52 protein-coding genes, 3 pseudogenes and 1 riboswitch (2 of these 56 running past the window's edge) are annotated in these 56,411 nt (G+C 64.9%); of the genes and pseudogenes, 30 read left to right on the forward strand and 25 right to left on the reverse strand.

The features are described 5' to 3' along the window. The 3 genes in view from B5D13_RS08695 to frlD (B5D13_RS01900) are tightly spaced (at most 9 nt apart) and all read right to left on the reverse strand, a layout consistent with a single transcriptional unit that may run on beyond the window. Positions 1-809, reverse strand: partial view of an ROK family protein gene (locus B5D13_RS08695; RefSeq protein ID WP_234970623.1) — the 5' portion only. It extends 139 nt beyond the left edge of the window; only the first 809 of its 948 coding nucleotides appear in the window; it begins with the start codon at positions 807-809; its stop codon lies beyond the left edge, outside the window. Beyond that, positions 806-1,867 (reverse strand): SIS domain-containing protein, encoded by a 1,062-nt coding sequence (locus B5D13_RS08700; RefSeq protein WP_091007720.1) that lies wholly within the window; start codon positions 1,865-1,867, stop codon positions 806-808. The genes B5D13_RS08695 and B5D13_RS08700 overlap by 4 nt, the downstream gene beginning before the upstream one ends. A 9-nt stretch (positions 1,868-1,876) precedes the next feature. After that, on the reverse strand, positions 1,877-2,662 hold the full coding sequence (gene frlD, locus B5D13_RS01900; RefSeq protein ID WP_078686595.1) for a fructoselysine 6-kinase: 786 nt from the start codon (positions 2,660-2,662) through the stop codon (positions 1,877-1,879). A gap of 293 nt (positions 2,663-2,955) precedes the next feature. Between frlD (B5D13_RS01900) and frlD (B5D13_RS01905) the strand changes: the two genes are divergently transcribed. From frlD (B5D13_RS01905) to B5D13_RS01935, 7 genes are all read left to right on the forward strand, one after another. After that, positions 2,956-3,756, forward strand: coding sequence for a fructoselysine 6-kinase (gene frlD / locus B5D13_RS01905; protein WP_078686596.1), 801 nt, complete (start codon positions 2,956-2,958; stop codon positions 3,754-3,756). Between the two features lie 65 nt (positions 3,757-3,821). After that, positions 3,822-4,646: a fructoselysine 3-epimerase gene (frlC, locus tag B5D13_RS01910; RefSeq protein ID WP_078686597.1), complete on the forward strand. Its 825-nt coding sequence runs from the start codon at positions 3,822-3,824 to the stop codon at positions 4,644-4,646. 9 nt (positions 4,647-4,655) lie between these two features. Beyond that, the gene (locus B5D13_RS01915; RefSeq protein WP_078686599.1) at positions 4,656-5,507 is read left to right on the forward strand and encodes an amidohydrolase family protein; all 852 of its coding nucleotides are present in this window, start codon (positions 4,656-4,658) and stop codon (positions 5,505-5,507) included. Positions 5,508-5,515: 8 nt separating this feature from the next. After that, the gene (locus B5D13_RS01920; protein ID WP_078686600.1) at positions 5,516-5,944 is read left to right on the forward strand and encodes a secondary thiamine-phosphate synthase enzyme YjbQ; all 429 of its coding nucleotides are present in this window, start codon (positions 5,516-5,518) and stop codon (positions 5,942-5,944) included. A gap of 89 nt (positions 5,945-6,033) precedes the next feature. After that, entirely contained in the window at positions 6,034-6,777 is a 744-nt protein-coding gene (locus B5D13_RS01925) for a GntR family transcriptional regulator (protein WP_078686601.1), read from the forward strand. Next, the gene (locus B5D13_RS01930; RefSeq protein WP_078686603.1) at positions 6,761-7,489 is read left to right on the forward strand and encodes a GntR family transcriptional regulator; all 729 of its coding nucleotides are present in this window, start codon (positions 6,761-6,763) and stop codon (positions 7,487-7,489) included. The genes B5D13_RS01925 and B5D13_RS01930 overlap by 17 nt, the downstream gene beginning before the upstream one ends. A gap of 168 nt (positions 7,490-7,657) precedes the next feature. Beyond that, a complete protein-coding gene (locus tag B5D13_RS01935; RefSeq protein WP_078686604.1) occupies positions 7,658-9,070 on the forward strand; it encodes a Sapep family Mn(2+)-dependent dipeptidase in 1,413 nt (470 codons plus the stop codon). 228 nt (positions 9,071-9,298) lie between these two features. Here the strand turns inward: B5D13_RS01935 and B5D13_RS01940 are convergent, their stop codons facing one another. The 5 genes from B5D13_RS01940 to serC form a co-directional block, all read right to left on the reverse strand. After that, positions 9,299-11,848 (reverse strand): tetratricopeptide repeat protein, encoded by a 2,550-nt coding sequence (locus B5D13_RS01940; RefSeq protein ID WP_078686606.1) that lies wholly within the window; start codon positions 11,846-11,848, stop codon positions 9,299-9,301. A gap of 921 nt (positions 11,849-12,769) precedes the next feature. Further along, entirely contained in the window at positions 12,770-14,269 is a 1,500-nt protein-coding gene (locus B5D13_RS01950; protein ID WP_234970624.1) for a polysaccharide deacetylase family protein, read from the reverse strand. A 230-nt stretch (positions 14,270-14,499) separates the two neighbouring features. Further along, positions 14,500-15,735 carry a DUF1015 domain-containing protein gene (locus B5D13_RS01955; protein WP_078686608.1) on the reverse strand — a complete coding sequence of 412 codons (1,236 nt, stop codon included), beginning with the start codon at positions 15,733-15,735 and terminating at the stop codon, positions 14,500-14,502. Positions 15,736-15,809: 74 nt separating this feature from the next. Next, complete coding sequence (locus B5D13_RS01960; RefSeq protein ID WP_078686610.1) at positions 15,810-17,024, reverse strand: phosphoglycerate dehydrogenase; 1,215 nt, start codon at positions 17,022-17,024, stop codon at positions 15,810-15,812. 100 nt (positions 17,025-17,124) lie between these two features. Next, a complete protein-coding gene (gene serC, locus B5D13_RS01965; protein ID WP_078686612.1) occupies positions 17,125-18,288 on the reverse strand; it encodes a 3-phosphoserine/phosphohydroxythreonine transaminase in 1,164 nt (387 codons plus the stop codon). Positions 18,289-18,562: 274 nt separating this feature from the next. On the opposite strand from serC, the gene B5D13_RS01970 reads away from it, so the two are divergent. The 7 genes from B5D13_RS01970 (at position 18,563) to B5D13_RS08710 (ending at position 24,933) form a co-directional block, all read left to right on the forward strand. Continuing rightward, complete coding sequence (locus tag B5D13_RS01970; protein ID WP_078686614.1) at positions 18,563-18,916, forward strand: phasin family protein; 354 nt, start codon at positions 18,563-18,565, stop codon at positions 18,914-18,916. 6 nt (positions 18,917-18,922) lie between these two features. After that, positions 18,923-20,761, forward strand: a complete 1,839-nt coding sequence (locus tag B5D13_RS01975) for an ABC1 kinase family protein (RefSeq protein WP_234970625.1) — start codon at positions 18,923-18,925, stop codon at positions 20,759-20,761. An 86-nt stretch (positions 20,762-20,847) separates the two neighbouring features. After that, a complete protein-coding gene (locus B5D13_RS01980; protein ID WP_078686616.1) occupies positions 20,848-21,987 on the forward strand; it encodes a pyridoxal phosphate-dependent aminotransferase in 1,140 nt (379 codons plus the stop codon). 206 nt (positions 21,988-22,193) lie between these two features. Then, positions 22,194-22,406 (forward strand): hypothetical protein, encoded by a 213-nt coding sequence (locus B5D13_RS08705; RefSeq protein WP_078686617.1) that lies wholly within the window; start codon positions 22,194-22,196, stop codon positions 22,404-22,406. A 42-nt stretch (positions 22,407-22,448) separates the two neighbouring features. Further along, positions 22,449-23,363 carry a clostripain-related cysteine peptidase gene (locus tag B5D13_RS01990; RefSeq protein ID WP_078686619.1) on the forward strand — a complete coding sequence of 305 codons (915 nt, stop codon included), beginning with the start codon at positions 22,449-22,451 and terminating at the stop codon, positions 23,361-23,363. Beyond that, positions 23,327-24,118, forward strand: coding sequence for a hypothetical protein (locus tag B5D13_RS01995; RefSeq protein ID WP_143327732.1), 792 nt, complete (start codon positions 23,327-23,329; stop codon positions 24,116-24,118). The genes B5D13_RS01990 and B5D13_RS01995 overlap by 37 nt, the downstream gene beginning before the upstream one ends. Further along, positions 24,115-24,933, forward strand: coding sequence for an LPXTG cell wall anchor domain-containing protein (locus B5D13_RS08710; protein ID WP_078686622.1), 819 nt, complete (start codon positions 24,115-24,117; stop codon positions 24,931-24,933). Before B5D13_RS01995 ends, B5D13_RS08710 begins: the two co-directional genes overlap by 4 nt. Before the next feature lie 144 nt (positions 24,934-25,077). Here the strand turns inward: B5D13_RS08710 and B5D13_RS02005 are convergent, their stop codons facing one another. The 3 genes from B5D13_RS02005 to B5D13_RS02015 are packed head-to-tail and all read right to left on the reverse strand — an operon-like array spanning position 25,078 to position 26,876. Next, the gene (locus tag B5D13_RS02005; protein ID WP_078686623.1) at positions 25,078-25,440 is read right to left on the reverse strand and encodes an ATP-binding protein; all 363 of its coding nucleotides are present in this window, start codon (positions 25,438-25,440) and stop codon (positions 25,078-25,080) included. A gap of 6 nt (positions 25,441-25,446) precedes the next feature. Next, the gene (locus B5D13_RS02010) at positions 25,447-26,289 is read right to left on the reverse strand and encodes a histidine kinase (protein ID WP_159443968.1); all 843 of its coding nucleotides are present in this window, start codon (positions 26,287-26,289) and stop codon (positions 25,447-25,449) included. Next, entirely contained in the window at positions 26,286-26,876 is a 591-nt protein-coding gene (locus B5D13_RS02015) for a response regulator (protein WP_078686627.1), read from the reverse strand. Before B5D13_RS02015 ends, B5D13_RS02010 begins: the two co-directional genes overlap by 4 nt. A gap of 264 nt (positions 26,877-27,140) precedes the next feature. Between B5D13_RS02015 and B5D13_RS02020 the strand changes: the two genes are divergently transcribed. Further along, a complete protein-coding gene (locus tag B5D13_RS02020; protein WP_078686629.1) occupies positions 27,141-27,638 on the forward strand; it encodes a hypothetical protein in 498 nt (165 codons plus the stop codon). 123 nt (positions 27,639-27,761) lie between these two features. Here the strand turns inward: B5D13_RS02020 and B5D13_RS02025 are convergent, their stop codons facing one another. After that, a complete protein-coding gene (locus B5D13_RS02025; protein ID WP_159443969.1) occupies positions 27,762-29,036 on the reverse strand; it encodes a relaxase/mobilization nuclease domain-containing protein in 1,275 nt (424 codons plus the stop codon). 25 nt (positions 29,037-29,061) lie between these two features. Here B5D13_RS02025 and B5D13_RS02030 point away from each other — a divergent pair, with 25 nt between their 5' ends. Next, positions 29,062-29,997 carry a hypothetical protein gene (locus B5D13_RS02030; RefSeq protein ID WP_143327734.1) on the forward strand — a complete coding sequence of 312 codons (936 nt, stop codon included), beginning with the start codon at positions 29,062-29,064 and terminating at the stop codon, positions 29,995-29,997. Here B5D13_RS02030 and B5D13_RS02035 read toward each other — a convergent pair. Continuing rightward, entirely contained in the window at positions 29,987-31,144 is a 1,158-nt protein-coding gene (locus tag B5D13_RS02035) for a M20 metallopeptidase family protein (protein ID WP_090991457.1), read from the reverse strand. The two genes, B5D13_RS02030 and B5D13_RS02035, sit on opposite strands and share 11 nt — an antisense overlap. Before the next feature lie 163 nt (positions 31,145-31,307). Further along, a riboswitch (Lysine riboswitch) is annotated at positions 31,308-31,476 on the forward strand. 46 nt (positions 31,477-31,522) lie between these two features. Here B5D13_RS02035 and B5D13_RS02040 point away from each other — a divergent pair. The 6 genes from B5D13_RS02040 to B5D13_RS02065 all read left to right on the forward strand — a co-directional run bounded on the left by B5D13_RS02040 (position 31,523) and on the right by B5D13_RS02065 (position 37,588). Continuing rightward, positions 31,523-32,848 carry a diaminopimelate decarboxylase family protein gene (locus B5D13_RS02040; RefSeq protein WP_234970626.1) on the forward strand — a complete coding sequence of 442 codons (1,326 nt, stop codon included), beginning with the start codon at positions 31,523-31,525 and terminating at the stop codon, positions 32,846-32,848. Positions 32,849-32,983: 135 nt separating this feature from the next. Beyond that, a complete protein-coding gene (dapA, locus tag B5D13_RS02045) occupies positions 32,984-33,874 on the forward strand; it encodes a 4-hydroxy-tetrahydrodipicolinate synthase (RefSeq protein WP_078686635.1) in 891 nt (296 codons plus the stop codon). Beyond that, entirely contained in the window at positions 33,867-34,607 is a 741-nt protein-coding gene (dapB, locus tag B5D13_RS02050) for a 4-hydroxy-tetrahydrodipicolinate reductase (protein WP_234970627.1), read from the forward strand. Before dapA ends, dapB begins: the two co-directional genes overlap by 8 nt. Positions 34,608-34,650: 43 nt before the next feature. Further along, a complete protein-coding gene (dapD, locus tag B5D13_RS02055; protein WP_078686637.1) occupies positions 34,651-35,352 on the forward strand; it encodes a 2,3,4,5-tetrahydropyridine-2,6-dicarboxylate N-acetyltransferase in 702 nt (233 codons plus the stop codon). A 191-nt stretch (positions 35,353-35,543) separates the two neighbouring features. After that, positions 35,544-36,290 carry a TetR/AcrR family transcriptional regulator gene (locus B5D13_RS02060; protein WP_078686638.1) on the forward strand — a complete coding sequence of 249 codons (747 nt, stop codon included), beginning with the start codon at positions 35,544-35,546 and terminating at the stop codon, positions 36,288-36,290. 23 nt (positions 36,291-36,313) lie between these two features. Next, positions 36,314-37,588, forward strand: coding sequence for a galactokinase family protein (locus tag B5D13_RS02065; RefSeq protein WP_078686640.1), 1,275 nt, complete (start codon positions 36,314-36,316; stop codon positions 37,586-37,588). A gap of 18 nt (positions 37,589-37,606) precedes the next feature. Here the strand turns inward: B5D13_RS02065 and B5D13_RS02070 are convergent, their stop codons facing one another. The 5 genes from B5D13_RS02070 to B5D13_RS02090 all read right to left on the reverse strand — a co-directional run bounded on the left by B5D13_RS02070 (position 37,607) and on the right by B5D13_RS02090 (position 43,911). Beyond that, positions 37,607-38,605, reverse strand: coding sequence for a septal ring lytic transglycosylase RlpA family protein (locus B5D13_RS02070; protein ID WP_078686642.1), 999 nt, complete (start codon positions 38,603-38,605; stop codon positions 37,607-37,609). Between the two features lie 17 nt (positions 38,606-38,622). Beyond that, positions 38,623-39,339 carry a peptidylprolyl isomerase gene (locus B5D13_RS02075; RefSeq protein WP_200802593.1) on the reverse strand — a complete coding sequence of 239 codons (717 nt, stop codon included), beginning with the start codon at positions 39,337-39,339 and terminating at the stop codon, positions 38,623-38,625. A gap of 324 nt (positions 39,340-39,663) precedes the next feature. After that, the gene (locus tag B5D13_RS02080) at positions 39,664-41,625 is read right to left on the reverse strand and encodes an ABC transporter ATP-binding protein (protein ID WP_078686644.1); all 1,962 of its coding nucleotides are present in this window, start codon (positions 41,623-41,625) and stop codon (positions 39,664-39,666) included. After that, positions 41,618-43,441: an ABC transporter ATP-binding protein gene (locus B5D13_RS02085; RefSeq protein ID WP_078686646.1), complete on the reverse strand. Its 1,824-nt coding sequence runs from the start codon at positions 43,439-43,441 to the stop codon at positions 41,618-41,620. Before B5D13_RS02085 ends, B5D13_RS02080 begins: the two co-directional genes overlap by 8 nt. Beyond that, positions 43,429-43,911, reverse strand: coding sequence for a MarR family winged helix-turn-helix transcriptional regulator (locus B5D13_RS02090; RefSeq protein WP_078686648.1), 483 nt, complete (start codon positions 43,909-43,911; stop codon positions 43,429-43,431). Before B5D13_RS02090 ends, B5D13_RS02085 begins: the two co-directional genes overlap by 13 nt. A 289-nt stretch (positions 43,912-44,200) precedes the next feature. Here B5D13_RS02090 and B5D13_RS02095 point away from each other — a divergent pair, with 289 nt between their 5' ends. Continuing rightward, a complete protein-coding gene (locus B5D13_RS02095; RefSeq protein ID WP_078686650.1) occupies positions 44,201-44,866 on the forward strand; it encodes a GtrA domain-containing protein in 666 nt (221 codons plus the stop codon). On the opposite strand, the gene B5D13_RS02100 is transcribed toward B5D13_RS02095, so the two are convergent. Together B5D13_RS02100 and B5D13_RS02105 are read right to left on the reverse strand one after the other, a co-directional pair. Further along, complete coding sequence (locus tag B5D13_RS02100) at positions 44,867-45,736, reverse strand: alpha/beta fold hydrolase (protein WP_078686651.1); 870 nt, start codon at positions 45,734-45,736, stop codon at positions 44,867-44,869. Between the two features lie 23 nt (positions 45,737-45,759). Further along, entirely contained in the window at positions 45,760-47,814 is a 2,055-nt protein-coding gene (locus B5D13_RS02105; protein WP_078686652.1) for a methionine--tRNA ligase, read from the reverse strand. 285 nt (positions 47,815-48,099) lie between these two features. On the opposite strand from B5D13_RS02105, the gene B5D13_RS02110 reads away from it, so the two are divergent. Then, positions 48,100-48,678, forward strand: a complete 579-nt coding sequence (locus tag B5D13_RS02110; protein ID WP_078686654.1) for a DUF3267 domain-containing protein — start codon at positions 48,100-48,102, stop codon at positions 48,676-48,678. Positions 48,679-48,744: 66 nt separating this feature from the next. On the opposite strand, the pseudogene B5D13_RS08860 reads toward B5D13_RS02110, so the two are convergent. Further along, positions 48,745-48,792, reverse strand: a pseudogene (locus B5D13_RS08860) (hypothetical protein); the annotation flags it as partial. Here B5D13_RS08860 and B5D13_RS08820 point away from each other — a divergent pair. The 4 genes from B5D13_RS08820 to B5D13_RS02130 all read left to right on the forward strand — a co-directional run bounded on the left by B5D13_RS08820 (position 48,791) and on the right by B5D13_RS02130 (position 52,967). Then, positions 48,791-48,916, forward strand: coding sequence for a hypothetical protein (locus B5D13_RS08820; protein WP_255375251.1), 126 nt, complete (start codon positions 48,791-48,793; stop codon positions 48,914-48,916). The pseudogene B5D13_RS08860 and the gene B5D13_RS08820 sit on opposite strands and share 2 nt — an antisense overlap. Positions 48,917-49,049: 133 nt before the next feature. Next, on the forward strand, positions 49,050-49,805 hold the full coding sequence (locus B5D13_RS02120) for a glycoside hydrolase family 3 N-terminal domain-containing protein (protein WP_159443970.1): 756 nt from the start codon (positions 49,050-49,052) through the stop codon (positions 49,803-49,805). Between the two features lie 75 nt (positions 49,806-49,880). Next, positions 49,881-52,442, forward strand: coding sequence for a glycoside hydrolase family 3 C-terminal domain-containing protein (locus tag B5D13_RS02125; RefSeq protein WP_234970628.1), 2,562 nt, complete (start codon positions 49,881-49,883; stop codon positions 52,440-52,442). Between the two features lie 3 nt (positions 52,443-52,445). Continuing rightward, on the forward strand, positions 52,446-52,967 hold the full coding sequence (locus tag B5D13_RS02130) for a GtrA family protein (protein ID WP_078686658.1): 522 nt from the start codon (positions 52,446-52,448) through the stop codon (positions 52,965-52,967). A gap of 135 nt (positions 52,968-53,102) precedes the next feature. Here the strand turns inward: B5D13_RS02130 and B5D13_RS08865 are convergent, their stop codons facing one another. From B5D13_RS08865 to B5D13_RS08880, 4 genes and pseudogenes are all read right to left on the reverse strand, one after another. Next, positions 53,103-53,396 carry a family 1 glycosylhydrolase gene (locus B5D13_RS08865; protein ID WP_306806903.1) on the reverse strand — a complete coding sequence of 98 codons (294 nt, stop codon included), beginning with the start codon at positions 53,394-53,396 and terminating at the stop codon, positions 53,103-53,105. Then, positions 53,393-53,578: a hypothetical protein gene (locus B5D13_RS08870; RefSeq protein WP_306806905.1), complete on the reverse strand. Its 186-nt coding sequence runs from the start codon at positions 53,576-53,578 to the stop codon at positions 53,393-53,395. Before B5D13_RS08870 ends, B5D13_RS08865 begins: the two co-directional genes overlap by 4 nt. 42 nt (positions 53,579-53,620) lie before the next feature. Beyond that, a pseudogene (locus B5D13_RS08875) lies at positions 53,621-53,668 on the reverse strand (hypothetical protein); the annotation flags it as partial. Positions 53,669-53,708: 40 nt separating this feature from the next. Next, positions 53,709-54,023: pseudogene (locus B5D13_RS08880) on the reverse strand (family 1 glycosylhydrolase); the annotation flags it as partial. Positions 54,024-54,273: 250 nt separating this feature from the next. Between B5D13_RS08880 and B5D13_RS02145 the strand changes: the two are divergent. Together B5D13_RS02145 and B5D13_RS02150 are read left to right on the forward strand one after the other, a co-directional pair. Further along, on the forward strand, positions 54,274-55,245 hold the full coding sequence (locus tag B5D13_RS02145) for a MurR/RpiR family transcriptional regulator (protein WP_078686661.1): 972 nt from the start codon (positions 54,274-54,276) through the stop codon (positions 55,243-55,245). Between the two features lie 129 nt (positions 55,246-55,374). Then, positions 55,375-56,411 carry the 5' portion of a 6-phospho-beta-glucosidase gene (locus B5D13_RS02150; RefSeq protein WP_078686662.1) on the forward strand. It continues 406 nt past the right edge of the window, so the window shows 1,037 of its 1,443 coding nt (coding positions 1-1,037); the start codon lies at positions 55,375-55,377; the stop codon falls past the right edge of the window.

Genomic DNA, 56,411 nt, shown 5'->3' on the forward strand with positions numbered 1-56,411 from the left:
CGGGCAACGCCGCCCCCAAGGACGATGACGTCGGGGCAGTAGAGGTATACGTACTGGTTGAGCGCGCGAAGCAGGTAGCCCAGGAACCGGTCCACCACCCTGCGGGCGACGGGGTCTCCCGCGACGGAGCGCTGGAACAGGTCTTTGTTGGTGACCGCCGGCCCCAGCACGCGATGGACGACGCGCTCGAGGGCCGTGCCGGAGCAGGTCTGCTCGAGGCAGCCCTCGAGCCCGCAGTAGCAGGGGCTCTCGTCGATCCAGGGGTCGTCGTCGCGCTCGCGAACGCAGACGTGCCCGGCGAGGTGGCCCCGGGGCTCGCCCTCGACGAGCCGGCCGTCCTCTACGAGGCCGAACCCGATGCCCGTGCCCAGGGTGAGCGTGAGCACGCGGCCGAAGCCCCGGCCCTCTCCGGCCAGCGCCTCGGCCATGCAGATGAGCCGGGCGTCGTTGTCGACGCGCACGGGCAGGCCGAGAGTGACCGACATTTGCTGGCCGAGCGGGTGACCATGGGTGAGGAAGGGCACCATCGAGGAGAGGCCGTCGATCGTCCCGTCCGAGAAGACATAGGATCCGATGCTCACGCCAGCCCCTACGGGCCTCGTGCCCGTTTGCGCGACGAGCCGGCAGACGCTTTCGGCTATGCCGCGGTAGAAGGCGCCCTCGCTCTCGCGCTCCGTCGGGAAGACGTCCAGCGCCATCACGCGTCCGGGCCTGGACGCGTCGACGAGCCCGACCTTGGTGCGCGTCCCGCCGACGTCGATCCCGCAGACGACTCGGATCGGCGTCGCGCTCTTCTCGCCCGCGCTCATTTGACGACCCATCCGTCCTCGAAGAACATGCCCGGCTCGACGCCGTGGGCGAGCGCGACCTGGTAGCTGAGGAGCTGGAAGTAGATCGCCTCGACGAGCATCATCCACGGGCCGTCGAGTCCGAGCTCGGGGAAGGTGAAGCGAGCTCCCGCACGGGCGGAGTCGTCGAAGCCGAAGTAGAGCGAGTCCGGCGCGGCGTCGTTCACGTAGCCCCAGATCATGCGCGAGCGCTCGTCCGGGCAGACGTCGATCAGGACGGGCGTGGTGCGTGTGCGAGTGATGCCCTGCGCGCGCACGAGCTCCATCGGGCCGTGGTAGAAGTTGTCGGCCGTCATGACGTTGGCCCCGACCTTGGCGGTCTCCTCGATCCAGAGCGATGCGCTCCTCGCCATGTTGACGCCCTCGTCGCGCGAAATGAGGTAGAAGCAGTCGGTCGCGGAGAGGAACGGCACCTCCTCGAGCCGGGCGAGGATGGCGCGCTTGTTGGCCTCCATCCAGTCGAGCGCGCCGTGAAGTGCCGAGACGAGCGTGGCGTCGGGCTCCGTGCGGCCTGCCATGTGCGCGATGAAGAGCCCGCAGAGGGCCATGGAGCTGTAGGCCTTGATGCAGACGATCTTGTCGTAGCTCGCGACGTCGTGCAGGACGTGGGCGCAATGCGTCGCCATCGTGGAGGCCGGCGTCATCGTCACGCACGCGGCCTCGTGGCCGTGCGCATCGAGCCATGCGGCGAAGTCGGCGACCTCGCGGCTCTCGCCCGAGCGGCTCATCAGGATGTAGAGCGTGTCGTGGTGGACGCGCTCGGGATGGTGGATCAGGGTCGCGGTCTCCACGAGCTCGACGTTGCGCCATCCGTCGTCGACGAGCGCCTCGTACATTGGCATGAGGGAGTAGAGCGCGCTTCCCATGGAGGTGAGGACGACGCGGTCGTAGGACTGCATGAGGGCGCAGATCTCTCGCACCTTGTCGAGATGCGGGCCGCAGAGGTCATCGAGGACGCGATGGAGCTCTGCGGGTTGCTCGAAGATGTTGGCGAGTATCGGATTGGTCTCGTTAGCCATTTCCGCCCCCTACCATGCGCCGAAGTACTGGAGGGTAACCGCCGAGCTCTGGGCGCCCTCGTCCATGCAATCCGAAACGCCCTTGCCCTCGAGCACGCCCTTGATGAATCCGGCGATGAAGGAGTCACCCGCGCCCATGGTGTCGGCGAGGTCGACCTCGACGATGCCGTGCTTGTAGAAGGTGGTTCCGTCGAAGGCGAGGCTTCCGTGCTCGCCCAGGGTCACGACGACGGCCTTGGGACCCATAGCCTGCTTCTCTCGCATAAAGGCACGCACCTCGTCACTGTCGTCGGCGTCGAGGCCGAAGAAGGCGTAGTCGACGTAGGGGAGCGCGGAGTCGACCATGGGGTCGTCGGGCTGGTCGGAGAAGTCGAAGGCGACCGTGGCGCCCGAGGCCTTGATGGCCGGAAGGTCCTCGGCAGTGTGGCCCCAGATGCCACTCACAAAGAGGTCGTGGCCGCAGACGAAGGCGAGGTCGTCCTCGGTGAGTCTGAAGCTCTCCATGACGCCCTCGGTGTAGTCGCCGAAGACGCGGTTGCCATTGACGATCTTCACCTGGGTGACGGCCGTCTGCCCCTCATCGACGTGGAGGTGGGAGAGGTCGACCCCCTTGGCTTCTAGGGCATCTGCCAGGAAGGCGCCCTCGGGGTCGGTCCCGACTGCGCCGGTATAGGATGCGTCGATCCCCATGCGCTTGAGGTAGACCGCGACGTTGACGGGGTTCCCGCCAGGGTACTTCTTTCCTTCGTCCTGGTAGACGTCAACGCAATTGTCTCCTGCTGCGGCAACTCTCATGTGCTTCTCCTTCTGGTGGTCTCGATCGTGTGCGCACGCTGCGCGTCCACGGCAATGCTACAGATTGGAATGCCGCGTGCATCTACTCTGAGATAAGTGGTATGAAAAACACTATAAGCGGTATAGCGAATCTACGCTTCGGTGAATGCGTTTGATAATCCTTGGAGTTTCAAGCTGAACGTTGTGAAATCGTCCGCGTGCGGTATGAGCCGAATATAAGCGAGCTGTACGTCAGATGTATTTAGTATATAAGTACATTTTAAAGGCATACCACGTATCACCAAGGAGGAGTCATGAGGGCAGCCTGTATCGGCGACAACTGCATAGACTACTATCGCAATCTCGCGCGCGCCTATCCCACGGGAAACGCCGTGGATACGGCCGTTAACATGCAAAAGCTCGGCGTGCCCACGTCGATCATCTCGACCACGGGGTCGGATGGCAATGGCTCTTGGATGGTCGAGACCCTTCGCCGCGAGGGCCTCGACGTCTCGCATCTCAAGGTCGTCAAGGGCATGACCGCCATCACGTACATGGACCTCGAGGGGCTCGATCGCGTGCATGGCGAGTACCTGGAGGGCGTCCTGGCCGACATCTCCTTTTCCGATGACGACATCGCCTTCGCGTGCGAGCACGACATCGTCCACACGGCGCTCTGGGGCAACGCCGAGGCGACGCTGCCCGAGATTCACGCGTCCGGAACCCTCGTGAGCTTCGACTATGCCGATCGACTCGATCACCCGCTCGTCGAGAGCACCCTTCCCTACGTCGACTACGGGTTCTTCTCCTCCCATGGCGAGAAGGACGACTCCATCCGCGACTTCCTGCAAGACAAGGTGGCGCGCGGCATGAGGGTCGCGACGGCCACCTTCGGGAAGCGGGGCAGCCTCTCATGGGACGGAGATCGTTTCTGGGAGGGCCCCGTCTACCCGGCCGCACGCCTCGTGAACACCGTCGGGGCGGGAGACTCCTTCATCGCGGGCTTCCTCGTCGGCGTCCTCACGGGCGATGACGTTGCCGGATGCCTTGATCGTGGGGCTCGAATCGCGAGCGAGGTCGTGGGGGTCTTCGAGCCCTGGGTTGTCACTGCATAGCTCTATACACCTGAGCCGGCGATGCCGGCACGAGCGGCCGCGCGTCCGCCAGAGGGGATGGGAAGATGTTTGAGATCGGTTTGTTTACGAGTGGATACCAGCGCAGCAACATCGAGGACATGTTTGCTGACGCAAAGCGATTCGGGTACGACTTCATCGAGCTCTGGGGCGGACGTCCGCACGCCTACGCCCCCGACCTTGCCGCGGGCGAGATCGACGAGATCATTCGCTTGAGGGATGCGTACGGGGTCGACATCCGTGGGTACACGCCCGAGCACAACGCATATCCCTACAACTTCATGATCGGCAGCGAGCACCAGCGTGAGGACGCCGTGCGCTACCTCAAGGTATGCCTCGACCAGGCGCGCGCCCTGGGCAGCGACTTCATGCTCGTCAGCCCGGCCCACGCCGGCTACGAGGCGACGCACGACCAGATGCGCGAAAGGCTCTATCGCACGATGGAGGAGCTCTCCGGCCATGCGGCCAAGGTTGGGGTCAAGCTCGTGGTCGAGACGCTTACCCCCGAGGAGTCCAACGTCTTCAAATGCGCCAACGACCTCGTCGACCTTTTCGAGCATGTTGACAGTGACTACCTCGTGGGGATGCTCGACGTCGTGCCCCCGTTCCTCCAGCAGGAGCAGATCATGAGCTACTTCACGTTGCTTGGCGAGAAGCTCTATCACCTGCACATCCCCGACTCCAACGGTGTCGATGCGACGCATCTGGTTCCCGGGGAGGGCGTCATGCCCTATCGTGAGCTCGTCCAAGAGATCCGCGACCTGCCCTTCGAGGGGACGGCCACGATCGAGCTGGTCACCAACTACCTCAGCGAGCCGCGCCTCTATGCGCGCCGCTCCATCGAGAACCTTCGCTCGATGCTGGCCGAGTAGGAGGCACGCGTGTTTATCGACATCCATGTCCACCCCGCCTTCTATGAGCCCATCAACTCGGACCCCGTGCGCGAGGAGATGCGTCACGAGGCCCTTGACATCCACCTGAACGGAACCGCCAAGCTCGCCCACATCGAGAACCAGATGCGTCTGGCCGGACTTGACAAGATGTGCCTCCTCGGACAGGACTACCTCGTCAAGGAGGGCGTCACCCCCGTCTCGAACGAGGAGGTCCAATCGCTCGTTGGCCTCCGGCCCGACCGCTTTATCGGCTTCGCCTCGGTCGACCCGCACGACCCCGCCGCCGCCGAGAAGCTCGAGTGCGCATTCGCGGAACTTGGCCTCGTGGGACTCAACCTGCACCCCGGCAGGCAGCGCTTCTATCCCACGGATGACTGCGTCCAGCCGCTTTACGACATCTGCGAGCGCCACGACAGGCCCGTCATGTTTCACGCCGGCATGTCCTGGGAGCCGCATGCCCTTGCGAAGTTCGGGCGGCCCGTGGAGTTCGAGGAGCTTGCCGAGGCCCGACCGAACCTGCGCTTCTGCCTCGGCCACTTCGCATGGCCCTGGCTCGAGGAGGCGGCGATGCTCATGGTCAAGCACAGGAACGTCTATGCCGACACGGCCGCCCTGTACTTCGACTGCGCGCGAGAGTTCTACGACCGCCTCTTCACGCAGGAGCTTCCCCTTACCTGGATCGATCGCAGCCTGAGACACCAGGTCATGTTCGGCAGCGACAACCCTCGCTTCGAGCAGATCCGCATGGCACGGGCCCTCGAGGGGCTCGGCCTGCGCGAGAGCACCCTCGAGCTCGTCAAGGGCGAGAACGCCCTTGAGTTCCTGTACGGACGCGACTAGGGAGGACCATGGTCTTCGAGAAGAGCTTCACCTTCCTCACCAGCGAGTACAACCAGTACACGCTCATTACCGAGAAGATCGAGAGCGTCGTGACCGAAAGTGGCGTCACCAACGGCATGGTCACGGTTCTGTCCCGCCACACGACGACGGGTATCACCACCAACGAGGCGCTCGAGTGCCTTGAGAGCGACATCGACGAGTTCCTCTGTCGGCTCGTGCCGGAGGATCATCCCTACGCCCATGCCCGTATGCTTGCCGACTACGGCTCGACGGCCGGGAACCCCACGGGTCACCTCAAGGCACTCCTCACGGGCAATCACGCGCACTTTCTCGTGCGCGACGGGCGAATCGAGAAAGGTGGGGCCCAGGAGGTGTACTTCTGCGAGTTCGACGGACCCTCTGAGCGGACCTTTCTGGTGCAGGTGATGGGCGAATGACCCGCGTGCCGTTGGCACGGCGACGGCAAGTCTTATATATTTAGGAGAATCGAGGAAACAAGACTCAGACGTCTGACAGGTGGGGACCCTTGAGTTCCAGAGACACGATCACAGAGCTAATTGAGTGCTACATCATCGATAACGACCTGCGCCCTGGTGACAGGCTCCCTTCCGAGAGGGACCTGTGCAAGCAGTGGGGTGTCAATCGCATGACGCTGCGCAACGCCATCAAGCGACTCTCCGAGCTCGGCGTCGTCGAGAGCAAGGTGGGGCTCGGCACGTTCGTCGCCAAGCCCAAGATCGTTCGAAACCTTCAGGACACGCTCGGCTCCTCCGAGGCCATTGCGGCGGCGGGCGGCGAGCTCGAGCGGATCGTCGTCTCGTCTCGTCTTGCCGAGGCCGACAAACACGCAGTGCGCCAGCTCCACGTGATGCTGGCCTCGCCCGTCTTCGAGCTCACGAGGGTTTGCATCGTCGACGGCGAGAGGGCGGCCATCGAGTCCGTGATCGTCAACGCAAGGGACTGTCCCGGCATCGAGGGGCATGACTACGCGGTGGAGTCGCTCTACGGCGTTCTCCGCGAGGAATACGGCCTCGTTGCGACGCGGGGCACCGAGAGGATCGACGTCTGCAAGCTCGACGAGCGAGAGGCTGACCTCCTGGACTACCCCGCGGGCACGACCGCCTTCTTCCAGGAGGGACTCATGCTCGACCAGGAGGGCAAGCCGCTCGAGTACTTCACGACCATCGCGATGCCGCAGCGTATCGTCTTCGGGACGGAGCTTCGTCCGTTCAGCGAAGGGGAGGGCAGGTGGCATGTCGGGCATCGATGAGAGCTCACCCATCTTCATGCAGCTGAGGGGTGTCGTTCGCGAGCGCATCTCGACGGGCGAGTACGCTCCCGGCGTGGCGATTCCCTCGGAGAACACGCTTGCTAAGACCTATGGCATCAATCGCCTGACCGTCCGTGCGGCCCTCGACGGGCTCGTCGAGGAGGGGCTGCTCAAACGTGTCCAGGGCAAGGGCGTCTTCGTTGTCGGCAAGCGTATCGAGCGAGACCTCGATCACCTCACCGGATTTCGCAAGGCCATCGAGGGCGGGATGTCCAAGCCCGGCGTGAAGATCCTCGATCGACAGCGTCGGCGCGCCGGATCGGCGTACGCGAAGCGTCTCGGCATCGATCCCGAGGATGAGATCTTCTACATCAAGCGCCTCGACCTGGCTGACGGCGAGCCCATCTCGATAGAGGAGGTCTACGTCCCCTGCGAGCTCTTCCCGAACCTCATGGACGTCGACCTCGAGATCTTCCCCATGCAGGACGTCTACGACTTCTACGAGTCGTCGCCCGTGCGCGCCTGGCAGACCCTCGAGATCGTTCCCGTCGAAACGAGGCTCGCGCGCATGCTCAAGCTTGGCGACGAGCGCGACGCGCTGCTGTTCACCTGCTACACGTACCGCGAGGACGGGCGCGTCATTGAGTTCATGCGCTCTTACAACCGAAGCGACGCCTGCTTCTTCACCGTCAAGGTGAGCGACGGAGAATAGCCCTGCCTCAGGAGCGCTGCGGCCGCAGCCCGAGCGGGCGCGGGGGAAGGCCATGCTCTTCTCGGCATTCGAGGCCCCCTTCGCCCGAAAGGCGCAGAACCTGCGAATCCAACTGCTACACTAGCTAGTCGTATTCGATAGAGTCCGCCATCTATGTAAAGGAGCACCATGGCAGATGAGATGCTGAAGGCACAGGTCAAGGCCTATGTCGAGACCAACTGGGAAGACATCGTAAAGGACATTGAGGACCTCGTTGCTATTCGTTCCGTCGAGAACATGGCAGAGGCCACTGAGCAGATGCCCTACGGTCCCGAGCCGTACCAGGCCCTGTGCAAGGGTGTCGAGATTGCCGACCGCCTTGGCCTGGACGCGCACAACTGCGACGGCCACATTGGCTACGCCGACCTTGCCGGCGAGTCTGACAAGCAGATAGCGATCATCGCGCACACCGACATAGTCCCCGAGGGCTCCGGCTGGACCTTCGACCCGTTCAAGCTCACGCGCAAGGACGGCTACCTGATTGGCCGCGGCGTCCTGGACGACAAGGGTCCCCTCGTGCTCGAGCTCTACTGCGCCAAGTACTTTGCCGAGCAGGTCGCGAAGACCGGCAAGAAGCTTCCGTACACACTTCGCTGCATCATCGGTAACAACGAGGAGACCGAGATGGCAGACGTCGAGTGGTACCTCGAGAACTTCGAGCAGCCCGAGTTCCTGTTCTCGCCCGACGCGGACTTCCCGCTGATCTGTGGCGAGAAGGGCGGCTGGGCCGGAACGATCGTCTCAGGTCCCATCAGCGACGTCATCGTCGACTTTGACGGCGGCACCGTGGGCAACGCCGTCGCCGGCGAGGCGACCGCCGTGGTAAAGGCCGACGTCGCTTCCCTCAAGGGCACCGACCGCATTGACGTCGAGGCCGCAGGCGACGGCCTGGTCAAGCTGACCGCCCATGGCATCGGCGCCCACGCATCGCTGCCCAAGGGCTCGATCAACGCCATCGGCCTCCTGGTCGACTACCTGCTCGACAACGACCTCTGCTCCGACGCTGAGAGGAAGTTCCTCGAGCTCGAGAAGCTCTGCTTCGACTCCTATGACGGCTCTACGCTGGGCATTGCCTGCCAGGACGAGTACTTCGACCCCCTGACCTGCATCGGTGGCACCATGCGCACCGTCGACGGCCACTTCGAGCAGACCCTTGACAGCCGCTATCCCACCTGCATCACCGGCAAGGAGATTACCGAGCGCATTGGCAAGCTCTGCTCCGAGCACGACTGCGAGCTGCGCCTCGACCTCGACATGGTCCCGTTCCTGACCGATCCCGAGACCCCTGCCATGCAGACGCTCGTGCGCACCTATAACGAGTACACGGGCCGCAACGACAAGGCCTTCTGCATTGGTGGCGGCACCTACTCCCGCCACTTCAAGGCGGGCGGCTCCTTCGGTCCCAACGACCCCAGCTTCCCGATGCCCGAGTGGGTCGGCTCCGAGCACTCCGCCGACGAGGGCTTCAGCGAGGAGCAGCTCAAGCGTGCGCTCGAGATCTACATCGTCTCCGTCGCTCGCCTGATGGAGCTTGACTTCTAGATCGTCCCTCGCGCCACCGCGCGTGGCCAGCATAGCGATCTGACTTGGGAGGCCGCCTCGTGCGGCCTCCCTTCGCTTCGCGATGGCTTGCACAAAAGAGGCCGAGCGGTGCGCTTCGACCGTCACCCGGCCTAAAATGCGAAAAAAGTGTCCTTCGGGCTGCGAATGCTTGCTCTGACACACCGCTCGCCATCATTTGCGCACGAGGCGGTTGCCTCGCGTCCCGCATCAGCGGTCCGGCGCGTCCTCCAGCGAGTCGATGATCGCTCGGACCACGTCGTCAGAGGTAAAGGAGCCCAGTACCGCGGCGAAGTTCTTTGCGACGGGGAAGACCTCGGCGTCCAGCGAAGCGCGCGTACACTCCATGAACGTCTGCGAGACCTCCTGGGTCGGGGCGAGCGGCACGCCCGCGTCCTCGAGCACCTCCACGACCTGCTCCTGCGAGAGCTCGCGCGTGAGGGCCTGCGGGTTCTGCAGCGCCAGGGCGGCAAGCTCGACCGAGATGATGCCCGCCGCGCTGGGCGAGAAGGTCATGGCCAGCTGGTAGCAGGCCTGTGCGGCTAGGAGGTTGTTCGCCTGCCACTGGAAGAAGGCCATGCGATAGTAGGCCACTCCCAGGGAGTCCGGGTCGTGCGCCAGCTTGAGATAGTCGGTCAGCGCCTTCCTCGCCTCGTCCATCTTCTCGCACTCCTCGAGGCAACGGACCAGGTGCATGTTGGCGTTGCGGTCGAGAGGGGCGAGCTCGAACAGGCGCCACGCCTCCGAGAGCGCCGCATCGTAGTCGTGCTGGGCAAGGTACGCGACCGAGAGGATGAAGTGGGCCTCGAAGTAGGCGTCGGGCACCAGGAAGACCGAGCGCTCGCGGGCGAGCATGCGGTTGTAGAGGGCTCGGTCAACGTAGTTGCCGAAGTAGCGGTGCTCGATGGTGGGGGAGTCGGCATACAGGCCGTTCTCGTCGATGGGCGCAAGCACCTTGGTGAGGATCCTGGCCGCGGCGATGGCGTCTTGGCTGGGGACATTCGCCTTCTTTGCCCGACCCTCTCCGTCCCGTGTGTCGGGTCGCGGGGCGGCGTTGGACGCGCCTCCCACCATCTTGTGGGCCAGCAGGCGCTTCGCGTCACGTACTGCCTGCGTGAGCGCGTCTCCCGATACGAACTGGTCACCCACGTCAAGCGGCTCGGAGCTGTCGACCGTGCCGTCAATGAGGGCGCGAACGGTCCTCTCGGCGGCGCTCCTGACCGTGGGGTCGGGATCGTTCGCGGCCAGCTCCATGACCATGCGGACGTTCCTCTCGGTGGACTTCTCCTCGTGCGAGGGCACCAGGTTGAGCAGGATGTCGCTGGCGACCATGCGGCGCTTGTCGGCCTCCTCGATGGCGAGGCCATTTACGCTGGGCGTTCCCAGGGCCTGGGCCAGGGGCGGCTTCAGGCGGCGGGACGTGAGCGAGACGGCCGCAAAGCGTTCGGGCGGGCAGAAGCGCGGCTCCTCAGGGTCGAAGGTCTGCTTGACGGGGCGTAGGATGTCGTTCTCGATGCGCATCGTCGGGACGAAGGGACGCATGGCACGCGGGAGGTCGTCCACGTGCGCGAGGTCGAGCTTCGAGAAGCGCCAGCGGTCAAAGTCGACGGAGAGGTAGCACCAGTGGCGTGTCGCTGTGTCGATGGTGCCGGCGAACCACACGTGCTTGATGCGCCACGAGGCGCGAAACGCGGTGGCAGCCATCAGCAGGGCGATGCGCTGGGCGTAGGCGCTCGCGGCCTTGCGGCGCATCTCGCGCGAGCTCTGGACGACTCCGAGCCCCTCCACGTACATGGAGGCGGGAAACACCGACTCGGGAGTGAGCGCGACCTTGAAGCTCACGTTGCCGTCACGTACGTTGGCGCGCATGGACCACTCCAGGCGGTAGGGCAACTGCAGCTCGTCGATGGCCTGGGCAATCTTGCGCCTCACGGCCCACTCGCCGTCGGGGTCCTCGCCGACCTCGGCCTCGAGCGGCTCGTCGAGGCCGAGCGACTGCGCACAGATGGAGGACGTGAGGTTCTGTATCAGCTTGTATGCCTGCACCTGCGTGGCCCCGCAGAGGTCGTCGAAGTAGGTGTCCGAGAAGCGCATAGCGTTCAGGGCCGCCTCGATGCTCAGGACGCGAACGCGCGCAAGGTAGGCGCACTTCTGCTCCTTGATTCTCAGGTCGATGCGCCCCGAGCGCTCGGACTTCGCGACCCTCACCTCGGGAAGCTCGACGTCTTTCGAGAAGAGCCCGGCCTCCTCGAGCTGGCGTGCCACGAAGAGCTCGAGCTCGGAGGGGGCAAGGGTCCCGTTGATCGCTGCCTCGGCCTCGCTTGCGTCCGAGGCGCTCGCGTCGTCTGTTCCACCCTGTGCCCTCGTGTGGGCCTGGCGCGTGCGGATGTCCCCGACGAAGAGCTTGAGCTCCGCCCAGGGGTCCGCGCTCCCCAGGAGCGTCTCCATGGTGCGCTCGTAGTCGAGCTGCGAAACGGGGGAAGGTGCCGCGACGGAGGCGTGGGTGCTCGCTTGGACGGACGACTGGGCGGAAGCCTCGTCCTCGCCCGTGGCGGCCAAGAGTCCCTTGGCCGCCTGCCGTGCCTGTGCCACGTCCTCGCCCGCGGGCGCCTCCTCTGCCACGGCCTTTGTGACCGCCTCTTTCCCGTTCGCCTCGCCGCGCGTGCGCCCGCCCGTGGGCGCGGACGACTCGCTCATGCGGAACGCCACGACGAGCAGGGCGACCGCCATGCCGAACAGCGCGCCCAGCGTGGTGAGCATCCATTCGGTTCCTCCCAGCGCGAATGCCGCCCATACGGACGAAGCGCCGATCAACGCAAGCAGTATCTGGCTTGCAAGGAGGATGGTTCGCTGTCTTTTGTCGCGTGAGATCATGTCAGGCGTTTCCCGTGAGCTTTCGTGTTGTCTTTCGTCTTGGCGGGCGCCTGCATCCTTTGGTCGCAGGGTCCCTACAGTGCGAGTTTATACCCATGCCGCGCGCGTTCTTTGGGGGCGGGCAACACGTGGCGGTATGTTCACGATGCGAACGCACGCTCATATAAGAAATTGTAACGTTCGCCGGATTTCGGAAAACTGTCAACCGCACCATATGCATGCATAGCACCAAATGATTATGCACTCTATTGTGTGCGTCACGGGGTTTACAACCAGGGTATGATTACTGGCATTTACCTGCATGGCTCTATGCTCGGAGTAAGTCTCGAAACATGCTTGAAACCTGTATTGGGAGCGCGTACAACAGTGACAGGGGACGGCGGGAGCCGCTCGGGACTAGTCAGTGTTTGGAGGGTCAGATGAGCTTTTTTTCAATGCCGGTGGTTCAGTTTATTGCCACAACGCTCGGCTATTACGTAGTGGCGCTCTTTGCGCTGATGGTAGTGGTTGGAGTCGTCCGATGCATCATTCGCAGGGTGCTCAAACGGGTGGAGCCTGACCCTAACGAAACCACGTACCCAACCGAGGTTCCCTGGGTCTAGCCAGGGCCTCGGTTTGACTCGGGAGGGGGAGAAGGCCATGTCTTCTCCCCCTCGTTTTATGCAAATGCGAACACTGTATCAGAATACAATCTTTGGTAAGAAAAATGCGCCGCTCCCTCGATTGTGCAGGGGCGGCGCATTGGTATGCGGGTAAATCTATTCAAATTCCTGTAAGCGACAGCCGCCCGCGCGACGGAGGCGCTGGCTACGAGGCAATCTCTGTGGGCCAGACGGCTCCCTCGGGCATCGTGGCGGAGCCGGTTGCGATGTCGGCGGGAATGGAGCTGTCGGACTGCATCAGCTCGTCGATGGTCACAAACTCGTATCCCTGGTCCTGCAGCGTCTTGATGATGGTGGGGAGGGCCTCGACGTCCTGGTCACGGTTCCCGCCGCCATCGTGCATCAGGATGATCGAGCCAGGCTTCACGTTGGTGGTACATGACTGCACTATGGCGTCGGCGCCGGGGCGCTTCCAGTCGACCGAGTCGATGTTCCAGATGATGGAGGCCGACGCAATGCCTCCGGAACTGAGCCAGCACTTGATGTTGTAGGAGCCGTAGGGCGGGCGGAAGATGGTGGTGGTCACGCCGTCCGCGTCCTGGATTGCCTGGAAGGCCGTGCTGAGCTCGGACTGAAGTCCCGCCGCGTCGAGCGTGGCGAGGTCCTTGTGCGAGGTGGTGTGGCTCGCCACCTGCGAGCCCTGCTCGACGATGGCCCTGGATGCGTCCGGCATGTTCTTGACGCTGTTGCCCAGGTTGAAGAAGGTCGCGTGCGCGCCGTACTGGTTGAGGATGTCCAGGTACTGCTTGGTGTAGGTGCTGGGGCCGTCGTCGAAGGTGAGGGCGACGATCTTCCTGTCGTTGTCGGGCTTGACGTTGTGCAAGTAGATGACGCAGTCCTGGGGGTCGCTCACGGTCACGGTCGCCGTCTCGCCGGACTGCTTGCCCGTGCGGGTCTCGACCTTGCCGGGCATGCCCCACTGCTTGACGTAGGCGATCGCGCCTGCGCCGCCCTCCATGCGGAGCTTGGGCTGGGTGGTCTCCTCCGTGGCGTCGTAGTCCTCGATCTTGTCGGAGCCGTCGCCGATTTCGATCTTCTCGCCGCCCTGGACGTGGAAGGAGCCGGCATCCTGCCCGCTCATGTCGGCGTCGTTCACCTTGGCGCTGTAGGCGCTGCCCTTGCCCTCCTCGAGAACGTTGCCGCTGACCGAGACCAGGTTGCCGGGCTTCACCTGCACGTCGCCCTCTGATATGACGTCCTCCAGCGTGGAGCCGATCCGTACCTCGGTGGCTTTGCCGTTGAGAGTGATGTCGACCTTGCGGTTCGACCAGAAGACGAAGCCGCCCAGGACCGCGAGGGCCAGAAGGGCGACGACGATGATCGCGCCCTGGGGCGTGGAGCTCGTGCTGTTGAGCTTGCTGGGCCTGCGCGCCGAGAGCATCCGTGCGGCCGCGGGCTTGGGTGCCTGCGCCGCCGGCTTGTGGGCCTGAGCCTCGGCTGCGGGTCGGTATGCGTGTACCGCGCCCTGGCTGATTGCCGCGTGATGACTGGTGTGGGCGGGACTCTGGGCGCGTGCGTGCGGCTTTGGCGCCTTGTGCGCCGCGCCGGCGTGACGCGGGGTCTCGGCGTGCCGGGCGCTGCGGCGGCCGCCGGGGGTTGGGACCGAGTGGCGCGTGTTGCTGTTGCGATGGTCCATGTTTGTCATGTGGGTCACTTCTCCTGAACGTACGAAGATTTGAAGCCGCCTTCACTATAGTGCCCGTCTGGGCAAGATAGAGCCATCTTCCAGCATGACAGAAACGCACGACAAAAAAGCCCGCACACGCAAGGCATGCGGGCAGCGGGCTCATTTGGAGAGGTTGCGGCGGCTGGCGCCGGGCAAGAGGCGCTCGTGGCAGCGGGGTGATGGGCAAGAAGCCCATGGCTGCCCTCCCCCTAGATCCTCCTGACAAAGAGGCCGCTTCTGAGCTTGGGCTCGAACCAGGTCGACTTGGGCGGCATGAGCTCACCGGCGTCCGAGACTGCCATGAGCTGCTCGACCGAGGTGGGGCAGAGCGAGAACGCCACGCCCTTCTCGCCCGCGCGACGCTCGAGCTCCCCGTGGCCCTCGATGCCGCCGACGAAGCTGATGCGTGGGTCCTCTCGGGGGTTCAGGATGCCCAGTATGGGGGCGAGCACGCGCTCCTGGAGCACGGAGACGTCCAGGGCCGCCGCGGGGTCTGCGTCCGTTGTCCCTGCGGAGGCAGCCAGGCGCGCGGCGCGCCATGCGCCGCCCACGTAGATGGAGAGCTCGCCGGGCGCCTGGGGCTCAGCGTAGGGCGCGGGGTCCTCCAGCTGGTAGCCCGCGGCCTCGACCTGCTCGAGGAACTCCGTGGTGGTCCTTCCCGCGAGGTCGGCGACCACGCGGTTGTAGGCCATTACCCTCAGCTGGCTTGCCGGGAACAGGACCGAGAGGAAGAGGTCGGAGGGCATCTCGGGGGCGTCGGCGCCCGCCTCCTCACGCTTCTGGTGGCTGACGGCCACGGCGCTTGCGGCGCGGTGGTGACCGTCGGCGATGTAGGCGCAGGGCACGGTCTTGAAGGTCTCGCGGATCGCCTCGACCGCCGCCTCGCGCGCGATGCGCCAGACGCTCTGGTGGACGCCCTCGTCGTCGGTGAAGTCGTACAGGGGCTCGGCGGTCATGGCCAGGCCGACCAGCACGTCGATCGCGTAGTTGTCGCGGTAGGTCAGGAAGATGGGGCCGGTCTGGGCGCCGGTCGCGCGGATGTGCTCGATGCGGTCGCGCTCCTTCTGGGCGCGGGTGTTCTCGTGGCGGCGGATGGTTCCGTCGTCGTACTCGGCCACCGAGCACGCGCAGACCAGGCCGGTCTGGGCGCGGTCGTCCTGCTCCAGGCGATAGACGTAGTAGCAGGACTTCTCGTCCTTCAGCAGCACGCCGTCAAGCGCGGCCTGGCGAATGAGCTCGCCCGCCTTCGCGTAAACGTCGGCCGCGTACATGTCGTGGCCGGGCTCGAAGTTGACCTCGGGGCGGTCGATGCTCAAGAACGAGCCGGGGTGTGCCTGGGCGTAGGCCCGCGCCTGCTCGCGGTCGAACACGTCGTAGGGAAGGGCCGCGAACGAGGCGGCCTTCTCGGGGCGGGGACGATAGCAGTTGATTGGCTCGACGCGCATGGGTACCTCGATTTCCTGGGTGGCTCTCTCTCGGTCGGGCGCGGCGGTGGCTCGCGGCCGCGCCCGGCGACTCGCTACTGGCAGATGCCCTTGAAGTCCGAGCGCTGCGCCAGCGGCGTGATCTTGCGGATGCGATAGATGCCGGGAATCTCGCGCAGGCGCTCGAGGGTCTCCACCTCGACGAACTGGTCGAGGTCGATCACCGTGTAGGCGCTGTCGGCCTGGGCCTCGTTCGCCATGCGCTGGATGTTGGCATTCGACTCTGCAAGGATAGCCGTTATCTGTCCGATCATGTTGGGGACGTTGGCGTGGAGCGCCACGATGCGGCCGCCCGTGCGGCAGGGGCCCAGATCGCAGTCGGGGTAGTTGACGGAGTTGCGCACGATGCCGTGCTCCAGGTAGTCTTTCATCTGCTGGACGGCCATCCCGGCGCAGTGCTCCTCGGCCTCGAAGGTGCAGGCGCCCATGTGGGGCGTGATGAGCGTGCGCGGCATGCGCGTGGTCTTGGGCGTCGCGAAGTCGCATACGAAGCGGCCCAGCTGTCCCTCCTCGAGCGCCGCGGCCACGGCGTCCTCGTCGATGATGTCGGCGCGCGCGTAGTTGATGAGCATGCCGCCCTTGCGCATGAGCGATAGCTCGTGGGTGCCCATCATGCGGCGCGTGTCCTCCTTGGAGGGCACGTGCAGGGTGACGTAGTCGGCGTCGCGGCACAGCTCGTCCATGCTGTCGACGCGCTTGACGTGCTTGCTCAGCTCCCACGCGTGCTCGACCGAGAGGTACGGGTCGTAGCCGTAGACGTCCATTCCCAGGTGGAGAAGGGCGTTGGCCACCTTGCTTCCCACCGCGCCCAGACCGACGACGCCCACCTTGCGCCCGATGGCCTCGCGTCCGACGAAGGCCTTCTTGTTCTTCTCGGCGTCCCTCACGATGTCGGGGTCCTCGACGTTGTCCAGCACCCAGCGCATGCCGCCCAGGGCGTCGCGGGAGTTGACCAGGATCATGCCGACGACGAGCTCCTTTACGGCGTTGGAGTTTCCGCCGGGGGTGTTGAAGACGACGATTCCCCTGCGCGCGCACTCGTCGATGGGGATGTTGTTGAAGCCTGCGCCGGAGCGGGCCACGCAGCGCACGTCGGGGCCGAAGTCCATCCCGTGCAGGCTGCTCGCGCGCACCAGGATGGCGTCGGCGCGCTGCATGTCGTCCGTCTTCTGGTATCCGTCTCCCAGGTTCGCGACGCCGTCCCTGGTGATGTCCTTGGCGATGTTGTCCATTACCTTTACGTAGCGCATGCTCTTCTCCTCGGGTTTTGCCGGCGCGTCGTGGTGTCGGGGACACCCGTGCGTGCGCCGGTCGCTCTTGCGGTCTATGTGCGGGGGCCGGACGAGCCGGCTAGCTAGATCGCGGGAGCGCCGAGGGGGAGGTGGCGTTCGCGTTGGCATTGCTCGGGTTATCGGCGGCGTCGGCTGCGTCCGCGCGCGTGGACTCGAAGTCGGCCATGTAGGCAAGGAGCGCGTCGATGGCCTTGGCCGGAACCGCGTTGTAGCAGCTCGCGCGCAGGCCGCCCAGGACGCGGTGGCCCTTGATGCCCACGATGTTGCGCTCGGCCGCGCCGGCCACGAAGGCGGCGTCGAGCTCGGGCGAGGGGGCGCGGAAGGTGACGTTGGCGATGGAGCGTGAAGGGCCCTGCGCCAGGGGGCTGAAGAGCGCGCTCTGGTCCAGGTAGTCGTACAGGCGATTGACCTTCTTCCAGTTTCGCTCCCGCATGGCGACAAGGCCGCCGGACTCCTCGATCCAGTGGAAGACCTTGCCGCACAGGTAGATTCCCCAGGTGTTGGGCGTGTTGTACATCGAGCCCTTGCTGGCCTGGAGACGGTAGCCCATGTAGGTGGGCACCACGTCGCCCAGTGCGGGGACGTCTCCCAGCAGGTCGTCGCGCACGATGACTATGGTGTTGCCCGCGGGGCCGGCGTTCTTCTGGACGCCGGCGAAGATCAGCCCGTAGCGGCTGACGTCGACGGGACACGAGAGGAACATGCTGCTGAGGTCAGCCACCAGGGGCACGCCGCCCGTGTCGGGCAGGTCGTGGTACATGGTGCCGTAGACAGTCTCGTTCTGGCAGAGGTAGACGTAGTCGAGGCCCTGGTCGACGGGGGAGGCGAGCGTCGGCACGCGGTCGAAGCTCGTGTCCTCGCTGCTTGCCAGGACGTCCGCCTGGCCGTACTTGCACGCCTCGAGCCAGGCCTTCTTGGACCAGTTTCCGCTCACTAGATAGCCGGCGTGGCGGCCGCGCATGAGGTTCATCGGGACGGCCGCGAACTGGAGCGTGGCGCCTCCCTGCATGAACAGGACGCGATAGTTGTCGGGGATTGCCATGATGCGCCTGAGCGTTGCCTCGGCGTCGTCGATGATCGCCTGGTAGGCCTGCGAGCGATGACTCATCTCCATGACGGACATGCCGCTGCCCTTGTAGTCGAGCATTTCCGCGGCAGCCTCGCGCAGCACCTCCTCGGGAATGGCCGAGGGGCCAGCAGAGAAGTTGAACGCTCGGGGCATGCAATCCTCCTTTGGAAACGGCTTTTTGAAACCATATACCAGTAGTGTTTCGACGGTGATAACGAAGTGCTTCGAGAAATCGCCGGAAGGAGCTCCCGCGTCCGCCGGGCTCGCGGCCCGCACCCAAGCGACGCCTTCTCTACCGTCTATGGCGCACCGGGCGATTGTCGCGCCATGCGTTGGGTAAAAGGACAAACATGTACGCAGGCCGGGTGCCGCCCGGCCACGCGCGACGCGCCAGACCCGGCGTGCCGCAGTCTGAAAGGGGTTTCCTATGGCAGGCGTTGACTTTGACTCTATGAGCGACCTTGCCCGCAAGGTCTTCTTGGCGGGCGTGGGTGCCGTGGCCACCGGGGCGGAGAAGTCCCAGGAGGTCGTGGCAGACCTCATCGAGAAGGGCGAGCTCACCGTCGAGCAGGGCAAGGCCGTGAACGAGGAGCTCAAGCGCAAGGTGTCGCAGGCCACCGAGGACACCACCGACTCGCTCCTGCGTGCCAAGTTCAAGACCATGACGCCCGAGGAGCGCGCCGAGTGGGTCGCCAAGGCCCAGAAGATCGCCGAGGACCTCGAGGCGGAGCCCGTCGAGGTCGAGGTGGACGATGCCGAGGCCGAGGGCGCCAAGGAGTAGCCTGCCTTGTCTGAGGACCGCACGACAGATCATCGCGCCGGCCGTGACGACGCGGGCGACGCGGAGAGGGACATGCCCAACGCACACGGGGAGGCACCTCGCGGCGCGGGGGATGACCCCTCCGCCGACTGGGTCGAGGACTCCCTCTTCGACGACCGGCTGGTCGACGACATGCTGGGGGAGGACGACGAGCCGATCTGGTACGACACCATCGGCATTTTCGGGGGCAGGTCGAGCGCGGCGAGCCGCTACCAGATCACGCGCGCCAAGAAGACCGCGCGCCTGGCCGAGATCCTGCGCATCGCCAGCCACTACGACATCTTCAGGGGCCTGACGCCCCTGACCTTCCGCAAGCTCCTTGAGGAGCTGGGGCCCACTTTCGTCAAGGCGGGCCAGATTCTCTCGATGCGCTCGGAGATCCTTCCCGAGAGCTTCTGCCACGAGCTCACCAAGCTGCGCTCCAACGTCGAACCCATGGACCGCGAACTGGTGCTCGAGACGCTGCGCGCCGAGTACCGCGAGCCGATAGAGGACATCTTCGACGCGATTGACGACGTGCCCCTGGGGTCGGCCTCTGTGGCGCAGGTGCACAAGGCGCGCCTGGCCACGGGCGAGCTCGTTGCCGTCAAGGTGCAGCGCCCCCACGTGCAGGAGATCATGGCGCAGGACATATCGATCATGCGCTCGCTGGCACGGCGCGCCTCTCGCTTCATAGGAGACGCGCAGTTCCTGGACCTGCAGTCCGTCGTGGACGAGCTGTGGCAGTCGTTCAGGGAGGAGACTGACTTTCTGGTCGAGGCCCACAGCCTCGAGGAGTTCCGGCGCAACAACGCGGACTGCGCATACGTCACCTGCCCCAAGCCCTACATCAAGCTCTGCACCGAGCACGTGGTGGTGATGGACTACGTGGAGGGCATCTCGATAGGCGACACCCGAAAGCTCTCGAGCCTGGGCTACGACCTGGGGGACATCGGACGGAAGCTCGTTGACAACTACGCCAGCCAGATGCTTGACGAGGGCTTCTTCCACGCCGACCCGCATCCCGGGAACCTTTTGGTCTCGGGTGGCAAAATCGTGTACATGGACCTCGGCATCATGGGCAGGCTGTCCTCGCACGACAGGGCGGCCCTGACCGAGATGGTCGAGGCCGTCGCCCTGCGTGACGCCGCCCGTCTCAAGAGTGGGCTACTGCGCTTCTCGGTGTCCGACGTCTCGGACGTCGACCACCCGGGGCTGCTCGCGGACCTCGACGGCATCATCGCGGACTTCGGCGAGGCGGACCTGTGCGACCTCGACCTCTCCGCGTTCATGAACGCGCTCATATCGATGGCGCGCAAGAACGGGATCGAGCTTCCCGGCACGGTCACCATGCTGGCCCGCTCGCTGGTCACCCTTGAGGGCGTGGTCGATGAGCTTCTGCCGGGCACGAGCATCGTCGAGATCGTGCGCGAGCACATTAAGGCGCACTCCGACCTTGCGGACAGCGCAAAGGCCGAGGCCAGGCGCCTCTCTCGCGCCTCGCTCGCGGCGACGCGCGGCCTGCTCGACGCCGCCGCGCAGAGCTCGACCGCCATGAACATGCTCACGCGCGGGCAGCTCAGGATGAACCTCGATCTGGTGGGCTACGAGGACCCCGTGGGCGACCTCGCGCGCTCGGCCGACCGCCTGACCATGGGCATCGTCATCGCAGGCCTGTTCATCGGCTCGTCGGTCGTCTACTACGCGCGCATCAAGCCCGTCATCTTCGGGGTGCCGGTCATCGGCTTCGTGGGCTACGTGGTCGCGTTCCTGATGGGGGTCTGGCTGGTGCGCAGCATCATGAGCGAGGGCAAGAGGCGCAGGTAGCCTGCTGCCTGCGCTGGCGCTCCGTTCATCGTCTCGTTACCTTGCGGCGCTATAGTCTCCCAAACCATCGGGCGAGAGGGGACGGCATGCCGCTGGGCACCAACACCGCGTTGGAGGGGCTTGCCCCATCGGAGATCAGGCGCTTCTCGGCGCTCGCGCGCAAGGTCCCGGGCTGTGTGGACCTCACGCTGGGCGAGCCTGCCGAGTGCACGGCGGGCCCCGTCTGCGACCAGGTTGCCCGTTCGCTCGACGCGGGACAGACGCACTACCCGCCCAACCGCGGCCGCGAGGGGCTGCGTGAGGCCATATGCGCGCACATGGCGTCCGGCGGGCTCTCGTTCTTGCCCGAGCAGGTGGTCGTCACCAACGGCGCCACCGAGGCGCTCTTCTCGGCCCTCTTCGCTCTGCTCGAGCCGGGAGACGAGCTCATCGTCCCCACGCCGGCCTTCCTGCTCTACGGAGCGGTCGCCACCCTCTGCCGCGCCCGCGTGGTCGCGCTCGACACCGCGCCCGACTCGTTCCAGATCGACCCCCAGAGGCTCATGGCCCTGGTCGGCCCCAGGACCAAGGCGATCGTGGTCACCTCGCCCAACAACCCCACGGGGGCCGTGCTTGACGCGCGGAGTCTCGACGCCGTCGCGACGGCTGCCGGGCGCGGGCTCTACGTCATCTGCGACGACGTGTACGACCAGCTGGTATATGCGGATGGCGTCCAGGGCTTCGCACTGCGCCACCCGGAGCTTTCCGACCGCACCGTTGTGGTCAACAGCATGAGCAAGCCCTACGCCATGACCGGCTGGAGGCTCGGCTGGCTCGCCGGTCCCCGGGAGCTGGTCGACCGGATCGCCATGGTCCACCAGTACGCCGTCTCGAGCGTCGTGAGCTTCACCCAGGACGCCGCGGCCCTGGCGCTCTCGACGGACGTCGCGCCCATGCGCGCGGCCTATCGCGCCCGCAGGGACCTCGTGCTGGAGCGGCTGGACGGGATGGGGCTTCCCGTGGTGCGTCCGGAAGGCGCGTTCTACGCGTTCCCGCGCATCGAGGAGCTTGGTCTGGGCTCGCGCGACTTCTGCGTTCGCGCCGCTCGCGAGGCGGGCGTCGCCCTGGTTCCCGGCGCGGCCTTCGGGGCCGAGGGCCACGTGCGCCTGAGCTATGCCTGCGCGGACGACGCGCTGGTGTGCGGGCTCGACCGGCTTGGCGACTTCGTGGGGGCGCTGCGCCCCTGACGCGGGGGGGCGAGGGGCACGCGCGCGGCGCGCGGCACGGGCCCCGCTACGGCATGAGCGTCAGCGCCTTGAGCGCCGCGAGACGTATACTTACGGGAGTCGACCTGTGCAGAACGGCTCTTTTAGTGTTGCCGCAAAAAAACGGGGAACATGTACGAGGAGGCTTCACCAGGAATTCGAAGAACGGGACAGTCGCAAGGCGTTTCTTGATTCCCCTTGGCATCATGCTGGCAATGGCTGCGGCAATCCTCGCTGGTGCTGGCGCGCCTACTGCATTTGCAGATAACGGCGATCTCGCTGCCACCGAAACTCCGTCTCTTGGCAGTGGCGATAAGGCCGTTCGCACCATCATGATTTACTTGGATGGCGCCAGCTCCGAGGAGACCGGCTCCGCGTGCACTGACATGCTCGAGGAATAGATAGCATCGAAGTTCAATCGCAGCGATTTCCGCATCATCGTCATGACGGGCGGCTCGCTCAAATGGCATCTGGATGCGGGCTACCTACGGGACAAAGACGACCACACCGGCACGCTGACCGAGATCAGCAGCGAGTACAATCAGGTCTGGGAAGTGTATGGAGCCACCGATAACGCCGAAAGCTACTTGAGGCTGTTAGACGGCGACGGCGTGAGCGACGACGGGGCTGCTGCCAAGAAGTCCGAAGACGAGCTCATGAGCGACCCGAACACATTGAAGAAGTTCATCAACTACGCCCATGGCATCGCGCCGGCGGGCAAATACGATCTGATCCTGAACGACCATGGCATGGGCCCCGAGGGCGGTTACGGCGTGGATGACCACGACACCGGGGACTCACATGCGTCAATATCCGTGCGCCAGCTCCGGCAGGCGATCTCGGACAGCGATGTTGTGCGGGATGAGGGCAAGTTCGACTTCATCGACTTGGACTGCTGCATGATGGGCAATTTCGAAACGGCGCTCGCCTTGTGGGATTACACAGACTATTATTTCGGGTCGGCGGACGTCAACCCGTTCCCAACGGTCGATTTCACGGCACTGTTCGATTACCTCGCAGATGCCCCCGATATGGATGCCTGGGACTTGGGACGCAAGTTCGTGGACCTTTTCGTCGATTACTATGACGAGCATCCCGAAAAGGTATCGGTAGGCCGTTCGGTCGGCCATTGCGCGATCAACGTAAAAGACCTCAAGGATAGTGGGATCGTGGACAAGCTGCTGACGGTCGCACGGCAGATGAGGGCAGAGGCGACACCGGGAGCTTCTACGACGAGATCCGCGTTCCGAAAGACGATTACCATTTCGTCATCACCAACCTGCAGGACTTCGCGACCGTGGTGGAGCAGCTCGGGATCGGATTGTACGAAACCGACTGGCAGGAGCCGGGGTTCCTGAACGCATACACGCAAACGGCGCTCGAGATCCAGAACATCTTGCATGATAAGGACATCGTCTATTCGAGGCACACGCAGAAATCGAAGGAAACGTATGCGTTCTTCGGCAGGAACGATGACGAGAGCATAAAGATAAGGGCTACGAAATCCCCGACAAGCGGGCTGAGCATCTTCCACTTCTTCAATCCTGCCAAAGGCGATGCTTCAGGGGAAGTGTCCTTCTACATCGATGCGATGAACGAGTTGGCTGGGTCGTATGCGGAAGGTTCGACCGAGAGGGAGCTGCTCGAGACGTACATGCAGGCAGTTCTCGATTACGAGTTGATCTGCAACGCCGGCGTGGCCGTCTCGACCCTTGTGGAAAACGGTTGCGCGCCTGACGAGATCGACTACGACAAGGTTCTGGAATACCTCCAGTCCCAGAAGTCCGAAAACCACGTCAAGAGGGGATGGGAGTACATCTCGAAGGCCTTTAAGGGAAGCGACAGGGACGTGCCGGCATGGCTCGGCGGGATCATAGACATCCAGCGCGAGGAGGTCTTGGATCACGACAAGGTCTCCCTTGCGACGGAATCGAAGGATGGGACGGATTACTATCGCATCGACGTTGCGGACACGCCCAAGCGGGTCATCGACGTCCCGGTGCTCACGGTGACGGCCAACAGGGAAGACGAGGTGTTCAAAAAGCCCACCAGGACGTTTTACGGCACCCGGGCGCCCGGCGGCGCGAGGGGGAGTCTGCTGACGATTACATGAGCGCCACCGACTCTTCCTACCTGATCCCGAAGTTCGACGGGCAATGGTATGCCGTGAAGGATGCGGATGGGAAAATGCATCTGGCATCCGATGCGTCGGACAACTCCGTTTACGCAGTTTTCTACTTGGGCGAGCAGCTTTTGGGTGCGGGAGAGCTGGTCTTCGATGAGAACGGCAAGGCGAAAAGCATCTACATCTACGGCAACACGATACCGATCCCCCTCGATACGCTCGATGACATGGTGACGGTGGCCCTTTGCAATGATCCGAGCCTTGGGAAAGCGGACCCCATAGACATGTTCATGCTGGAGAAGACGAACGCCGAGCTCGTGAAGGACAGCTACTCGAACCTGGGCATAGACGACGTCGAGGTCAAGCTCGCCATCTCGGACATGTACGACGTCCAGCATGAGGTCAAGCCGGAACTGAGCTTCGATCCTACCGGCGGGCGGTGGGACGACGGCACGGACGCCGTCAGGAAGTACGAACCCGCACTGGAAAGCGAGTTCGCCATCATCGACGCCCCGACGCGCGATGGCTATACGTTTGAATGTTGGGAAGGGTCTGAGTACCAACCAGGGCAACAATATCATGCGGACAGCGATCATGTGTTCACGGCAAAGTGGAAGAAGAACGACTCCAGCAGTGGTGACGACAACACTTCTGGTGGAGCAAAGAATGCCCAAACAAAATCAAGCCCGAGCAAGACGCCAAGCACGGGAGACCTCCTGAACCCGGCGCTCCTGCTGCTGGCGGTGCTGGCGTCAGGAGGGACGGTTGCGGTGGCTGCGAAGAAGCGAAAACGCGAATTGTAGCCGGGAACGAATTGCTGGGTTCCAGCATCCGGCAAGTGCTGTGGTACGGCCGCTAGAGTTAGTTTTTGCAAACAAACACATTTCCGCAGGTAATTCTGGCTCTACGATGAGTTTGTTGTGTCCATGATGCGCGTCGTAACGTTATCATCGCGATGCCTGCGTGGGGACGAAGATCGTCACCCTGGTCCCGCCCGCCTCGCGGGTTCCGATCTCCAGCGTGCCACCGCACTGCGCTTTTAGCCGCTCGCGGACGTTGTTAAGGGCGAAGTGCCGCTCATCCTCATCGGGCGGCGTAAAGCCAGGGCCGTTGTCCTCCACGATGATCTGCACGCCGCACCCAAGGTCGCGCGTGGCGACGGAGACCTGCAGCGGCTCCGAATCGGGGTCCATGCCGTGCTTGACGGCGTTCTCTACGATGTGCTGCAGCGTGAGGGGCGGAACGTTAAACGACGTGACCGGCGTGTCGAATTCCACGAACACCTGTCCCTCGTAACAGGCCTGCTCCACCGCGAGTTATGCCTTCGTATGCTCCAGCTCCCGCTCGAAGGAAATCGTTCCGTCCTCCGCAACGATCTCGAAGTTGCTCTGCAGGTAGCGGGAGAAGTCCAACGTTGTCTGCTGGGCCATTTCGGGATCCTTGGCAATAAGGTAGTAGATGCTCGTCAGCGTGTTGTGGATGAAGTGGGGCCTCATCTGCAGGACGGCGACGTGTGCTCGTTCCTGCGCGACCTCCTCCTTCTGGTCCAGGTAGCGACGGACCAGGCCAACCAAAAGGAGGAGCTCCACGAGAATGACCTGAATGGGCGGCGCCGCGAGAAAGCAGGCCAGGAACATAAGGCCCTGTACGTTCGTTATGTCTTTCCAGTACCGGACAAGCGTTACGAGGTTGATTGCCGTAAGCGCGGCTATCGAGGCGAACGTCAGGGCAATCCATGGCCCGAAATGGGGATCTTGACCAGCAACGACGCGCGCTTCCCCACTCAGCTTCGCCAGACACCCCGCAACGATCAGGATGCCAGTCAACACACATTCGATGCGTACAACCGCATTCGTTCGGAAGTCTCTCCCACTGCAGTAGACGAAATACGCGAACACGAGCAAGGAGGGAATCGGGGCTATCAGCGTTTCGGCAAGGCTCAGAGCAAGCACGGACGCGTACGACACGTCGGCTTGTGCAGCGCCGTTTCCCAAAAGGCCTACTACCGCACGGGCAATCGTCGATATCAGGATGGCGACGCACAAGCCCTTCGGCCATCGCTCGACGTCGCGGGCGATATAAAGCAATATCAGACCAAACGCCCCGAACAGGAGCGCGGACATATCCAGTGTTGCATAGAAATACTGTTCCGTTATCACAGCAGCCCTCGCACGGGATGCCGCAGCCTGGGAATCAGCCTGCGGACCTCCTCCGCCTTCAGCGGCTTCAGTATAAAACCGCAGGCGTCGGTGTTCCATGCGTCGAGGGAATATTCTGGGTATGCGGTGAGGTAGGCCACGTTAGCATTCGGCCTAATTTGCAGGAGCTCTTGGCAAAGGTCAAGTCCATTGGTCTTGCCCAGCTTGATGTCGAGAAGCACCAGCGCAACTGGGTTGTTCTTGAAATAGCGCACAGCTTCCGCCGGGCTTGCGAGACCGACGTCGTTTGCGTTCGGAAGCGCCTCCCGCAGAACGGGGAGGCCCTCTTCGAGGGCAATGGGACTGTCGTCCACCAGCAGGACGTTCGGGGCATCGTGGGACTCGTCTGCAGCTGCGAGCAGCGCCGCTGCGTCCGCGTCAAGCGCCCTGGCTATATGGGAGATCATGGCGGCGTTGGGCAATCGGTGCCCGGTTTCCCAGTTGGCGACCGCAGAACGAGTCACGTGCAGCCGGTTTGCCAGCTGCTGCTGTGACAGACCCTTTTCGGCCCTCGAGCGACACAGCGTTTCTCCGAAGTAGTTTGCCATGGCCCTTCTCGTCCCATCCCACCGCGCGAATAGCTTTGCTGCCTCGAAGCAGAATGCAATTCGGTCAAATATCTACCCACATACATAAATCCGCATTCACCAAAAGTGCTTGCATGAAACCCGTCACGAAACGAAACACCTTTCTGGGATCCCCCCCGCCCATTCTTAAAAGAAAATGAAAAAAAGAGTGGGTTCTTTGGTTGGCAGTACGGCTGGTACCAGCCAAACAAAGAAGAACGAATAGCGGAGAAAGGAGCTTGAAAAATGGATGGGAAAATCAAGAACGCGAAGAGCACGTTGAAGATCCTGGGCATCCTGAGCATCCTCCTGGGTGCCTTGGCTATTCTCCTCGGCGCCATGTCGATTGGCGGCGGCGGCGTTCTCGCTGGAGGAATTGCCACCTCGGGCGGTATGAGCTCAGCCGATGCGGAGACCGCCACCATGGTGACAGGCCTGGTGCTGGTCGGGGGAATCGTCCTCCTGATTTCGGGAATCTTCACCCTGCTCCTGGGTATCTTCTCGGTCCGTGCGTCGAACGATTTCAGCAAGGTCGGGCCGGCTTACGCCTTCGCGCTTATCGATCTCATCGTCTCGGTTGTCGGCGTCATCGTGAACTTTGCCGGAACTATGAATGTCTCGTCTCTGCTCGAGGGCGTCGTCGGAATCGTTTTCGCCGCCTGCATCTTCTGGGCAGCGAAGACCATCAAGGATTACAATGCTGGTGGTGGCAACCCCGGCAATGGCCAGCTCCCTCCACAGTAGTGAGCACCTGTTTCAATCGCATCGCTGGAAAGGAGAGCGCCCGGTGTTTTTCCGGGCGCTCTCCTTTTGCACCGCGGAGCGTGAAGCCCTCGACGGCACGAAATCGCTGGTTGACGTAGTACACTACCACCGCTCCGGTTCCGGGACGGCATGATGGGGCATCGGCACCCGAAGCCGATGTCCCCTTTTTTGCTTCAACGGGACCAGCCGCCCCTGTCGTGGCTGACCGAGTGTTGGTGCGAGGGGGGAGTCCCCGTGCGAGCCGGAGTGGTGGTCGTGCCATGAGCCCGAGTCGTGCCGGGGCTCGTGGTTGCTGACCGGCCTGGGCCTGCGGGCGGGCAGCATCCCGTGCCCGACGGCGAACTTGTGGGCGTCCCCAAAACGCCCAAGTTTATCGGCTATGGTCGCCTTGCCCTGCGCGTCTTCGGCGGCTTCCAGGTCGCGCTCCAGCAGCCCGATCTGCCAGTCGATGTCGGCGATCGAGGCGATGCGGGGGTCTCTGAGCGCCTCCATGAGCCTCGCCAGCTCGCCGAGCTCGTCCAGGTCGCGAACCAGCACGGCGCCCTCGATGCGCTTGTCGATGGCATCGCATTTTAGGGCCGTAGGATACCCCCACTCCCATTCCAGCGCCTGCTTGCCGTAGCAGCGCCCCAGCTTCTCGCCGCCGACCCTGCGGGCTGGATGGTCGGAGAGCGCGTAGAGGAAGTCGCGTCGCCGTGCGTTGGGGGAGTTGAGCGAGAGCTCCACGCCCAGCGCCCCCAGAACGCTGCGGTAGCTCGCCTCGTCGTGGGCGAGGGCGCGGGCCGTCCGGGCGCGCTGCCTGATGTCGGCGACCCAGCTGTACCCGCCCTTGCGCTCAATTCTGCGCTCGGCTCGCCCCTTGTACTCGCGTTGGGTCGTCCTGGCCTCGCCGCCCTTGGCTCGCCGGTCGAATACCGCGTGCTCGTCGGCGAGGTATCCCAGCCCCCGCTCGCGGGCCATCCGCTGCAGGTCGCGGTTGAGCCCCTTGGGGTCGGGGACGTGAAGGCGCCTTCCGGTCTCGACGTTGGTGTTGCCCACGACGACGTGCGCGTGCGGGATGGCGTGCTCGTTGTCGTCGTGGTAGACGATGGTCACCTGGTACTCGCCGAAGTGTCTCTCCGCCCAGCTGAGCGCCAGCTCGCGCAGGCGCTCCAAGTCGACCTTGTCTGCGGGGTCGGGGCTCACGACGTAGTGGCGGTACGTGATGGCAGGCCTGCCGCGGTAGGGCTCGCCGTTGCCGTAGACGGCCCTGAGCTCGTCCATCTCCGCCGCCCAGCCGCGGGCCTCGCCGCCGCCCCGCTCCATGCAGTCGAGGTTGACGAAGTCGTGGCCTATGGCGCGGCCTCCCCGCTCGAGGTAGCGCTCGATGGCTGCCATTGTTTCCATATTGAGGGGCGTGGGCATGAACGAGATCGCAAGGCGAATACTGGTTGATCAGGGGCTAAAACCTGTTGAATTTGAACAACCCCATGTAATTGATTTAATTCGAAAACCTATATCAGATGTGTGGACTGTTGTATGCACACACAATGACAAAGTTTTCGGCACTCCGGCAATCTTTTGCTGTTTTGCCAATATGGAACATAAAGCGCAAATCTTAGAGGAATCCAATTGGCTCAAGCATCCTGATAGCTTTTCTCCTGGATTTTGCATGAGCGCCGGTTCTGCGCGATTTGATTCAAGCAGCTATGACGGTTTTCACTTCATAGTTATGGAGCAGTATTTTCACAGCCTCGAAGAAGCCCAATTCCATTTGAACCAAGAATTTGCGCTTCTCTTCGAGCTGTATCGAGACCCTAGTGGTAATTACTACAAGATTGACGAATGTGGCAATCGTGAACCAGTTGTTGTGTTTGAGAAACACCAGGTAAAGGTAAAAACTAAATACCTACTCCGCTATATGTGCGCCAGGCAATTCCTATTTATCCAATTCGTCGATTTGCGGGTAAGTACACCAGGCCATATGCCGTTTCATACAGATCCTATGGGCGACGACAGCGATGCTGGCCCAAATTACATTTTCGATCGCTGGTACCAAGGCAACGAAACTGAAAACTATCTGCTATCGATGATATATGCCAGAAGCTATGTTGAACCTGGCCCTATTGAGGACTGCGGACTCTGGCCTTACGACGAAGATGAGGAGCAGTACCCGGAGTTCATTATTAATGGGCTGCCTGACGGGTCATTCGAACGTTTCACATGCGAAGAATCAAAGCTGACGACGCGCTGGTGCGCGGGCTCGACCGGCTTGGCGACTTCGTGGGGGCGCTGCGCCCCTGACGCGGGGAGCGAGGGGCACGCCGCGGCGCGCGGCACGGGCCCCGCTACGGCATGAGCGCCAGCGCCTTGAGCGCCGCGAGACCGCCCGCGAGCGCTCGCTCGTCGAAGTCGAAGCCGTCCGAGTGGAGCGAAGGCACTTCTCCCACGCCCAAGAGCAGGAACACGCCGGGCAGCTGCCTCTGGTACCAGGCGAAGTCCTCGGCGATCATGTACGGCTCCTCGATGATCTGGAGTTCCGGCACGCGCTCGGCGACGCGCCCGAAGAGCTCCGGGTCGTTCGTGACGGGTGGGTATCCCTCGGCGAAGTCGACCTCCGCCGTGCAGCCACAGCTCGCCGCGGCGCGTGCTGCCAGCTCGCGCACCTCCGCCATCACCTCGTCGCGCAGCTCGACGTCGAACGTGCGCAGCGAGCCCTCCAAGCGCGCCCTGTCGGCTATCTGGTTGCAGACGAGGCCGCCCTGCAGGGTGCCGAACTTGAGGACGACGCCCTCGCGCCCGCGCGCGGCCTCCCTCTGGCACAGCCGCTCGATGTGGTCGTAGGTCGCGGTCAGGAAGCGCGCCGCGGCCTCCACCGCGTCGGCCCCCAGTTCGGCGCGGGCTATGTGGGCGGTACGGCCCAGGAAGGTCACGTGCGTCTCGTTTCCCGCTGCCAGGAGCGCCCCCGGCCTGCCGGCAAGCCGTCCCTCTGGAAGCCCGGGCCACAGGTGAAGCCCGAAGATGCGGTCGACGCCGCACTCCTCTAACGCGCCGCTCTGGCAGATGCCGCGCGCGCCGCCCGTCGTCTCCTCGGCGGGCTGGAAGACCAAAAGGAGGCTCCGTCCCAGGCGATCCAGGTTCTGCGGCAGCCATTGGGCAAGCGTCAGCAGCATCGCCATGTGCCCGTCGTGTCCGCAGGCGTGCATGTGCCCCTCGATGCGCGAGGCGTACGCCGCGCCCGTGCGCTCGGTGACGGGCAGGGCGTCCATGTCGGAGCGCAGTGCGGTCGCGTGCGGGGTGCCCCTGTCGACGTAGAGGCAGAGCGCGGAGCGCGAGGGCGAGAAGACCGTTGCCCTCCCGCCGCGGGACGTGATGTCCCCGGCGGCCGGCTCGAGGATCCCGCGCACGTAGGCGAGGGTGCGGGGGAGGTCGTAGTCGAGCTCCGGTATCTGGTGAAGCGCGCGACGGTGCTCCCTGAGCATCCGCCCCTCGATCGGCTCTGCCATGTTCTTCTCCTCTGGTCCATCTGCTTGCCCGCGCGCCCGGAGCCCGCCTTGCGGGCTCACCAGACATGCGTCTTGCAATTATCCGACCGGAAGTTGTCATTCGCCCGAATAAGTCAACTTTGTTAACCGTTGCGATGAATGGCGTTTCAGCCCGTAGAATCATCCCAACGAAAGAGGTGCGGAAGTGATGAGCGCGGGCGAGCCGGCAGGCGCGGACCCCGCGGGAGGCTAAATCCGCCGAACTCCTTGGCCCGGCAGGGCGAGGGGTGGGCCAGCGGGGAAGACCCGCCGGACTGTCTGTGGGGGCATCCCACAGTTGCGCTTTCCCGACGCGAGCATTCGCGGGCCGCAGCTGTGGGACTGGCGTCGGGGGGCATCGTGGAGCGCAAGAGACCGTTTGCAAGCAGGGAGCGGCTGGAGTCCATCGCGACTCGCTATCCCACGCCGTTCTACCTTTACGACGAGAAGGGCCTGCGCGCCAACTTGGAGCGCATCCTGCGCGCGTTCTCGTGGAACCCTGGGTTCAGGCAGTTCTTTGCCGTCAAGGCGACGCCGAACCCCGCGCTCATCCAGATTATGCGCGAGTACGGCTGCGGCGTCGACTGCAGCAGCCTGACCGAGCTCATGCTTGCCGAGGCCATGGGGATCTCGGGCGAGGACATCATGTTCAGCAGCAATGACACCCCGCTCGACGAGTTCGCCCACGCGCATCGCCTGGGGGCCATCGTCAACCTGGACGACATCACGCACATCGACTCGTTCGCGGAGGCGATCGAGGGCGAGGCGCTCCCCGATACCATGAGCCTGCGCTTCAATCCCGGGGGCGACTTCTCGTTCGCCAACGGCATCTTCGGCCGCCCGGAGGACGCGAAGTTCGGCCTGATGGAGCCGCAGATGCTCGAGGCGGCCCGCCGCCTCGCGTCGATGGGCGTGCGCAACGTGGGCATCCACGCGCTCCTGGCCAGCAACACCCTCACGAACGAGTACTATCCCGCGCTCGCGAGACGCCTGTTCGAGCTCGCGGTGCGCCTGCGGGCCGAGGCGGGCGTGCGCGTGCCGTTCGTCAACCTCTCGGGCGGGGTGGGCATCGCGTACCGCCCCGAGGAGGAGCCCAACGACATCGAGGCCATCGGCGCGGGCGTGCGCCGCGCGTTCGACGAGGTGCTCGTGCCCGCCGGCATGGGCGACGTCGCCATCTTCACCGAGATGGGCCGCTTCGTGACGGGGCCGTACGGGGCGCTGGTCACGCGCGTCATCCACCGCAAGAGCACCTACCACGACTACCTGGGCGTCGATGCCTGCGCGGCGAACCTCATGCGACCGATGCTCTACGGCGCCTACCACCACATCACCGTCATGGGCAAGGAGGACGAGCCTGCGACGCACGCCTACGACGTGACGGGAATGCTGTGCGAGAACAGCGACCGGCTCGCAAGCGACCGCGCTCTGCCCGAGGTGGAGGTGGGCGACCTGCTCTTCGTCCACGACGCGGGTGCCCACGGCCACTCGATGGGATACAACTACAACGGGCGGCTGCGCTCGGCCGAGCTCCTGCTCCAGGCCGACGGCGGCGTGCGCTGCATCCGCCGCGCCGAGAGGCCGTCCGACTACTTCGCGACGCTCGACGTGCTGCCCATCGCGCCCAAGCTGGGCGTCAAGCCGGCGGCGTCTTCCGCGGCCCGGCCCAAGCCCGCGCGTCCCTAGGGGCGCAATGCCGAAGCGGCAGCATCTGCTGGCTGGCATACGTTTTTTGGAGGGGCGTCGCGCGCCCTTCTCGCGCATCGCAACGGACACGCATGACGAAGCGGGCCGCACGGAGCGGCCCGAGAGGAGGCTGCCATGGGAATGGACAAGCTGAGGGGATCGATAGTCGCATTGGTCACGCCGTTTGACGAGCGGGGGGCCATCGACTTCGACGCGCTCGGCCGCCTGGTCGACTACCAGCTCGAGGGCGGAACCGACGGAATCCTGGTGCTGGGGACGACGGGCGAGTCGTCAACCATGACCGACATCGAGGACTACGAGGTCGCGCGCTTCGTGAAGGAGCGCGTCGCGGGTCGCGTGCCCGTCATCGGTGGCGCGGGCTCCAACTCGACGCAGGAGTCGCTCGACAAGAGCCTCGGCCTTCAGCAGCTGGGCCTCGACGGGCTCCTGCTCATCACGCCCTACTACAACAAGTCCAACGAGGAGGGCATCTACCGCCACTTCAAGACGGTCCTCGACGCCGTCGACATCCCCTGCATCCTGTACAACATCCCCGGGAGAACCGGCTGCAAGATCAGCGAAGAGAACGTGGCGCGCCTCTGCGGCCACCCCAACGCCTGGGGCATCAAGGAGGCCAGCGGAGACATCGCCTATGCGACGGCCGTCGCCCGCTACGTGAGCGACGACTTCCGCATGTTCAGCGGAAACGACGACATGGTCGTGCCCATCCTCTCGCTGGGCGGCTCGGGCGTCATCAGCGTGTGGGCCGACGTCGCGCCCGCCGCGGTGCACGAGATGTGCGAGGCCTGGTTCGCCGGAGACGTCGCGCGCGCCCGCGAGATCCAGCTGGGCAACCTCGAGCTGGTACACTCTCTGTTCGCAGAGGTAAACCCCATTCCGGTCAAGGCTGCGCTGGCGAGCATGGGGCTGATCCACGAGGGCTACCGCGCGCCCCTGTGGGAGCCGACGGACGAAACGCGCTCGCGCCTCGCCGCTGCGCTGAAGGGAGCTGGTCTGATTGACTAACGAAGCCGCACGCACGAGCGTCATCCTCATCGGCGGCGGACGCATGGGCACGCTGATAGCCAAGACGCTCGAGGCCGAGGGCGGCTTCGAGGTCCTGGACACCTACGGGTCTCGTGACGCTGCCCAGCTGGACCGGGAGGCGCCGCGCGCCGACGTCGCCATCGACTTCAGCAACCGAGCGGCCCTTCCGCACGCCCTCGCCTACGTCAGGAGGACCGGCGCCGCGCTGGTCAGCGGCACCACGGGCTACGCACCCGAGGAGCTGGAGCAGATTCGTGCCCTGGGCGAGGCCTGTGCCGTCACCTGGAGCGCCAACTACTCGCTGGGCGTCGCGGTCCTGCGCCGCGCCACCGAGGTCGTCGCGCGCGGTCTGGGCGACTGGGACTGCGAAATCGTCGAGACGCACCACAACCAGAAGGCCGACGCGCCCTCCGGCACCGCCAAGCTGCTGCTCGGGGCCGTTGACCCCGCGGGCTCGATGGAGGTCGTCTGCGGCCGTGAGGGCATGGTGGGACCGCGCGGAAGGCGCGAGGTCGGCATGCACAGCCTGCGTGGCGGCACCGTCGCGGGCACGCACGAGGTGCACTTCTTCGGGACCGACGAGGAGGTCTGCCTGACCCACCGGGCGACGAGCCGCCAGATCTTCGCGAGCGGGGCCGTCGCCGCGGCGCGCCGCATCGTGGGTCGCGAACCCGGATTCTATACCTTTGACCAGCTCATGTTTGGAGAATAGCCGTCGGGTCGGAAGTGCCGCCCGCCGCGAGTGAGGGAGAGCCATGGACGCTCAAGAGATCATCAGCTACATCGCCAGCGCACCCAAGAAGACGCCAGTGCGCGTCTTCGTGCGCGAGCGTGAGGGGGCCAGTGTCGACTACGGACCGGAAGCCCACGTCTTCGGCGCGGGCGACAAGGTCGTCTTCGGAGACTGGGAGCAGGTCGGGCCGGCGCTCGCGGCCGCGGCCGACGACATAGAGGACGTCGTGGTCGAGAACGACCGCCGCAACTCGGGCGTGCCGCTTCTGGACATCAAGGGCGTGAATGCCCGCATCGAGCCGGGTGCCCTCATCCGCGAGAAGGTCCAGATTGGCGACGGCGCCGTCGTCATGATGGGCGCCATCATCAACATCGGCGCCGTCGTCGGACCGGGCACCATGATCGACATGGGTGCCGTGCTGGGCGGACGCGCCATCGTGGGCGCACGTTGCCACGTGGGCGCCGGCACCGTTCTTGCGGGCGTCGTCGAGCCGGCGAGCGCCACGCCGGTCGTCATCGAGGACGACGTCATGCTGGGCGCCAACGCTGTCGTGATCGAGGGCGTGCGCGTCGGGGCGGGTGCCGTGGTGGCCGCGGGTGCGGTCGTCGTCGAGGACGTCCCCGCGGGGGCCGTCGTGGCGGGATGCCCCGCGCGCGTCATCAAGATGAAGGACGAACGCACCGCCGCCAAGACTGCGCTCGTCGACGCGCTCAGGCAGATCTAGCCGCGGAGCTGCCTGGACTCCGCATACTCGCATTCGAGCTCGAACGCCCGGGGTGCCGTGAACGGTGCCTCGGGCGTTCGCCTTTTCGGGTGCCCCGTCGGCGAGGTATCCCTATGAGTCGCGTGCTATATGTGATAGTCTGACTATCGTATTGATAGTCAGACTATCATCATGTTTGGGGGAGCGGTCGGATGACGGATCGGAAGGGCGCGGCGTCTGGGTTTGCTCCCGGCGCCCTCGACGGCGCAAATTGGTCGCGGCCTCTTGCGGGGGAGGGCTGCCTCGCTGACCTTGCCCCGACCGGCCGCCTAAGGCTCGGCCAGTTCGACCTCCACGTGGTCGAGTGTGCGGCGGAGCTCTTCCTGCGCGAGGGCATCGCCAGCGTGAAGATGATCGACATCGCCGATGCGGCCCAGGTGGGCGTCGCGACCCTCTACCGGCACTTCTCGACCAAGACCGCCCTGGCGGTCGGCGCCGCCACGCTCATGTGGTCGTACTTCAACGATCGCATAAGCTCGCTGGTCGAGAGTGCGGAGTTCCTGGACATGAGCGGGGCCCAGAGACTCGAGCGCCTTCTGGGCGAGTACGCGGCCAGCTACGTCCAGAACAGCTCCTTCGTGTCGTTTCTGGACGAGTTTGACCACCTGGTGCTCTCCGAGGGGCTCCAGGCGGATGACCTCGAGGCGTATGGTGCGCAGATCGACTCGTTCTACCTCATGTTCGACGACGCCTACCTGCTGGGGAGGCAGGACGGCTCCGTCGTGCGAGAGGTCGACTTCAGGACCTTCTACACCAGCGTCGCGCATGCGCTCATCGGCGTCGCCCAGAAGCTGTCGCGCGGCGAGGTCATCTCGTCGGACCGCTTCGCCAACGGCACCAAGGAGCTCGAGTACATCATCGACATGGCCGTCAGCTACCTGAGCCAAGGCACAACCTGATCGGTTGAGGATGGGAGAGGATCATGGCAACTGTGGGTGCTGGGCGTGACGCTGGGCATAACCTATGCGGGTGTTGCGACGATGTGGTCGGCGGTCTTCCCACTGGCTCCGACCTCGACCTTTTGAGGGAGGGGCTCTACGGCTGCTTCGGAGGCGCCTTCGCGAGGGAGCTTGTCGTGCTGAGCCCGGGAAGCATCGTGCTCGCCGGCAACCACACCGACCACCAGGGAGGACATGCGGTCGCCTGCGCGGTCGGGTCCTACGCTCGCGGAATCTTCAGGGCCAACGGCGAGGGGCGCATCCGCGTGGGCGGGCGAGGGCTGCCCGCGATCCAACTTGACAGCGCGGACCTCGATGCGAGGGATGGCGGGCTCGATGACCTGTCGGCCATGGTGCGCGGCATGGTTGCCCTCTTCCTGCAGAGGGGACTCGCGCCCGGGGACGCGCTGGGCTTCGACGCCTACCTTGCGCTCGACGAGCCTGTCGGGTCGGGGCTTTTGGGGGAGTCCGCCCTCGAGCTCGCGTTTGCCCAGGGCCTCAATAACCTTTGGGCTGGGGGCACCCTTTCGGGGGAGGAGCTTGCGCTGGCGGCGCTGCGCGTCGCGCGCGAGCGCCTCGGCGGCTCGTCTGCCCCCATGTGGCAGCTTCCCGTCGCGCTTGGCGGCATCCAGCACCTCTCGTTCGCGGACTCCGGGGGCGCCGTCGCGGAGCGCATAGACTTCGACTTCGCGCAAGAGGGCTACAACGTCTGCCTGGTCGAGGTTGGGGACGGCCGCGTGACGGAGCCTGCCAGCTGCTCCTCCATCCTGCAGGAGATGCAGGCCGTCGCAGGTGCCCTGGGAGCAGAGCGCCTGGGTGACGTGCGCGAGGTCGACTTCATGATGGACCTGCCTGTCATTCGCGACCAGTTTGGCGACCGCGCCGCACTGAGGGCCATCCACTTCTGGCGCGAGGACCGCATGGTGGAACACCGCGTGAGGGCGCTCAAGGCCAAGGACATGCACGCGTTTCTGGAGCTGACGCGTGCGAGCGGGGCGAGCACCGCGATGTATCTGCAGGGCACGCCGCGCGTGGCGCGCAGCCAGGCGATAATGCTTGGGCTTGCGGTTGCCGACGAGAACCTGCGCCACGAGGGCGCGGCCTGCATCCATGGGGGAAGTCCCGAGAGGGCCATCCTGGCATTCGTCCCGGACTCCGTGTACGAGCTCTTCTCGCAGGGCATGAACGCCATCTACGGAGAGGGTGCCTGCCGCGCGTACGAGGTCGTGGATGAGGGCGCGAGCGCGTGGTGGCTCTAGCGCACCTCCGAGAAGCGCCTAGCCTACGACGCGGTAGCCGAGCGTGCCTACGCCGCTGAAGCCCAGGGCATGGGCCACGGCGGGCTGGAGGTCGATCTGGCGATTGCCCGTGAAGGGGCCACGGTCGTTGACGACCGCCTGCACGGTGTGACCGTTGTACGTGATCTCGATTACCGTGCCCAGGGGCATGCTGCGCATCGCAACGCCCATGGAGGTGGGCGTGACGAGGGCGCCCGAGGCCGTCTTGCCGTACATGAAGCCGTCGCCCTCGCCGTAGGTCGAGGCCCCGACGTAGGTGTACGAGGTTCCCACGTTGCCGGAGTTCGAGCCTCCGTTTGCGGGGGCGTCGTTGTTTGCGGGGGCGTTGCCCGTGGCCGCGCTGATCTGCTGGGAGGTCGTGTCGGTTATCTGGCCCGAGGCGTAGGCCGCCTCGTTCTGGGCGGTGTCGGCGGTCGCGGCGGCGACGGCGGCGTTGCGGGCCGCATCGGCCTCCTCCTTGGCCCTCTGGGCTTCAGCGAGCTTTACGTCCGCGTCTTCCTTCTGCTTGGTGAGCTCGTCCTTGGTGGTGTTGAGCTCCCAGACGGAGTCGTTGAGCTCCTTGATGGCGTTCGCGTTGGACTCCGTTATGATGTCGAGGTAGGCCGCCTGGGTGACGAACTGGTTGAAGTCCTCGGCGGAGAGCAGCAGCATCACGAGGTCACCCTGTGCCTGCTGAAGCTTGTAGCTGGCACGCATGGCCGCGGCGGCCTTGTTCCTCAGGCCCGGGAGCTTCGCCTCGAGCTCGTGGATCTTCGCCTCGTTGTCCTCGATCTGCTTCTGGAGGTCCTGGGACTCCTGTTCCGCCTTCTCGTAGCTGTCGTTCGCCGCGATTGCGGCCTCCTGGAGCTTCTCGAGGGACTCCGCGTGGGCGCTTACCGGACAGGCCACAAGAACGAGCGCGAGCGAGAGGCCCGCGCATGCGGCTCCCCGCGCGATGCGCATGCGGAGGGGGCAGATGGTTGACTGGATCGTGGACATGTTCAGCGTGCTCCTCACTAGTCGACCATCTTCACCGTCGTGATGACGGGCTGGTCCTCGGGGTTGGTCGTGCCGTTCGAGTCTTGTGTGGGCACGTTGTTGCAGATGGCGTCGACGACCTCCATTCCCTCGGTCACGCGACCGAAGGCGGCGTACTGGCCGTCGAGACTGCTCCTATCCTGCTGGACGATGAAGAACTGCGAGCTCGCACTGTCGTAGCTGGCCGCAGTGCGCCCCATGCTGATCGTTCCGCGCTTGTGCTGCAGCCCGTTAGCGATGCCGTTCGCGGAGAACTCGCCCTTGATGCGGCGGTCCGCCCCGCCGGTTCCGTCATGCTTGGGGTCGCCGCCCTGGATCATGAAGCCCGGGATGATGCGGTGGAACGTGAGGCCGTCGTAGAAGCCATCGCTCACCAGCTGACAGAAGTTGCTGACCGTGATGGGGGCGATTCCCGCATAGAGCTCCAGACTGAGCGTTCCGTAGCCTCGGACCTCCATGGTGGCGTGGTGCGTCCCCGTGCCGTACCCGTTGTCGAGTGGCTGCTGGATGAGCGGGGCGTCCTGCGTCGTGGCCGAGGCGGCCTTGGCTTGAGAGTCCGTCTGGGTCGAGGACGCGTCCGCCTCGCTGGCGCCTGCCGATGATGCCGCACAACCCGTGAGAGCGAGGATCCCTGTCGCACCGGAGGCTCCGGCAAGGGATGCAAAGGCTCGGCGGCTCATGCAGCGGTTGGTCATGCAGCTCTCCTTGATCGGCGGACAGGTCGTAAGCCTCAGGTTCAGGCTGAGGCGATGAGGCTCAACTTGGCCATGGTACCGCAGAGGCCCCGTTTTACCTAATTTGGGGGTACCTCAACGCCCCCTTGCGTCGGCAAAATGATCATATTCCTTTACATGACCAAAATACCGTAACCCTATCGCATGGTCCTGCAGACCGAGACGCGCGAGGCGATTGGGTTCCACTGGTCGTCTTTCGCGCGAGGCGTTACGAAAGAGGCCCGCAGCTCATGTGAGTTGCGGGCCTCTTGGGACGCGGGGCTGGCGCACGAAGGGGGCCTTGGGCTACTCGAGCTCGAAAGCTCCCGTGTAGAGCTGGTAGTACGTTCCGCGCTGGGCGATGAGTTCCTCGTGTGTGCCACGCTCGATGATGTGGCCGTGGTCAAGGACGATGATCACGTTGGCGTTGCGGACCGTCGAGAGACGGTGGGCGATGACGAACGTGGTGCGTCCCGCCATGAGGGCGTCCATGCCGCGCTGGACGATGGCCTCGGTGCGCGTGTCGATGGAGGAGGTCGCCTCGTCCAGGATCATCGCGGGCGGGTCGGCGACGGCGGCGCGAGCGATGGAGATGAGCTGGCGCTGGCCCTGGGAGAGCGACGCCGCGTTGTCGGTCAGCATCGTGTTGTAACCTTCGGGCAGGCGCCTGATGAACGAGTCCGCGCCTGCGAGCTTGGCTGCCGCGATGCACTCGCCGTCGGTCGCCTCGAGGCGGCCGTAGCGGATGTTGTCCATGACGGTGCCGGTGAACAGGTTGACATCCTGAAGGACGATGCCCAGGGAGCGACGAAGGTCGGACTTCCTGATCTTGTTGATGTTGATGCCGTCGTAGCGGATCTTGCCGTCGGCGATGTCGTAGAAGCGGTTGATCAGGTTCGTGATGGTGGTCTTGCCCGCGCCGGTGGCACCGACGAAGGCGACCTTCTGGCCCGGCTTTGCGTAGAGCGTCACGTCGTGCAGGACCGTGTGGTCCGGCGTGTAGCCGAAGTCTACCCCGCGCAGGCGGATGTCGCCCTCGAGGGGATGGAAGGTGAGAGTGCCGTCGTGGTGGGGGTGCTTCCACGCCCAGGTGTCGGTGCGCTCGTCAGACTCGACGTAGTCGCCCTTCTCGTCCTTGCGGACGTGGGTGAGCGTGACGTAGCCGTTATCGGCCTCGGGCTCCTCGGCAAGGAGCGTGAAGATGCGCTCTGCGCCCGCGAGGCCCATGACCACGAAGTTGATCTGCTGGGAGACCTGGCCGATCGACCCGGCAAAGCGCTTGGTGAGGTTGAGGTAGGGGACGACGATGTCGATGGAGAGCGCGAAGCCGCCGATGGAGGGGTTGGGGATGCCGAGCGCGAGCGAGATGCCGCCCGCAAGGGCGACGAGGACGTAGGCGAGGTTGCCGACGTTGAAGAGCACCGGGCCCAGCGTGTTGCCGTAGATGTTGGCGTTTCTTGCCGCGACGAAGAGCTCCTCGTTTACCTTGTCGAAGTCCTCGGTCATCTGCTTCTCGTGCGTGAAGACCTTGACGACCTTCTGGCCGGTCATGGACTCCTCGGCAAAGCCCTCTGCGCGAGCAAGGGTCTTCTGCTGGGCGATGAAGAAGCGCGCCGACCTTCCGCCCATGAAGCGGACGAGCCAGGCCATGAGGGCGACCATGACCAGAACGACGAACGAGAGGGGAATCGAGTACCACAGCATGATGGCGAGGGTCGCTGCCATCTGGAGGAACATGGTCAGCAGGTTCGGTAGGGCCTGGCTGATGAGCTGCCTCAACGCATCGACGTCGTTGGTGTAGTACGACATGATGTCACCGTGCTTGTTGGTGTCGAAGTAGCGGATGGGCAGGTCCTCCATGTGGTCGAACATCTCGTTGCGGACCTTCATGAGGGTGCCCTGGGTGACCATGGCGCCCAGCTGCGTCTGGAGCACGTTGCAGCTGATCGCGACGACGTAGACCCCGATGAGCGTCGTGACAAGCGGCGCAATCTCTGCAAGGGCGCTGTTCCAGTCGCCGGACTGCCAGTACTTGCCCACGATCACGAGCGCCTGCTGCATGAAGATGGAGGGGAGTGACGTAAGAATTGCCGCCGCCACGATGCAGATGACCATGACGGTGGCGTGGACGGGGTAGTACCTGAAGACCATCTTCAGGACCTTGCCCATGGAGGCCGCCCTCCTGCTCGCGGGCTTTCCTCCCTTACCCTGCTGGGGCCGGGGGGTAGGATTCTGGTTCTTCTCTGCGTTGGTGGTCTCGTTACTCATGGGCAATCTCCTCCTTCCCCTGGACGTTCGCTTCGTTGTCGAGCTCACTCATCGTCTCGTCGTGAGACGCCTTGTTTTGCGTCAGGTAGATGTCGCGGTAGATGGCGTTGGTGCGCAGCAGGTTCTCGGGCGTGTCGACGGCGTCGATGCGGCCGTTGTCCATTACCACGATTCGGTCGGCGTCCTGCACCGAGCTGGTGCGCTGGGCGATGATGATCTTGGTGGTCTCGGGGATGTAGCTGCGGAATCCCGCGCGGATCCTCTTGTCGGTCTTGGTGTCGACGGCACTCGTGGAGTCGTCCAGGATCAGGATCTTGGGCTTCTTCAGGAGGGCGCGCGCGATGCACAGGCGTTGCTTCTGGCCGCCGGAGACGTTCGTGCCGCCCTGCTCGATGTAGGTGTCGTACTTTTCGGGCATGAGCTGGATGAACTCGTCTGCCTGGGCAAGCTTGCATGCCTCGACGAGCTCCTCGTCGGTGGCGTTCTCGTCGCCCCAGCGTAGGTTCTCCTTGATGGTGCCCGAGAAGAGCACGTTGCGCTGGAGGACGACGGCAACCTGGTTGCGCAGGGTGTCGAGGTCATACTCGCGCACGTCGTGGCCGCCGACCTTGACGGTGCCCTCCGTCGTGTCGTAGAGGCGGCTGATGAGCTGGATGAGGGTCGACTTGGACGAGCCGGTGCCGCCGATGACGCCGATGACCTCGCCGCTCTTGATGTGCAGGTCGACGTCGTCGAGGGCCATGCGCTCGGCCTTGCTGGAGTACTCGAAGCTTACGTGGTCGAAGTCGACGGAGCCGTCGACGACGGTGTAGAGCGGGTTGTCGGGGTTCTTGAGGTCAGGCTGCTCGATGAGGACCTCGCAGATGCGTCGGGCGCTCTCCTCGGACATGGTCACCATGACGAAGATCATCGAGAACATCATGAGCGAGATGAGCATCGAGAAGCCGTAGGTGATGAGGGCCGACATCTGGCCGACGTTCATCAGCTGGCCCTGGGTCGTGACGATCGCCTGGGAGCCGAAGTAGATGACGAAGGCGTAGATGGTGTCGATGGCCAGCGACATGAACGGCATGTTGAACGCGAGGATGCGCTCGACGTGCACGAAGTCGTGGTAGAGGGAGCCCGAGGCGGCGTTGAACTTCTCCTTCTCGTGATCCTCGCGAACGAACGACTTGACAACGCGGATGCCGGAGACGTTCTCCTCGACGGAGTCGTTCAGCTTGTCGTACTTCCTGAAGATGCGGCGGAACATGGGCATGACCTTGAGGGCGATGCCGAACAGGATCGCGCCCAGAAGCACGGAGACGATCACGTAGACGACGGCCATGGGGCCGCCGGTGACAAATGCCATGGTGATGGCGAAGACGACCATGAGCGGGGCGCGCAGGGCGACACGGATGATCATCATGTAGGCCATCTGCACGTTGTTGGCGTCCGTCGTGAGCCTCGTAACCAGGGAGCTGGTCGAGAAGCGGTCGATGTTCGAGAACGAGAAGCGCTGGATGGCCTCGAACATGTCGTGGCGGAGGTTCTTGGCGAAGCCCGTTGCGGCGATGGAACAGGTGATGCCGGCACCGGAGCCGCAGGCGAGCGACAGGATCGCCATGCCTATGAGAATCGCGCTGTAGTGCATGATGACGTCCATGCCGCAGCCGGCCTGGAGCTGGTCGATGAGCTGGGCCGTGATGAACGGCAGGATGCACTCGATGACGACCTCAAGAATGACGAGCACGGGAGTCCAAAGCGACATCTTCTTGTACTCGCGAACGCTCTTGCCGAGCGTGTGAAAGATTTGCCTGTAGCTTAGTTCTTGCATTCGGCCTCCTTCTTCTCCTTTTCGTATTCGCACCAACTCTCGCGCATGCGGTCGAGCATGTCGACGAGCCGCACCTTCTCGTCCTGCGACAGGGCCGAGAGGCACTGCTCCTCGAACTTGAGCTGCTCCTCGACGAGCTGCGTCGCCCGAAGCACGCCGCGCGAGGTGAGGGCAATGTCCATCTGGCGCTTGTCCTGGTCCGAGCGAGTCTTGGTCACAAGGCCCTCTCCCTCGAGCTTGGTCAGCACCTCCGAGAGCGCCGCCGAGGTCACGTGCGAGCGCTCGAGGAGCTCGCGCTGGGTCAGATGGCCGTCGTGGCAGAGCAGCTTTGCCAGTATGTGCTGCTTGCCACTGCGCCCACCGGCGTGCACGTGAATGAAGTGTCCGAAGAAGCCTAAGTCGTGCAGGACACGATGCTCGGGGCTCTTCTCCACCTCCTTAAAGTGCGCGTCTAATTCTTCCTTGGTCACGTTGGTCCTTCCTCCGATACATACGATTGAGAATATTAGGCACCTAACGATTTAGTTGCAAGGTACCTAACAAAATTCATAGGTACCTAACAATTTGGGACGGCGGCGGACGAATGTCGGCGTGGACGAGAGGGGCGCACTTGTGTGCGCGTGACGGAGCCGCACTTGGCGGTGCTATGCTGTCTTGCGTCAAGTAACGGAGGACTTGTGCTCGAGACGCTCTCTTACATAGGCGGCAATCGCGGCCCCAGGCCCACGACGCGCATCCTCGTGCAGGGGCGTGCGTAGCATGGCCATCGGCCTAAAGGACAAGCTGAGGCCCCGCTTCCTGCGCTTTGCGGCCTCGTCGCTCATCAGCACGGCCGTCGACCAGGGGCTCGCCTTCGTGCTCTTCCACTGTCTTGACGGCGCGCTCTTTGGTGCCGATTACCTGAGGATTTTCATCGCGACGCTCGTGGCGCGCGCCTGCTCGGTCACCGTCAACTACGTCATAAACCAAAAGCGCGTGTTCGCCGAGGGTGCCGGAAGGTCCTCGGTCGTCCCTGCGGCCGCGCTGTCGGTCGAGGATGCCGACGAGGCGGCCGGCATCGACTTCGATGACATCATCGAGGGTCCCGACGACGCCGTCAGGAACCGCGCGGTCGAGGTTCGTCCCATGCGCGAGAGCCTCCCGCGCTTCCTGCTGCTTGCGGTGGCCATGCTTTTGCTCTCGAGCGTGGGCGTCTTCGCGGCGCACGTGGCGCTTGGCGTCAACGAGAGCGTGGCCAAGCTCGCCGTCGACTTCCTTCTGTTCTTCGTTAACTACTACGCGCAGCGCGCCTGGGTGTTTGCCCGTCGCGAGCGCAGGGGCGACAGGCGCCTTGCCCGCCTGCGCATGCGCGTCAGCAAGGCCCGCACCCGCAGGAGGGTTCGCAAGGGGAGGGATGCCCGCGCTCGCCTGCGCGGGCGGCGCTAGCTAGTCGTTCGCGCGCCCGATCAGCGCGAGGGCCTCGTCTGCCACGAGGTCGGGGCACTCCTTGGGCAGCACGTGCCCGCAGCCGGGCACGATCACGAGGCGCGACCCCGAGACCATCGCGTGGATGAGGTCGGTCTGGGCGCGGTCGATGTCATCGTTCTCGCCGGCCATCACACAGGTGGGGCAGCAGATTCCCTGGAGGCTCTCGGCCTCGATGTGCGGCTCGTTCGCTATCAGGCGCAGCAGCTCGGCCGTGCGTCGGGCTTCGGAGGGCGTCGGCGTCAGCAGCTCGCGCTCGACGGGAAGCGCGGAGCCCTCGCCCTTCTCCCACCAGTCGGCCCAAGACTCGAGCTCGCCCGAGATGCGCTCCACCTCGAAGTCGCCCGAGACGCCCTCGGGCGTGACGTTCGCGCCGATGGAGAGGAGCGACGCCACCGCCTCGGGCTGGTCGCGCGCCATCAGCAGGCCCTCGATCGCCCCGTCCGAGAAGCCGATCACGTGCGCCCGCTCGACGCCGAGCTCGCGAAGTGCCCCCAGGGCGTCGTCGCGCATCAGCTCGTAGCTGAGGGGGGCCGTGCCGCGCGTGGATTTGCCCTGCGCGCGGGAATCGAGCGCGATGGCGGCCCGGCCCGACGCGCAGATGCGGTCTATCACCACGCCGAAGATGCCGTGCTCTTCTCCGTTGCCGTGAAGCAGGAGCACGGGCGCTACGCCCTCGGTCCGCGTCTGTGCAAGGGAGGACCCCCGTGGCGCGTAGACGTACGTCGCGATCATCGCGCCATCGGGGGTCTCGTGCGTGAGGGCGCGCTCGAGCCTTGCCTCGGGAAGGCGATACGGGCTGGGGAAGTGGAGCTGCGGGCGCGTGGCCATGTGTCTCTCCCTACGTTTTGTCGCTACTTGCCCTTCTTCATCTGGCTGTGGTGCTTCTGGAAGAAGTCGAAGCGCGGCGGCAGCTCCACCATCTGGTGGGACTCGGGCGTGTCGCCCGCGGCCGCGGCGAGCTCGGCCATCGTGTCGAAGGCGTGGTCCCAGCTGAAGAAGAGGCCCTCGTCGAAGGCCAGGTAGCGGCAGACGAGCTCGCAGCCCGCGGGAACGGCGGGGTGCATCAGCAGCGTGACGGTGCGCAGCGCCTGGAAGGCGTCGGCCAGGGCCTGCTCGTAGGCGGCGTCGTCGCCCTGTGCGGCCTTGGAGGCGTCGCTCCAGCGCTTGTTGGCGTCGCGTGCGAAGGCGTCGACGGCGGCCAGCGCGTTGTGCGCGTCGAAGGCGTGGGCGTAGCGCTCGAAGGCGAGCGTGACCTCGTCACAGGCGGCCTTGACGTCGTCGTGGGCCGTGACCGTGGGCAGGTGTCCTTCGCAGACGTTCTGGGCGCCATAGAAGCAGCTGCGCGCCAGGCGGTTGAAGATGTTGGTGAGGAAGGCGCTCTCCTTGAGGGCGGGGTCGACCACGCGCGGGTCGTCCTTCACCAGGATCTCGACGCCCGTCTTCTTGTCGACGTGGCTCACGGACGTGTCATAGGGCTTGGGCGAGAAGGACACGGCCTTCTGGTCGAGGCCCAGGCTCAGCCAGTGGGCACGGAGCTGCTCGGCGGTGTAGTGCTCGAGGAGCTCGCCGGCCATTGGCGGCTTGATCGAGCCGGAGCTCGAGGCCTTCTTGTTCATGAACAGGATGTGGTAGTTGGCGACGGGGGTGTCCTGCGTGAGGCCCCAGTCGAGCGCGGCCCACATCGCGGGCTGCGCGATGCAGTAGAAGTAGATGTTGTCCTGACCGATGAACTGGTATACCTTGGCGTCCTTGGAGCACCACCAGTCGCGCCAGTCGTCGGTGGAGTAGCGACCGGCGCCGGACTGCCTGTCGGCGTCGAGAACGGTCTGCGTGAAGCTGATGGGCGCCCAGAGGCTCTCGGGCCAGCACCAGACGGTCAACCCGCTGACGTCCTCCATGTCGGGGGCGGGAACGCCCCACTCGATGTTGCCGGTGATGCGGAAGGGCAAGAGCGTCTTGCCGGTGCGGAAGCGCACACCGGCGGACTCGAGGACGCCGCGTGCCTCGTCGCGGTCCTTCCAGTTGGCGAACTCCACCGAGAACGACTGCTGGCCCTTCTCGGCCTCGCGAAGCGTGTGGGCGGGGAGCTTGCCCGCGACGGCGTCGAAGGCCTCGCGGAACTTGTTCTGGACGTACATCACGGGGGCGACCAGCGTTTCGCGCACGGTCTTGGTGACGATCGGGCGCACCTGCTCGTCGACGTCCCACTCGTCCATGAGGGACTTGAGCTCGCCTTCGAAGGCGGGCAGGTCGAAGTACCAGTTGTCGACGGGGCGCAGCTCGGGCGTGGTGCCGGTCAGCTGCGAGACGGGCGCGATGAGCTCCTCGGGGTCGAACTGGTGGCCCAGATCGCACTCGTCGGCGTAGGCCTTCTCGCTCTTGCAGCCCTTGACGGGGCAGCGACCCTTGACCTGGCGGCCGTTGAGGAACTGGCCGGCCTCGACGTCGTAGAACTGTCGAGTCGACATCTTGTGCAGGAAGCCCTTCTGGTGCAGGCGCTCGATCAGCTCTGAGGTCAGCTTCTTGTGGAAGTCGGAGGCGGGCTCGAGGCCGGATCCGGCGAAGAGGTCGAGGCTGATGCCATAGGCGTCAAGTGCGGACTTCTGGGCATCGTGGTTCTGCTTCACGTAGTCGACGATGCTGCCCTCGTAGCCCTCGCCCTCGACTTTCTTGCGGTAGCCCTCCATGATGGGGGAGCCGTAGCAGTCGGTGCCCGAGACGAAGACGACGTTGCCCCTGCCCAGGCGGTCGCGCAGGAAGCGCGCGAAGAAGTCGGCGGGCACGAAGACGCCGCCGATGTGTCCGAAGTGGAGGTTCTTGTTGCCGTAGGGCATGCCGCCGGTGATGACGGCGCGCTTGGGGAAGTCCGGACGCGTCGCGCCGGAGAGCGTGGTGGTGTCTGCCATGTGGCTCACTCGTTCCAATCTTGCTTGAGCTGCGTGTTTCTGGTCCGCGTCGTCCCGGGGCCCCGGCGTGCTGCCTCGGCGGCGGGCGGCGCGTGAGTATCGTTGGGGATTATCCCACAACGGGCCGGTCGTTTGGGCATCGAGAAGTGCCTACCATCACACCCCCAAGGTCTGCGCCCCGGCGGGTCGGGCGGGCGCTGCCGACCTCTGCTATGCTCTGTGTCCGATAGGCTTGGGGTCCGCGCGGGTCGGGCCCGACCAATCTGGCGAGGGGAGGGCCGTCGCATGAGGCGCCTACAGGAGATAGACGTGCTTGGGGACGAGGCCACGCAGAGGCGCATGCTCGAGTGGTCCTGGGCCCTCATCGCGCTCGGCGTCGCGGGCGGCGTGGCCCTGGGCATCGCGGCGGAGCTTGGCGCCTTGGACGCCGAGGCGGTCGACCTGGTCTGGTTCGTCATCCTGGTGGTCGTCACGCTCGTGGCCCTTCCCGTGCACGAGCTCGTCCACGCGGCTGCCTTCCTGCTGCTGGGAGGTCCTGACGTGAAGGTCGGCTTCGGCTTCACGGACGCGATGCTCTACACCTCGGCGGACGGGGCGATGCTGCCCCGTGCGCGCTTCGCCATCGTGCTCCTGGCGCCCTCGGTCGCCCTCACGTTCGCCTTCGCCTTGGTCTGCGGTGCGACGAGGATGCCGCTCATGGCATGGTGGCTCGTCGTCCTCCACATTGCGGGCTGCACGGGAGACCTTGCCCTTGCCGCGGCCGTCCTGGGCACGCCCGGGTGCACTCACGTGCTGGACACCGACACCGGCATCGTGCTGATGGCCGACGACGGCACGCCGGAGGCCCCTACGGGCAGGGAATGAGCGCGTTGAGGTGGAAGACGTCGTCCTGCGCTGGGCGTCTCCCAGACCCTCGACGGCCTCCATTGCGTTGTCGAGGGCGTTGCCGAAGAGCGAGTAGAGGTCCGACGGCCTCATGAAGTCCAGGGCGGCGCCGTCGGCGATGCAGCTCAAGGTGATGCCCCTGCCCTCGCAGAGCAGGCTCTTCTCGGTGAGTATCGTGTCGAGCGCGTCGTTTCCGGACTTCACGACCGAGTCGTAGACGTCCACCTCGCGGGCGATGCCATCCAGGCGGTGACAACGGCCTCTCCCTCGTCGACCTTCGCGGACTGGACTACGACGACGAAAAGTGGGATCTGCTGCTTGACCAGCTGACTGTCGATGAGATGACGTCCGTGGTGAACGACGCCGCGTACACGACGGCCGAGGTCGCCTCCATCTCGAAGCCCGAGACGAGCGACCCTGACGGCCGGTACGCACCTGCCTGCGACACGCACCGCTCGCCGTTTGCGGGCCGCAACTTCGAGTACTTCTCGGAGGACCCCGTCCTGGGCGGCAAGATCTGCTCCGCCGAGGTCTCCGGCGCCGCCTCGAACGGCGTCTATGCCTACGTCAAGCACTTCGCGCTTAACGACCAGGAATCCTATCGCGTTCAGCACCTCATGACCTGGGCTGACGAGCAGGTCATGCGCGAGTGCTACCTCCGTCCCTTCGAGATCTGCGCCAAGGAGGCGTCCTACGAGGAGAAGTACATCGCCGACTCCAACCTCTATGGCTACATGGACAAGATGGCGTCCCTCGCGGCCGGCGGCGATCTGCAGCTGACCTATTCGGCCATGACCGGCGACATCCAGCGCGCCGACACCGCGACCGTCGTCTCGCAGCTGCGCCGCTCCATGCACAACGTGCTGTACACGGTCACCAACAGCAACGCCATGCAGGGGCTGGTGCCGGGCTCCAAGGTGAAGTACGGAATCGCCCCTTGGCAGTATGGCGTCTACGGCGCGACCGCAGCGCTCGTCGGCCTTGGCGCGTTCCTGGGCTGGCGCAGCGCCAAGAAGGGGCGTGCGCTCAAGGAGCAGGCCGCCGGCTCCGCCGTGGCCTCCGCGCCGAAGGAGCCTCGCGACGACGCCGGCGCGCCTGACGAGTAAGACCCAGCGCACCGGAGCGCCCGCGCTCCGGTGCGAGTATCTTTGTGGTAACAAGCGATTGAAGGGACGGTTTTGGTGTCAACCATCGATGAGCGGGTCGAAGAGGTCCTGGGGAAGATGACGCTCGAGCAGAAGTGCGCACTTCTCTCGGGAAAGACCCCCTTCGGCACGCGTGACTTTCCTGACCTTGGCGTCCCCGCCATGGAATTCTCGGACGGCCCGCACGGCCTTCGCCACCAGAAGGACGGCGCCAACCACCTTGGAATTGGCGGAAGCGATCCCGCGACCTGCTTCCCCACCGCGGTCACGGTGGCGAGCAGCTGGGACGTCGAGCTGGCCGGCCGCATGGGAGCGGCCCTGGGCGAGGAGGCCCGCTCTCTGGGGGTGGGCGTCCTGCTGGGTCCCGGCCTGTGCATCAAGAGGAGCCCCCTCTGCGGCAGGGACTTCGAGTACTTCTCCGAAGACCCGTACCTCTCGGGCAAGATGGCCGCGGGCTTCGTGCGCGGCGTGCAGGAGAAGGGCATCGCCGCCTGCCCCAAGCACTTCGCGGCGAACAGCCAGGAGACGAGGCGCCAGGCGTCCGACTCCGTCCTCGACGAGCGCACGCTGCGCGAGATCTACCTGCGCGGCTTCGAGATCGCCGTGCGCGAGGGCCGGCCGAAGTCGATCATGAGCAGCTACAACCTGATCAACGGTACGTACGCGAGCCAGAACCGCCGCCTTTTGCAGGACGTCCTGCGCGGCGAGTGGGGCTTCGAGGGCGCGACCGTGACCGACTGGGGCGGCTCCGTCGACCATGTCTCCGGCGTGAAGGCCGGCACCACCTTCGAGATGCCGGCCCCGGGCCTGGACTCGCCGCGTGAGCTCGCCGAGGCCGTGCGCTCCGGCCGCCTGGACGAGCACTTCGTCGACGCCCGCGCCCGCGAGGCGCTCCACCTTGTCCTGGAGAGCGCCGCGGCCCTCGAGGGGGCTGACCCCGAGTTTGACCGGGACGCCCACCACGATCTTGCCCGCTGCGTCGCGCGCGAGGGCGTCGTCCTGCTCAAGAACGAGGCTCCGGCAGGAGAGGGCGATGCGCTCCTGCCGCTGAGGCCGGGCACGCGCGTCGCCCTGGTCGGCGACTTCGCCCAGACGCCGCGCTATCAGGGCGCCGGGTCCTCTTTGGTGGAATGCACGCGTCTGGACACGCTGCTGGACGTCGTCGGCGAGCGCGGGGAGCTCGACCTTCTGGGGTTCGAGCCCGGCTTCACCCATGACGGCTCCGATGACGCGGCCTGCCGTGCGGCGGCCGTGAGCCTCGCGTCGGGCGCCGACGTGTGCGTGGTGTGCCTCGGTCTGGCCGGTGGACAGGAGACCGAGGGTGCGGAGCGTCGCGACATGCTCCTGCCCCAGGCCCAGGTGGAGCTCCTGCGCGCCGTCCGCTCCTGCTGCGACAGGGTCGTCGTCCTTCTGAGCTGCGGCTGCGTGGTCGACACCTCCTGGTCCGGTGACTGCGATGCCCTCCTGTACCTGGGGCTTGGCGGTCAGGCGGGCGCCTCGGCCGCCTATGACGTGCTGACGGGCTCTGCCAACCCCTGCGGCCACCTTGCCGAGACCTGGCCGCTTTCCCTCGAGGACACGCCGACGGCGGGATGCTATCCCTCCGACGGCGCCACGGCTGAGTACCGCGAGGGCATCTACGTCGGCTATCGTTACTACCAGAGCGCTCACGTGCCCGTCGCCTTCCCGTTCGGCTTCGGGCTCTCGTACACGAGCTTCGAGCTGTCCTCCGCCCGAATCGCGCAGTGGGAGCAGGGCCGCCCCGCGCGCATCGAGGTCAACGTCGGGAACACGGGCGACCGTGCGGGAGCGACCGTCGTCCAGGCCTACGTCGCCAAGCCCGAGCATGAGGTGTTCCGCGCGGAGCAGGAGCTCAAGGGCTTCTCGCGCGTCGAGCTCGAGAAGGGCGAGTCGACCACGGTCTCCATCGACCTCGACCCGCGCGCGTTCGAGTACTACAACGTCGGGACCTGCTCCTGGGAGGTCGAGGGCGGACGCTACGAGCTGCGCCTGGGCCTGTCGTGCGAGGACGTCCGACAGACGCTGGGCGCGGAGCTCAAGGGGACGGGCGCCCCCAACCCCTACGCCGGCCGCGAGCTCCCGTCGTATGGCTCCGGCTACGTCCACGAGGTTACCTGCGCCGAGTTCGCCACGCTGCTGGGCCACGCCGCCCCCAACGCGATCGCGCCCCTGGGAAGGAGCACCTGCCTGCGCGACCTCAACCGCTGTCGCAGCCTCATCCTGCTGTTGGTCTGGCTGGTTCTGGAGGGGCGGCACCGCCAGGGACTGAAGCCCGGAAACTCTCCCGACCTCGACGTCGAGTTTGCCTACAACATGCCACTGCACGCCATCGCCAAGATGGCGCCGCCCGTCACCATGGGCGTCGTCGACGCCATCGTTCGCGAGGCGAGAGGCTATGGCCTGGTCGGCTTCGTGCCGGCGCTGGCGATCGCGCTTCTCGTCCACGGGGGCGTCGGTGTCTTCGCGGTGGTCTGGCTCGCCTGGGTGCTCGTGCCGCCCCTCGGCGCGCTGCTCGTCGGCGCGCTGCGCAACGTCACTTTTGCACGTAAGCTGAACCTGCACGGAAAGGCGGAATAACTCATGTCGTTTAGGGACTGGACCGAGCGCCACCAGGCACTCTGGGAGTTCATCAAGTTCAACGTGCTCTCCAACGTGTCGACCGCGACGCGCTTCGTCTTCACGTGGCTGGGCACTGCGGTGCTCATCGGCGGCCTGGGGCTCACGAGTCCCTTCCGCTTCCTGATCTTCGACTACACCGGCGCCGGCTCGAACGGCGTGGGCGGCTTTGCGACCTTCCTGGTCGCTGAGGTCATGGCTCAGGTCGTTAACTTCTTCGTGCAGATGAAGTGGGTCTTCAAGTCGGACGCCGACTTCGGGAAGGCCGCTCCGAAGTTCGCCGTGCTTGCGGTGCTGATCGTCATCGTCAACCTGATTCTGCCCGGGCACGTGACCAGCCTCTGCCAGGACCTGTGGGGGATGGACGCGGGTCTGGCCGGAACGGTCGCGTCCGTGGTCAACACGTTGCTCGCCGTCGTGGTGAGCTTCCCGCTTCTGAAGTTCTGGATCACGCCTGGCAAGAAGGACGTGGATCCGAAGGAGTAGGGGGTCGTCCGACCGTCGGGCTGCCGTGACGGATCGCGCATGGTCAGAAGCGTGGCGCCGCAGCTGGGGTTCCGGCCGCGGCGCCACGCTCTTCTCGGTGGGGCTCGTGACGTGTGAGCGGCGTGGGCGCTCGAACTAGGCCAGGTCGGCCCCGTTGGTCGCGATGACCTTCCGGTACCAGTCGAAGGACTCCTTCTTCTCGCGGCGCAGGTCGCCGTTGCCGTCGTTGTCCCTGTCGACGTAGACGAAGCCGTAGCGCTTCTTCATCTCGCCGGTCGAGGCGGAGACCAGGTCGATGCAGCCCCACATGGTGTAGCCCATCAGGTCCACGCCGTCCTCGACGGCCTTGGCCATCTCCTCGATGTGGCGGCGCAGGTAGTTGATGCGGTACGTGTCGTGGAACCTGCCGTCCTCGGCGCGCTCGTTCACCGCGCCCAGGCCGTTTTTTCGACCACTATCAGGGGAATTTGGTAGCGGTCGTCGACCTGCTCGAGGTACCAGCGGAGCCCCTTGGGGTCGATGGCCCGGCCCCAGTCGGCGCTGCCGAAGGTGAGGTCGCGCTCGTGGTCGGGAAGGATTCCCAGCCCGTAGGTGCCCCCGAAGCCGCCCAACAGCGCGCAGTTGATCTCGTTGAAGGTCGGCCAGTAGCGGACGAGACCCTTGTACTCGGTGAACAGGAACTTGCAGAAGTCGCACCACAGCTCGGTGACCTTGGGGTTGTCCTAGCGCTGGATTGGGCTCGGCGTCCTCGCCCGTCGGGAAGATGCGGCTCCACTGCACCGAGAGCCGGAAGCACTTGAATCCCATCTCGCCGAAGAACCTGATGTCCTCGGCGTGATGGTGGTAGAAGTCGATTGCCTCGTGGCTGGGTTAGCAGACGTCCTCCCTCACGCCTTCGGGCGTGATGTGGCGCGGGGTGTCGACGGTTCCCCCGGTGATGACGTCGGGCACCGAGAGATCCTTGCCGTCCGCGTCGTAGGCGCCCTCGAACTGGTTGGCCGCCGTTGCCCCGCCCCAGAGGAAGCCCTTGGGGAGCATGCTCTCGTGCCGTGCCATGCCTTTCCCTTTCACTCTGTCCGAATCGGTTGCGGAACATCTTCATGTTCCATAATCGACAAGACCCCCCTCGCCTCAACGCCTTTGTATATATGCGAAATGCAACGAAACGGAGCGCTATGGTTAATTTAACGGCGTGCAGGACGAATGGGCGAGCGGTTGGTGATACGCTGCTGCTGAAACAACCTGAAACGATTTGGCGTTTCTTGCTGAGGTGCGTGCCATTGCTAGCCCCGGTGGGAGGAGGCTCATGCCACGAAGCGAGGAGCACGACAAGATGGGGTGGGGGCCGAGGGGCGCGGGAAACCCCGGGGGTGCCGAACGCCCGACGGGCGGGCTGGTCAACGAGGTCCGTCGCGTCTCGCAGGGACGGCCCGGGTCGAAGAAGTCGATCGCCCAGTTCCTCCTGAACGAGGGGTCCGGTGTCTCGAGCCTCGCCATGGGAGAGGTGGCGCAGCTCAGCTTCACCTCGAAGCCCTCTCTGGTGCGCTTTGCGCAGGCGTTGGGCTTTTCGGGCTGGACGGACTTCAGCGAGGCGTTCGCGCAGGAGGCTCGCGACCACGAGGAGGCGAGCTCCATCTGGCCCAACGTAGACCCGAACTTCCCCTTCAAGGGGGACACGAGCGCCACCGGCACGGTGCGCGCCATTGCCTCCCTGGAGCAGCAGGCCATCTGCGAGGCCTCCCAGAGCCTCGACGTCGCGACGCTGGACGAGGCGGCGCGGTACGTGCTGGAAGCTGACGACGTCGCGTTCTTCGGCATCGAGCAGAACTACTTCCAGGGCCAGCTCTTCGCCTACAAGCTGAGGCAGATCGGCATCGACTGCGTCGTCCCGCGCAGGGAGGAGGCCCCCTTGGTGGCCAAGGGGCTGGGTCCCGGCGGCTGTGCCGTGATCGTCTCGTACTCCGGCCTGAGCAACCAGAGGCCGCCCTCGTCCTACGTCGAGGACCTGCGCGAGCGCCATGTCCCGACCATCGGCGTCACGAACTCCGGCAACAACTGGCTGCGGCGCAACGTCGACTGTGCGCTGACCTTCCGGCCCCGGGAGCACTTCGTGAGCAAGATCGCCAGCTTCTACGGTGAGCGTGCCACCAACCTGGTGCTCGACGCGCTGTTCTCGCGCTGCTTTGCCGCGCACTATGACGCCAACGTGCGACGGAAGCTCTCGAAGGTGGTTGCGATCGAGCGCAAGCTCCAGGTGAAGGACGTGCTGCCGGAGTAGGCCGGCGCCTTTGCCCGCGCGCTGCGCAGTGGGAACAGCTTGGAACGCGCTGTGGGGACCGCGGACGCTATGCTCTTCTCCCGAAAGGAAGCTATCTGCGCGCCTTTTGGCGCACCGGAAGGAGGATCAATGGCATTTCCCGAGGGATTCATGTGGGGCGGCGCCACGGCAGCTAACCAGTGCGAGGGCGGATACGACCAGGGCGGGCGCGGCCTGGCCAACGTCGACGTGTGTCCCCATGGCGAGGACCGCTTCCCTGTCATGCTGGGCCTCAAGCACATAAGCCAGGTCGACTCGGAGCACTACTTCCCGGCGCTGGAGGGCGTCGACTTCTACCACCGGTGGAAGGAGGACATCGCGCTCTACGGGAAGATGGGCTTCAAGACCTATCGCATGTCCATCGCCTGGACGCGCATCTTCCCCAACGGCGACGACGCCGAGCCCAACGAGGAGGGCCTGCGCTTCTACGAGGACGTCTTCAAGGAGTGCCGCAAGTGGGGCATCGAGCCGCTCGTGACCATCACGCACTTCGACTGCCCCATGCACCTGATCCAGGAGTACGGCGGCTGGAAGAACCGCAAGCTCGTCGAGCTGTACAAGCGCCTGGTTGCCGTGCTGTTCGAGCGCTACAAGGGTCTCGTCCGCTACTGGCTGACCTTCAACGAGATCAACATGATCCTTGCGCTCCCGTTCATGGGAGCGGGGCTCACGTTCGACGAGGGCGAGGACCAGACCGCGTCCAAGTACCGCGCCGCCCACCACGAGCTGGTGGCGAGCGCCTGGGCAACTAAGATTGCCCACGAGGTCGACCCGCAGAACAGGGTCGGCTGCATGCTCGCGGGAGGTCGCTTCTACCCGCTAACCCCCGAACCCGCCGACGTGCTCGAGGCGATGCGCCGAGACAACGAGAACTACTTCTTCACCGACGTCCAGGCCCGCGGCGCGTATCCCGCCTACGCCCTCAAGTTCATGGAGCGAGAGGGAATCGACATTCCCTGGCAGGAGGGCGACCGCGAGATCCTGGCCCAGAACACCGTGGACTTCATCTCGTTCTCGTATTACTCGAGTCGCTGCGCAACGACCCACAAGGACGAGATGGGCGGGCAGACATCGGGCAACGTGTTCGCCAGCGTGAAGAACCCGTACCTCAAGGCGAGCGAGTGGGG

The sequence above is a fragment of the Olsenella sp. KH1P3 genome, assembly GCF_900167315.1.
Classification (GTDB): domain Bacteria; phylum Actinomycetota; class Coriobacteriia; order Coriobacteriales; family Atopobiaceae; genus Olsenella_J; species Olsenella_J umbonata_A.

Bases quoted from the DNA above. Each gene is read 5' to 3' on its own strand.
- B5D13_RS01950 (WP_234970624.1), bottom strand. From the start codon at position 14,269: ATGACAAACATGGACCATCGCAACAGCAACACGCGCCACTCGGTCCCA.
- B5D13_RS01960 (WP_078686610.1), bottom strand. From the start codon at position 17,024: ATGCGCTACGTAAAGGTAATGGACAACATCGCCAAGGACATCACCAGG.
- B5D13_RS01955 (WP_078686608.1), bottom strand. From the start codon at position 15,735: ATGCGCGTCGAGCCAATCAACTGCTATCGTCCCCGCCCCGAGAAGGCC.
- B5D13_RS08820 (WP_255375251.1), top strand. From the start codon at position 48,791: ATGAAGTCCAGGGCGGCGCCGTCGGCGATGCAGCTCAAGGTGATGCCC.
- B5D13_RS02080 (WP_078686644.1), bottom strand. From the start codon at position 41,625: ATGAGTAACGAGACCACCAACGCAGAGAAGAACCAGAATCCTACCCCC.
- B5D13_RS02030 (WP_143327734.1), top strand. From the start codon at position 29,062: ATGAACGAGATCGCAAGGCGAATACTGGTTGATCAGGGGCTAAAACCT.
- B5D13_RS02070 (WP_078686642.1), bottom strand. From the start codon at position 38,605: ATGTCCACGATCCAGTCAACCATCTGCCCCCTCCGCATGCGCATCGCG.
- B5D13_RS02145 (WP_078686661.1), top strand. From the start codon at position 54,274: ATGCCACGAAGCGAGGAGCACGACAAGATGGGGTGGGGGCCGAGGGGC.
- B5D13_RS02020 (WP_078686629.1), top strand. From the start codon at position 27,141: ATGGATGGGAAAATCAAGAACGCGAAGAGCACGTTGAAGATCCTGGGC.
- B5D13_RS02130 (WP_078686658.1), top strand. From the start codon at position 52,446: ATGTCGTTTAGGGACTGGACCGAGCGCCACCAGGCACTCTGGGAGTTC.
- B5D13_RS02035 (WP_090991457.1), bottom strand. From the start codon at position 31,144: ATGGCAGAGCCGATCGAGGGGCGGATGCTCAGGGAGCACCGTCGCGCG.
- B5D13_RS02100 (WP_078686651.1), bottom strand. From the start codon at position 45,736: ATGGCCACGCGCCCGCAGCTCCACTTCCCCAGCCCGTATCGCCTTCCC.
- dapA (WP_078686635.1), top strand. From the start codon at position 32,984: ATGGGAATGGACAAGCTGAGGGGATCGATAGTCGCATTGGTCACGCCG.
- B5D13_RS01930 (WP_078686603.1), top strand. From the start codon at position 6,761: ATGTCGGGCATCGATGAGAGCTCACCCATCTTCATGCAGCTGAGGGGT.
- frlC (WP_078686597.1), top strand. From the start codon at position 3,822: ATGTTTGAGATCGGTTTGTTTACGAGTGGATACCAGCGCAGCAACATC.
- B5D13_RS01970 (WP_078686614.1), top strand. From the start codon at position 18,563: ATGGCAGGCGTTGACTTTGACTCTATGAGCGACCTTGCCCGCAAGGTC.
- B5D13_RS02075 (WP_200802593.1), bottom strand. From the start codon at position 39,339: ATGACCAACCGCTGCATGAGCCGCCGAGCCTTTGCATCCCTTGCCGGA.
- B5D13_RS08700 (WP_091007720.1), bottom strand. From the start codon at position 1,867: ATGGCTAACGAGACCAATCCGATACTCGCCAACATCTTCGAGCAACCC.
- B5D13_RS02060 (WP_078686638.1), top strand. From the start codon at position 35,544: ATGACGGATCGGAAGGGCGCGGCGTCTGGGTTTGCTCCCGGCGCCCTC.
- B5D13_RS02110 (WP_078686654.1), top strand. From the start codon at position 48,100: ATGAGGCGCCTACAGGAGATAGACGTGCTTGGGGACGAGGCCACGCAG.
- B5D13_RS02095 (WP_078686650.1), top strand. From the start codon at position 44,201: ATGGCCATCGGCCTAAAGGACAAGCTGAGGCCCCGCTTCCTGCGCTTT.
- B5D13_RS01940 (WP_078686606.1), bottom strand. From the start codon at position 11,848: ATGCTCACCACGCTGGGCGCGCTGTTCGGCATGGCGGTCGCCCTGCTC.
- B5D13_RS02085 (WP_078686646.1), bottom strand. From the start codon at position 43,441: ATGCAAGAACTAAGCTACAGGCAAATCTTTCACACGCTCGGCAAGAGC.
- serC (WP_078686612.1), bottom strand. From the start codon at position 18,288: ATGCCCCGAGCGTTCAACTTCTCTGCTGGCCCCTCGGCCATTCCCGAG.
- B5D13_RS08710 (WP_078686622.1), top strand. From the start codon at position 24,115: ATGAGCGCCACCGACTCTTCCTACCTGATCCCGAAGTTCGACGGGCAA.
- dapD (WP_078686637.1), top strand. From the start codon at position 34,651: ATGGACGCTCAAGAGATCATCAGCTACATCGCCAGCGCACCCAAGAAG.
- B5D13_RS02025 (WP_159443969.1), bottom strand. From the start codon at position 29,036: ATGGCAGCCATCGAGCGCTACCTCGAGCGGGGAGGCCGCGCCATAGGC.
- B5D13_RS01920 (WP_078686600.1), top strand. From the start codon at position 5,516: ATGGTCTTCGAGAAGAGCTTCACCTTCCTCACCAGCGAGTACAACCAG.
- frlD (WP_078686596.1), top strand. From the start codon at position 2,956: ATGAGGGCAGCCTGTATCGGCGACAACTGCATAGACTACTATCGCAAT.
- B5D13_RS02105 (WP_078686652.1), bottom strand. From the start codon at position 47,814: ATGGCAGACACCACCACGCTCTCCGGCGCGACGCGTCCGGACTTCCCC.
- B5D13_RS02015 (WP_078686627.1), bottom strand. From the start codon at position 26,876: ATGGCAAACTACTTCGGAGAAACGCTGTGTCGCTCGAGGGCCGAAAAG.
- frlD (WP_078686595.1), bottom strand. From the start codon at position 2,662: ATGAGAGTTGCCGCAGCAGGAGACAATTGCGTTGACGTCTACCAGGAC.
- B5D13_RS01980 (WP_078686616.1), top strand. From the start codon at position 20,848: ATGCCGCTGGGCACCAACACCGCGTTGGAGGGGCTTGCCCCATCGGAG.
- B5D13_RS01990 (WP_078686619.1), top strand. From the start codon at position 22,449: ATGACGGGCGGCTCGCTCAAATGGCATCTGGATGCGGGCTACCTACGG.
- B5D13_RS02065 (WP_078686640.1), top strand. From the start codon at position 36,314: ATGGCAACTGTGGGTGCTGGGCGTGACGCTGGGCATAACCTATGCGGG.
- B5D13_RS01935 (WP_078686604.1), top strand. From the start codon at position 7,658: ATGGCAGATGAGATGCTGAAGGCACAGGTCAAGGCCTATGTCGAGACC.